At 42.0% G+C, this 42,683-nt stretch carries 37 protein-coding genes and 2 pseudogenes; 9 read left to right on the forward strand and 30 right to left on the reverse strand.

The window, feature by feature from the left end; translation table 11 throughout:
* Positions 1 to 354: 354 nt before the first annotated feature.
* The 25 genes from T344_RS0117120 to T344_RS0117250 form a co-directional block, all read right to left on the reverse strand.
* Positions 355 to 1,233, reverse strand: a complete 879-nt coding sequence (locus tag T344_RS0117120; RefSeq protein WP_027629723.1) for a carbohydrate ABC transporter permease — start codon at positions 1,231 to 1,233, stop codon at positions 355 to 357.
* A 28-nt stretch (positions 1,234 to 1,261) separates the two neighbouring features.
* Positions 1,262 to 2,158 (reverse strand): carbohydrate ABC transporter permease, encoded by an 897-nt coding sequence (locus tag T344_RS0117125; protein WP_027629724.1) that lies wholly within the window; start codon positions 2,156 to 2,158, stop codon positions 1,262 to 1,264.
* 80 nt (positions 2,159 to 2,238) lie between these two features.
* On the reverse strand, positions 2,239 to 3,630 hold the full coding sequence (locus T344_RS0117130) for an ABC transporter substrate-binding protein (RefSeq protein ID WP_027629725.1): 1,392 nt from the start codon (positions 3,628 to 3,630) through the stop codon (positions 2,239 to 2,241).
* 53 nt (positions 3,631 to 3,683) lie between these two features.
* Positions 3,684 to 4,112, reverse strand: a complete 429-nt coding sequence (locus T344_RS0117135) for a PPC domain-containing DNA-binding protein (RefSeq protein WP_027629726.1) — start codon at positions 4,110 to 4,112, stop codon at positions 3,684 to 3,686.
* A 267-nt stretch (positions 4,113 to 4,379) separates the two neighbouring features.
* Positions 4,380 to 6,020 (reverse strand): response regulator transcription factor, encoded by a 1,641-nt coding sequence (locus T344_RS0117140; protein WP_027629727.1) that lies wholly within the window; start codon positions 6,018 to 6,020, stop codon positions 4,380 to 4,382.
* Positions 6,021 to 6,094: 74 nt separating this feature from the next.
* Positions 6,095 to 7,852 carry a cache domain-containing sensor histidine kinase gene (locus T344_RS29905; RefSeq protein WP_027629728.1) on the reverse strand — a complete coding sequence of 586 codons (1,758 nt, stop codon included), beginning with the start codon at positions 7,850 to 7,852 and terminating at the stop codon, positions 6,095 to 6,097.
* A 173-nt stretch (positions 7,853 to 8,025) separates the two neighbouring features.
* Positions 8,026 to 8,979 carry a transketolase family protein gene (locus T344_RS0117150; RefSeq protein WP_027629729.1) on the reverse strand — a complete coding sequence of 318 codons (954 nt, stop codon included), beginning with the start codon at positions 8,977 to 8,979 and terminating at the stop codon, positions 8,026 to 8,028.
* Between the two features lie 42 nt (positions 8,980 to 9,021).
* Positions 9,022 to 9,852, reverse strand: a complete 831-nt coding sequence (locus T344_RS0117155) for a transketolase (RefSeq protein ID WP_027629730.1) — start codon at positions 9,850 to 9,852, stop codon at positions 9,022 to 9,024.
* A 12-nt stretch (positions 9,853 to 9,864) separates the two neighbouring features.
* Complete coding sequence (locus T344_RS0117160) at positions 9,865 to 11,619, reverse strand: DUF5060 domain-containing protein (RefSeq protein ID WP_027629731.1); 1,755 nt, start codon at positions 11,617 to 11,619, stop codon at positions 9,865 to 9,867.
* Between the two features lie 32 nt (positions 11,620 to 11,651).
* Positions 11,652 to 12,029 (reverse strand): cupin domain-containing protein, encoded by a 378-nt coding sequence (locus T344_RS29910; RefSeq protein ID WP_051571980.1) that lies wholly within the window; start codon positions 12,027 to 12,029, stop codon positions 11,652 to 11,654.
* A gap of 356 nt (positions 12,030 to 12,385) precedes the next feature.
* A complete protein-coding gene (locus T344_RS0117170) occupies positions 12,386 to 15,523 on the reverse strand; it encodes an alpha-mannosidase (RefSeq protein WP_027629732.1) in 3,138 nt (1,045 codons plus the stop codon).
* A 492-nt stretch (positions 15,524 to 16,015) separates the two neighbouring features.
* A complete protein-coding gene (locus T344_RS0117180) occupies positions 16,016 to 17,011 on the reverse strand; it encodes an ABC transporter ATP-binding protein (protein ID WP_051571987.1) in 996 nt (331 codons plus the stop codon).
* Positions 17,012 to 17,015: 4 nt separating this feature from the next.
* Positions 17,016 to 18,041 carry an ABC transporter ATP-binding protein gene (locus T344_RS0117185; protein WP_027629735.1) on the reverse strand — a complete coding sequence of 342 codons (1,026 nt, stop codon included), beginning with the start codon at positions 18,039 to 18,041 and terminating at the stop codon, positions 17,016 to 17,018.
* Positions 18,042 to 18,051: 10 nt separating this feature from the next.
* The gene (locus T344_RS0117190; RefSeq protein WP_027629736.1) at positions 18,052 to 18,969 is read right to left on the reverse strand and encodes an ABC transporter permease; all 918 of its coding nucleotides are present in this window, start codon (positions 18,967 to 18,969) and stop codon (positions 18,052 to 18,054) included.
* Positions 18,970 to 18,984: 15 nt separating this feature from the next.
* The gene (locus tag T344_RS0117195; protein ID WP_027629737.1) at positions 18,985 to 19,932 is read right to left on the reverse strand and encodes an ABC transporter permease; all 948 of its coding nucleotides are present in this window, start codon (positions 19,930 to 19,932) and stop codon (positions 18,985 to 18,987) included.
* Positions 19,933 to 20,011: 79 nt separating this feature from the next.
* The gene (locus tag T344_RS0117205; protein ID WP_004625360.1) at positions 20,012 to 21,655 is read right to left on the reverse strand and encodes a peptide ABC transporter substrate-binding protein; all 1,644 of its coding nucleotides are present in this window, start codon (positions 21,653 to 21,655) and stop codon (positions 20,012 to 20,014) included.
* 57 nt (positions 21,656 to 21,712) lie between these two features.
* Positions 21,713 to 22,732, reverse strand: a complete 1,020-nt coding sequence (locus T344_RS0117210; protein WP_027629738.1) for a M42 family metallopeptidase — start codon at positions 22,730 to 22,732, stop codon at positions 21,713 to 21,715.
* A gap of 103 nt (positions 22,733 to 22,835) precedes the next feature.
* Positions 22,836 to 23,981, reverse strand: coding sequence for a trans-sulfuration enzyme family protein (locus T344_RS0117215; RefSeq protein WP_084331263.1), 1,146 nt, complete (start codon positions 23,979 to 23,981; stop codon positions 22,836 to 22,838).
* A 173-nt stretch (positions 23,982 to 24,154) separates the two neighbouring features.
* The gene (locus T344_RS0117220) at positions 24,155 to 24,835 is read right to left on the reverse strand and encodes a FadR/GntR family transcriptional regulator (protein ID WP_084331264.1); all 681 of its coding nucleotides are present in this window, start codon (positions 24,833 to 24,835) and stop codon (positions 24,155 to 24,157) included.
* Positions 24,836 to 24,944: 109 nt separating this feature from the next.
* Positions 24,945 to 26,132 (reverse strand): glycine C-acetyltransferase, encoded by a 1,188-nt coding sequence (locus tag T344_RS0117225; RefSeq protein WP_027629741.1) that lies wholly within the window; start codon positions 26,130 to 26,132, stop codon positions 24,945 to 24,947.
* A gap of 68 nt (positions 26,133 to 26,200) precedes the next feature.
* On the reverse strand, positions 26,201 to 27,244 hold the full coding sequence (gene tdh / locus T344_RS0117230; RefSeq protein WP_084331265.1) for an L-threonine 3-dehydrogenase: 1,044 nt from the start codon (positions 27,242 to 27,244) through the stop codon (positions 26,201 to 26,203).
* A gap of 206 nt (positions 27,245 to 27,450) precedes the next feature.
* On the reverse strand, positions 27,451 to 27,861 hold the full coding sequence (locus T344_RS28540; RefSeq protein ID WP_084331266.1) for a sigma-70 family RNA polymerase sigma factor: 411 nt from the start codon (positions 27,859 to 27,861) through the stop codon (positions 27,451 to 27,453).
* Positions 27,862 to 27,900: 39 nt separating this feature from the next.
* Positions 27,901 to 29,532: a recombinase family protein gene (locus tag T344_RS0117240; protein ID WP_027629743.1), complete on the reverse strand. Its 1,632-nt coding sequence runs from the start codon at positions 29,530 to 29,532 to the stop codon at positions 27,901 to 27,903.
* Between the two features lie 97 nt (positions 29,533 to 29,629).
* Entirely contained in the window at positions 29,630 to 30,571 is a 942-nt protein-coding gene (locus T344_RS0117245; protein WP_034861986.1) for an alpha/beta hydrolase, read from the reverse strand.
* Positions 30,572 to 30,679: 108 nt separating this feature from the next.
* Positions 30,680 to 30,871 carry a hypothetical protein gene (locus T344_RS0117250; RefSeq protein ID WP_027629745.1) on the reverse strand — a complete coding sequence of 64 codons (192 nt, stop codon included), beginning with the start codon at positions 30,869 to 30,871 and terminating at the stop codon, positions 30,680 to 30,682.
* Positions 30,872 to 31,115: 244 nt separating this feature from the next.
* Here T344_RS0117250 and cooS point away from each other — a divergent pair, with 244 nt between their 5' ends.
* The 4 genes from cooS to T344_RS0117270 all read left to right on the forward strand — a co-directional run bounded on the left by cooS (position 31,116) and on the right by T344_RS0117270 (position 35,847).
* Positions 31,116 to 33,128, forward strand: a complete 2,013-nt coding sequence (cooS, locus tag T344_RS0117255; RefSeq protein ID WP_027629746.1) for an anaerobic carbon-monoxide dehydrogenase catalytic subunit — start codon at positions 31,116 to 31,118, stop codon at positions 33,126 to 33,128.
* Between the two features lie 38 nt (positions 33,129 to 33,166).
* Complete coding sequence (locus T344_RS0117260) at positions 33,167 to 34,195, forward strand: ABC transporter substrate-binding protein (RefSeq protein WP_027629747.1); 1,029 nt, start codon at positions 33,167 to 33,169, stop codon at positions 34,193 to 34,195.
* A gap of 111 nt (positions 34,196 to 34,306) precedes the next feature.
* A complete protein-coding gene (locus T344_RS0117265; protein ID WP_027629748.1) occupies positions 34,307 to 35,074 on the forward strand; it encodes an ABC transporter permease in 768 nt (255 codons plus the stop codon).
* A 2-nt stretch (positions 35,075 to 35,076) separates the two neighbouring features.
* Positions 35,077 to 35,847: an ABC transporter ATP-binding protein gene (locus tag T344_RS0117270; protein ID WP_027629749.1), complete on the forward strand. Its 771-nt coding sequence runs from the start codon at positions 35,077 to 35,079 to the stop codon at positions 35,845 to 35,847.
* Here T344_RS0117270 and T344_RS0117275 read toward each other — a convergent pair.
* Together T344_RS0117275 and T344_RS31040 are read right to left on the reverse strand one after the other, a co-directional pair.
* Positions 35,844 to 36,278 carry a sigma-70 family RNA polymerase sigma factor gene (locus T344_RS0117275; protein ID WP_027629750.1) on the reverse strand — a complete coding sequence of 145 codons (435 nt, stop codon included), beginning with the start codon at positions 36,276 to 36,278 and terminating at the stop codon, positions 35,844 to 35,846. The genes T344_RS0117270 and T344_RS0117275 overlap by 4 nt on opposite strands.
* 231 nt (positions 36,279 to 36,509) lie before the next feature.
* The gene (locus T344_RS31040) at positions 36,510 to 36,956 is read right to left on the reverse strand and encodes a hypothetical protein (protein ID WP_051571985.1); all 447 of its coding nucleotides are present in this window, start codon (positions 36,954 to 36,956) and stop codon (positions 36,510 to 36,512) included.
* Between the two features lie 169 nt (positions 36,957 to 37,125).
* Between T344_RS31040 and T344_RS0117285 the strand changes: the two genes are divergently transcribed.
* From T344_RS0117285 to T344_RS0117295, 3 genes and pseudogenes are all read left to right on the forward strand, one after another.
* Positions 37,126 to 37,323, forward strand: a complete 198-nt coding sequence (locus T344_RS0117285; protein WP_004625326.1) for a spore coat associated protein CotJA — start codon at positions 37,126 to 37,128, stop codon at positions 37,321 to 37,323.
* Positions 37,323 to 37,709: a spore coat protein CotJB gene (locus T344_RS0117290; protein ID WP_242842103.1), complete on the forward strand. Its 387-nt coding sequence runs from the start codon at positions 37,323 to 37,325 to the stop codon at positions 37,707 to 37,709. Before T344_RS0117285 ends, T344_RS0117290 begins: the two co-directional genes overlap by 1 nt.
* A 2-nt stretch (positions 37,710 to 37,711) precedes the next feature.
* Positions 37,712 to 37,807: pseudogene (locus T344_RS0117295) on the forward strand (manganese catalase family protein); the annotation flags it as partial.
* Between the two features lie 84 nt (positions 37,808 to 37,891).
* On the opposite strand, the gene T344_RS0117300 reads toward T344_RS0117295, so the two are convergent.
* The 3 genes from T344_RS0117300 to T344_RS31045 all read right to left on the reverse strand — a co-directional run bounded on the left by T344_RS0117300 (position 37,892) and on the right by T344_RS31045 (position 40,017).
* Entirely contained in the window at positions 37,892 to 38,200 is a 309-nt protein-coding gene (locus T344_RS0117300; protein WP_027629753.1) for a hypothetical protein, read from the reverse strand.
* Between the two features lie 67 nt (positions 38,201 to 38,267).
* The gene (locus tag T344_RS0117305; RefSeq protein WP_027629754.1) at positions 38,268 to 39,890 is read right to left on the reverse strand and encodes a recombinase family protein; all 1,623 of its coding nucleotides are present in this window, start codon (positions 39,888 to 39,890) and stop codon (positions 38,268 to 38,270) included.
* Positions 39,856 to 40,017 carry a hypothetical protein gene (locus tag T344_RS31045; protein ID WP_154669453.1) on the reverse strand — a complete coding sequence of 54 codons (162 nt, stop codon included), beginning with the start codon at positions 40,015 to 40,017 and terminating at the stop codon, positions 39,856 to 39,858. The genes T344_RS0117305 and T344_RS31045 overlap by 35 nt, the downstream gene beginning before the upstream one ends.
* Before the next feature lie 583 nt (positions 40,018 to 40,600).
* Between T344_RS31045 and T344_RS28550 the strand changes: the two are divergent.
* Both T344_RS28550 and T344_RS0117320 read left to right on the forward strand, forming a co-directional pair.
* Positions 40,601 to 42,033, forward strand: a pseudogene (locus T344_RS28550) (ISLre2 family transposase).
* A 303-nt stretch (positions 42,034 to 42,336) separates the two neighbouring features.
* A partial coding sequence (locus T344_RS0117320) for a transposase (RefSeq protein WP_027629755.1) occupies positions 42,337 to 42,683 on the forward strand: 347 nt, incomplete at its 3' end.

The raw sequence follows: 42,683 nt of genomic DNA on the forward strand, positions 1-42,683 counted from the left end.
GACATCGAAGCTGGTAAAACAAGGAGCTCAAAGCACCGTTTTGCAAGAGCCACTTTCGCTGCTGCTAATATACATCTGGATGCTTGGATCAAACACAAATCCTTTAGTATTCTGAGTCTATTGCAATAGTACAAGAACTTTTCAAACAGCATTTAAAAATCTTTGAATTTCAAAGGTTTATTTGCTGTCCCAAAAAATCTGGGCTCAAAATTACACAACTATTAATTTCTCAAGGTACAATGCTTTTTCTACAAATAGCTCCATTTCACAAAGAAAATGGAGTGAAGTATTGGTTTTTCTCGAAATTACCAATTACTTTTCGAGAGTATTCTTTTAGTTTTATAATTTTTTATTTTAATAAATGCTTTCCTTGTACATTATTTTTTTCATGCCCATTGTGAGCAGCATTGCCATGACAAAAATTATAATGGCTATGACATTTCCATAACCGATATTAAAGTTCTGGAATGAATTTACAAAAAGGTGGAGCGGCAGCAGTTCGGTGGAATGATTGGGACCTCCGCCTGTCATTACATAAACCAGATCAAAGGAACGTAATGCACCCACTGTCTGAAGGATTATTACCATTTTTATGATATCCCAGGACAGGGGTATCACCATGTGGTAAATCATTTTTATTCCGCTTGCCCCATCAATTGTGGCACTTTCTATTACCTCATGGGGCATGTTCATAAAGCCCGAGTTGAACAAAATAACCTGAACACCGCATGAATTCCACGTCTGAGCTATGATTACCGCAATTAATGCCAGAGCCGGACTGGACAGGGGCGGTATATAATTTTCAGCCTGTCCTATTGCTGCCATAAAGGGTTTTAACAAACCCATTCCCGGACTGTAAATATAATTCCATATAAACCCTACTGCTACTGAGGGTAAAACTGTCGGTACAAAAAATATCACCTTGTAGAAGCGATAGCCCCTCATCTGGAGGTAGACCATGTACCCCAATGTGAATCCGAAAATAACCTGCAGTAATGTAGTTGATACCATAAATACCAGTGAATTCCCCATTGACTTCCAAAATAACTGTGATGCAAATACCGACCTGTAATTATCCAGACCCACAAATCTGCTGGATGCCAATGTATCCCACTTGAATGTACTGAGAACCACCGATTGTCCGATGGGATACAGGACCAGATATATATAAATCAATGAACCCGGTACTAAAAATGCTAAAATTACCCAAATGTTTTTTTTAGTTATATTCATATAGACCTCCACTGCCAATCTGCATTATCTATCCCTTTACAGCCCCTGCAATCATTCCCTTTTCGATATTTTCCTGTGCAAATATATAGAATAGAATACTTGGGATTATAGCCATCATAATACCTGCAGCCAATTGAGTATATTCCGAGTTGAATTCCGTAATAAAACCAATCAGACCAATGGGCAATGTTTTAAGCTCCGGCTTGTTCAGCATCAGCATGGACACAAGAAGCTCATTCCAGCAGGCCAGAACTGACAGTACCGCTATGGTTACAATACCGTCCTTGGAAAGAGGTACGATTATTTTCATAAACAGCTTCCAGACCGAACAGCCGTCTATAAATGCACATTCCTCCAGTTCCTTCGGTATGGAACTCATAAAGCTTTCTAATATAAATATGGAAATTGATATACGAAATGCCCCGTAGATTAGACCTAAAACACTTAAATTATTGTACATCTCCCACTTTCCCACCATCATATAAAGCGGAATAATAGCTGAGTGAATGGGAATCATCATTCCCGCAATAATTGTGTAGTATATGATTTTTTTTGCTTTGAAATTATACCTGGCGAGAACAAAAGAAATAGGTGTAGTCGTAACTATTGTAATTATTATTGTTAAAAAGGTTACATAAATACTATTCAACATATATGTATCAATTTTAGAGCCCTTCCATGCCTTGGCGTAGTTTGAAAATACCCACTCCTTCGGCGGCCCCCATGTATTTACCGTCAGATCTGCCTGTGTTTTCATTGAAGAGAAAAACAACCACACCAAAGGAAGTAAAATGACGAGAGCACAAATAGTCATAAATGCATAAATCAGTCTTTTCGTCGCTTTATTGCCCACTTCCAATTGAGGGTTAGGTGCCAGCGACTCTTCATTGCTTCTGTTCTTGGATAACCGGTTAAAAATCCTCATTTTTTCCCCCCTCATACGTTGATTCTCCGGTTTTACGGCATATCCGTCCCACCGGATATGCCTGTATAACCACATATGCTCTATTTTCCTCTTGCGTAGTCTTCAGCCGCTTTTTGAACTTCCGCAATGGCTCTTTGCACATCAAATTCTCCCGTGATCATTCCGGGCATTGCTGTCTGCTTGATGGCAAGGTCGACTGCAGGCGGTGCAATAGCATCCATGGAAGGTATGTAGGATGTGGCACCTCTGTATGCTTCTATCAGCTGGTTCATAACCGGGGATACTTTTGTTTTATCGTAATCGGCATTTCCTGCGTAAACAAATCCGCCCTTTTCCATAATGGGTACGTTGAATTCAGGGCTGACTATATCTTTTACAAGGTTGATACACGCCTCCCTTTTTGCATCAGGCAAATCATTTGCCACAAAGAAACCGATTATGTTACCGCCTACATTGACTTTTGTATCACCGTTAGGACAGTCGGTAAATACCGGGAAGTCAACACGGGCAATCTTATTTACAAATTCATCTCCGCCTGCCGTTGCAAAATTACCTGGTTTCCAGGCCCCTTCGTAGTACATGGCGGCCTCACCTCTTGCAAACATCTGATCCGCTTCGGTTGCACTCATTCCAAGTACTCCCTTGGGATATGCACCGGCATCGATCATTTGCTTGAATTTATTCATTGCATCTGTAAATCCATATTTCGGATCCTTCCAGCCTGTCATTGCATCCCCCAAAGTAAGGGCCTTGAAGTTATCCAGACCTGCAGACCGTGCCAGCAATGCCGACGCCAGCCAGGCAAATCTGCCGTCCTTACCTCCTGTGACCAGAGGAGAAATTCCCTTTTCTTTTATCTTAGGTATGAGTGCAAGGAGCTCGTCGAAGGTCTGAGGCGGATTCCAGCCATATTTAGTAAACATTTCGGTATTGTAGTAAAGACCGTCAATGGAGCCTTCCTGCGGCGCCATCATTATTTTGCCGTCATCGGTAGTGGCAAAATTCAGGGATACTTCACTGAACCACTGCTTAAATTCCGGATGTTTTGGATCATTGTACACCGGAGCCCAGTCGATTATTTTGTCGTCCTTTATAAATTCACGGGCATAGCTCAGTATACACCATGAAACATCAGCCGGAGTGCCTGCTGCCATCTCAACCGTCAGTTTTGTCCTGAGATCGGCACTCGGCAAGGCATCATGGGTAATTTTGACGTTGGGCTTTTCCTTTTTATAGGTCTCCAAAAGTGCTTCGATTGACTCGTATGCAACCGAGCCGGCAGTCCAGGATGTCATCAATCTGATATCAACCGGTTCGTCGTTGCCGGCGGCAGAGTTGGAAGCCGCCCCCGATGCCGACCCGCTGGAAACCGCACTGTCGTCCTTGCTTGTACCACAACCGGAAAAAGTTGCCGACAGCATTGCAGTGACCATAGCAATAGCTAATACTTTTTTAATTTTTTGGCTAATCATATTTCTCCTCCTGAAAAATTTAATATTCAAACCCATAAGGGACCAAATACAGCTTACTTTTGAGTAAGAATTGCTATATTATCCCGGTCTTTTACTCTGTGAAGATCCAGTCCCGCAACCTCCAGTAAAGTTATTTCAACCAGGTACAGTACCTCTGTGCCATGCTCCAGATGTCCTGTGTATGTTTTCTCCAGATCCGATACAACCATATGGAAATGCGGATGGCCGTCAACAACCACACCTTGCAGTGATGCGAGTTCCAGGGGTTTCTCAACTGTCACGAACTCGTCGACCGGTTCTCTTTCCATCCCGGTGACCCGGTGGAAAACCGCTTTTTTCAGGGAGCCTATGGCCCCGGTAATTATTGCGTTTTTAACACCGGCAGCAGCAAGTTCCTGCTCTACACTTTCCAGCAGCAGTTCTCCTCTTTTTAGATTCAATACTATTACACGGCCGGTGCCTTCTCCAATAAACCTTACCATTATTTATTCACCTCTTTTTCAGAAAATTTTCAGATGCTGGCAACAACTGAGTTTACCTGCTTTTGACTTGCTTTCCATAGTTAAATTATAAGAAAAAAACAGAATCACTAAAATGGACTCTGTTCATAATTTATTAACTATTTTATGATGTTTCAGTTTTTACTCCGGTCATACCTCTTCCACCCTTTATCAGCATGAATTATTTTAAGATTTGCTTAACGATTTTTATACGGATATTTATTTTATACCTGAGATACCATTAAACAGCTAATTATATAAATTATCGCTCACGGTATTTTTAACGAATTCGGTTGGTGAGCACCCGGTAATTTTTTTAAATATTTTGCTGAAATAACAGGCATTTTCGTAGCCCAGCAGGTAAGATATTTCATAAATCTTACGCTGGCCGTCTTTCAGCATCTTTTTAGCTTCATCTATTTTTACTTTGTTAACATAATCTGTAAAACACATTCCGGTATATTTGGTAAATATACTGCTTAAATAACCTGCACTGATATTCAGGCTATCGGCTACCTCCTTTAGTTTGGGAGTACCCATACAATTATTGATGATGTATTTTTTTGCTCCCCAAACCAGATTATGCTTTTCATCGTCATGTTTTCTGCCCAGAAAATTATTCATTCTATTCCTGTAGTTTTCAATGAATTCCAGGATCTCCCGGAGTGTTTGCAGCTTGTATACTGTTTCAACGGCAGGTTTGTCTTCAATCTGTGCCTTGCTGTCTATCTGCCACTCCTCACCCAGGTGTATATCGCACAAACAGAAGGTCTGGTTGCACAATTCATAAATTTCATGTTTAGACATATTCGCGCTTTGAATATTATAAACAATCGAATCGAAAATATTGTTTATAAGCGTCAAATCGCAAATTTCAATAGCTTTTGGCAGGCTTTCCTTCAGGTTGATCTGTTTGCTGCCGCCGTAGCCACTACTTTTTTCTGACACATCGTCGAAGAAAATAATACTGCCGTAGCCTTTGTAAAACAGTATGTCCATTGCCTCTTTTGCCTGGGCTAGAGCCTGGGGCAGGCTTAAATAACTGTCATAGGTATCGCTGATGCTTATTGCCGCATCGATATTAACGTACTTTTTCAGCATCTCCAGCATTGTATTCCCCATTATTTTTATTTGCCGGTCAGTCTCCTGGGCTTTGTCAGGCACTTCGGGTGAAAATACCATAACATAAGCACCAAAGGACAATTTCAAAAAATAGCAGTTGAAGAATTCGTTGCCGATTTCATTTAATATTTCAATAATCATAAAATCCAAAAGCTTCAAATCCTTATCGTTGTATTTGCTTTCGGACAGATAGAGATTTGTATTGACCAGCCCCACTTTCATCATGGCCTCATTCAGTTCCAGCTTCATGGAAGGAAGCTTGGCATCAATGTATTTGCGGTCGTCAAAATTGTTTTCAAGTATACTTTTTAAAAATTCCTGGCGCATGATGGAGGTACTCTGGGTATCGTAAACAATGGGCATGGTTTCGTCATTTATCTTCTTATTGCTGGATATTATTTTTTCCTTTACATTTATAAGCATTTCCTTCATGGACTCTTCGCTTATATTCAGCTTTAAAATGTAATCCCATGCCCCATACTTCATTGCCTGCTTTACAAGATCAAACTCATTGTAACTGCTCAATATTATAAAAGTGATATCCGGATTGTATTCCTTTGCCTTTCTCATCATATCTATCCCGTTCATTTTGGGCATAACGATATCTGTAATTACCAGATCGGGCTGGTATTCCTTAATAAGTGACAGACCGTGTTCACCATTGCTCCCTTCGGCAACCACCTTAAAACCCATATCTCTCCAATTGACCAAGGAGTTTATCCCCACTTTCACAAGAGTTTCATCTTCCACCAACAATACTTTTAACATGATAATCCCCCTTTTAAAGCTTTTCCCGTCCCTATTCCCTATTTATGTAAAGTTTTAAAACTAATGCAGGATTTTTACTCCCTGGGAATCAATATTCTGACGATACTATATTCCAGGTATTTGCTTTCAAATGACAGACCGTACTTCTCTCCGTAGGTCAATTTTATTCTTTCGTTTATATTCACCAAACCCACACTGTTATATCTCTCTCCACGGGCTTTGTCCTTTTGCAGTATTGTTTCCAACCTATCCTGTGGAATTCCCACTCCGTTGTCACGGATTTCAATAAGAATGTCACTTTCATCAACAAGTCCCGCACTGATTTCCAGCATACCCAGACCTTTTTTCCCCTCAAACCCATGTACGATTGAGTTCTCAATTATAGGCTGCAAAGTAAATTTAGGTATTTTACAGGATAACAGCTCACTTTCAATGGAATAGTTAACCTGAATCAAGCCTTTTTTCCGTATCTTTTGAATGGTTAAATACTGATCCAGAAGATTTATTTCCTCCTCCAGGGTGATATGGTTCATGGCTCCCTTGGAAGTCTCCTTAAGCAATGCCCCCAGCGCAGTGGCGGTTTCATATATTCCATCGGCTTTTTGTATCATTGCCATAACTTTGATTGAATTGAGGGCATTATAAACAAAATGCGGATTTATCTGGCTCTGAAGTACTTTGAACTCCAACTCCTTTTTGGCATTTTCATCATTTTTCACCTTTATAAGCAGTTGATTTATATTTGTTGCAAGCTGGTTTATCCCCTTGCCCAGCTCACCTATTTCATCATTTCCCTCCAGCTCGGGCTCCACATGAAAATTACCTTTTGAGATGCAATCCATACGGTGCATTATCCTTCTCAGAGGCTTGGTTAAATTGCTTGACAGAAATATTGTAAACAAACAGCAAACGGTTATGGTTATCCCCAGTATAAGGAAGGCAATTTTTGTGGCATTCGTGCGCTGTTCTTCAATAAAGGAGTAATCGACAAGCTGCACAATCTGGTAATTGGAGTATGCCGACTTATGATAAACAACAAGAACCTTTTTTCCAAAAACTTCAGAATAAAAATTTTTGTCATTTTGTTCAGGTATTGATATGGATCCGGACAGGTCCTGCCCCAGCAGTTTATTGTCACTGGAATAAAGACATTTGTTCTGCCCGTCCATTATCAGGAGCAGGTCATTGTCAGGAACTTCGAAATCTTTTATGCTGTACCGGATCAAATCCGGTGAAATGCCTATAACCTGCCAGCCAATAGTCTTCCTGGAGTCGGAGAATATGACTTTTCTGACAAAGGGTATAAAAAAATTATTGTATCTCTCTTTTGCAAGATTTTCTTCTATTCCGGCACAAACAAAGACTTCAGAATACTTTCCCTTTTGAAACCAGTCTGCAGCCTTCATTTTGTTTATATCAATGAAATCCGCTTCGGAGTACAGCTTTAAATCAACCTCGTTCTTTCCTTCAATTATGACCGAAACCACATATCTTCCTATGGATGAATTTGTAATCCTGCCGTTGATTTCCTTGTACGCTGCAGATATGTCATAGTCAAAATTATAGTTGGAATCGGTATAATCTCTTATAAGCAGCTTGTCCAGATTCCTGTTAAGATACAGCCAGTCGGACAGGTCCTGGCACTGCTGTATTTGTCTGTCTATATTGCTGAGTATGTATGTCAGATTATTCCTGGTATTGTCAATAATATTTTTTTCAAGCAGGTTTTTTGTATAATTGGAATAATAGAAACTAATGCAAAGTGATACCAGAATAAACACAATACTGAAATATAATATGAGCTTGTTTTTTAAAGTATAGGGATTTAACACGCTTGAAACCTCCAGATAATAGAGTATTCTTTCAATGGTGCATGAATTCAAGTGATTTGTGGGTTTATTATACCACAAATCAGAAGCTGTCTACATTACAAAAAGATTTCCAGGATCCGGCATATTAACTCCCCTCCGGATCTTAGAAACCTTAAAAGTAATTGATTTTTTAATTATATAAGCTTGTAGCTTTTATTCTGTTTCATTATCTTTTGTACCTTTTGATAAATTGCATTTTCGTCCAGTGAATATTTGGTCAGCAGCTGCTCGTAGCCGCCTGATTCGGCATAGCCGGTCAGGCCCATGCTATGTATCGGTACCGGATAATTCCGGGAGAGCACCTCTGAAACAGCACTTCCCAATCCTCCATACACACTGTGTTCCTCCACTGTCAGCACCATACCCGTCTGTTTTGCACAGTTGATAATCAATTCCTCATCAAGGGGCTTTATAGTATGGATATTTACAACTTTTGCACAAATGCCCCTCTCCTCAAGCATGCGGGCTGCCGCCAGGGATTTTTGCACCATATACCCGGTAGCTATGATTGTTATATCAGACCCCTCTTTAATGACAACCCCCTTGCCAAGCTCAAACTCATAGCTGTCATCATAAACGATTGGATTTGCATTCCTGCTCAGGCGCATATAAACGGGACCCTTGTATTCGCCGCAGGCAAATACCGCCTTTTCGGTCTCAACCTGATCACAGGGAGAAATAATTGTCATATTGGGCAGGGAACGCATACAGGCTATGTCAAAAATTGCCTGATGGCTTGCGCCGTCATAAGAATCCGACAGGCCCGCATAATTTCCAATCAGTTTAACATTTAAGGAATCATATGCAATCAGACTGTTTATGGGATCCAGGCCTCTTGTGGTCATAAAAACCGAAAAAGTATTTACAAATGTATTAAAGCCGCTGACAGCAAAGCCGGATGCCATAGCCACCATATTGATCTCCGAAATCCCTACATTGAAATATCTATCTGGGTACTTATCTCCAAATAATATACTTTTGGTTGAGTTGCCCACATCGGCCTCAAGTACAACAATATTTTCCTGAGTTCCTCCCATTTTTACAAGTGCATTCCCGTATGCATCCCTCATTGCAATTTTTTCTGCCATCTGAAAACTCCATTCCGCTGCTTTCAATCAGCTCAAAATTCTTTACTGCACGCTCAATTCCTCCACTGCCATCTGGTATTCCTTTTGAGTGACAGGCTTCCCATGCCATTGATTTTTACCCTCCATAAATGATATCCCTTTACCTTTTACGGTGCCGGCTATAATAATGGTAGGGCTTTCCCTGTGCCGCGCCGCCAGGTCAAAGGCATCCGATAAAGCCGCAATATCATGCCCGTCAGCAGTTATCACATTCCAGCCGAAGGAGGACCATTTGGCCTGCACATCGCCAAGAGGCATTATGTCCCGTATTGTTCCGTCCAGTTGAACCCCGTTATTGTCAAGAATGGCAATCAGGTTATCCACCTTATATTTGCTGGCACTCATGGCAGCTTCCCATATAATGCCTTCCTGGATCTCACCGTCGCCCAGCAGCACATAAACATGGCCGTTCTGCCTATTCAGCCTGTCGCTCAGTGCCATGCCCACTCCGGCGGAGAGTCCAAGGCCTAAAGAGCCGGTAGAAAGCTCTATTCCCGGTGTCTTATGGTAACAGGGATGCCCCTGCAAATGGCTGCCTGTTTGCCTTAATGTGTCTAAATCTTCAAGCTTGAAATATCCCCTGTGAGCCATATTGATGTAAAGCATGGGCGCGGCATGTCCTTTGGACAAAATCAGACGGTCCCGGCCCTCCATATTTGTATGGGCCGGATCGATATTCATCTTTTCAAAGAACAGCAGTGTAAGTATTTCGGTACAGGACAGGGAACCGCCGGGATGCCCCGTCTGAACAGAATATAAAATATCTATGAGCTGCCTTCTGAACTTTTTGCATAACCCTGACAATTCCTCTATTCTCGTTAATGATAGCGACATATATTTGCCTCCTTATAATTCTTCCAGGTACAGTCCCCAGTCACCATCCCCCGGAAATTCAGGCAGAATTATACGGCCCATGTTGTCTGCACAGATAGTACCGGTTACCCTTCTGTCGGCTTTCCATTCACCTGTGACGGGATTAAACCACTCAATACAGTATGGCGCATTGGGTTTCAGCCCCCGGACCGTCCCCTGCAGGCATTCCTGCTCAAAATAGAGCAGCAGCATATCTCTTTTGGCAGTGGCTGCGCAGTATGCCCAGCCTTTGTAGCCGTCAGCCCTGCCCGACTTGTTGGGAGTTATCAGTTCAGAATCCGGTATAAGCTCCACATATCTGGCACCCGCACGGTCAACAAACCTCTTCAGGTTGTATACAAGAGCACCTGAACGGTATTCCAGGACTTCCCACATCTTATACTTTGCATTTTTTTCAATATCACTTCCCCACATACCTTCAATCCCATATATATATCCCCCAAAACCTCCGGACAGAAAGCTTCCGTACATACCCGAACGGCAGTTGAATTCAGCCTCCTCACTTCCAGTGGCGGGATTGTCATCTGGAAATCCCGGATAATAAGGCTCCCCGTTGATGGCAGGTCTGGCCGGCTCCGAATGGAATATTTCGGTCAAATACCAGTAATGGTCATGCTCCCTCCAGTTTCCAATCTGATGGAAGGTCAGCCAGCGGTTCTCCTCCGGGCCTCCGAAATTACACAGGGTCGAGGGAGCCGAATTGGTGCCCAGCAGTGTCCCGAACGGCGGGTGACCGTATTTGTCAACCACCATGTTGGCAGGCTCATTATATTCCCTGGGGAGAATTGTGTTTCCAATATAGTCAAAATGGATTGGACTGTACAGGCAGTTGTTTGCCTGGTATCTGGCAAATATGTATTGTATGTACCTTACATAGGAATCGGGCCATCCGCAGTAGCGCTTCCAGACCTGGCTCACATCCCTGCGGATCACTTCCAGAAACACTGTAAAGCCCTGTTCATTCAGATAATCAATCTTCCTGTCCAGATATTTAAAGTATTCGGGATTGATTTTATCAAAATCCGGCACCACATTTTCATAGCCTTTAACTGTTCCCGGGAACAGGAAGGGCCTGCCGCCTTCATTGTGCATATCCTTTGCACTTCCTGAATCCATGTCCATCCACGCGGCGCGTATACTTGTTTCAAATGCATCCTTCATTTTGATTTTCGGGGGCAGCCCGTCATTGGCCCAGGTGGGATGGCCCGCCAACATGGCGATACAGTTGTAGCCCTGTCTCCTGCGGTATAGAACCATATCCTTGAAACCCATGTCCGGCCCGGCCGGGCGTTCAATAGAATCTTCATGCCAGGGATAGCGGTAGGTAGGCGCTGACCACCAGGTATCCCCCAGCATAAAATACGGAGTTTTATCGTAATACTGGAAGCCCCGTCCGTTTTCAGCCGCAATGATCATTCCTCTCCTGCACGGATTGGCCCGTTTCTCTTCCTCGTTCCACTCCACGGCCGTTATACTGCCCTTATTTCCGTTCAGCCCCTGATCATCGGTATTTGAGCCGGAGCACCAGCTCCATTTGCCTGCTTTCATGGGAGCAATCCTTACTTTGAAGGTCTTTCCCCCGTCCCAGAAGCCATAAACCTTTTTGCTGAAATCAGGTCCCTCAAGCAATACCCATACTTCCACCTCACAATATGGATTTGTATAATCGTTTTTTGCCTGTAATTCAATCTCTATCTTATCCCATACATGCACTTTGGATTCCTTCATTTTCACACTGACCTCCCCTTATTTGATAACTGTTAAAACATACTTTCGTTATATAATATATAGTCGTCGGAAGAAGTTTTAGCTGAGAAGACCGAGGCTGTCACCAGCATTTCCTTTCCCGTATTCCTTACCTGATGCCTAGAATTGGCAGTAAAGAAAACCGCATCCCCTTTTACGAAATCCACAATTTCCCCGTCAATCCAGGCTTGTCCCTGCCCTTCAACAATGTAGATAACTTCCTCAATGTTTCTGTGAGCATGCAGCGGTTTGACTATAGCCTCAGGAAAGCAATGCATTATGGCAATACTCATCTGATCCGCCCCAACGGTTTTGTCTGTTATGATCCATCTGAGATCCCTTCCTTCAAGATGTGCAGGTTCAACATCATTTAAAGAAACTTTCTTTTTCATCCCGGCTCCCCCTTCACGGTTGTTATTGTATGAAGTACCCGTCACCTTTGGAGATGGGTGCTTCTATTATCACCTCTTATAAGTTGAGTATAGTTAATAAATCAGATGAGATACAGAAACTACTTTAAGAAACTGTTATCAATTTTAATCTGTATAACTTAAGAGATTTTTACCGGGATAAAGTCTATAACTATTTTAAGATATTTATAACTTTTTTAATAATGCTGTCCGATCCTCAAAAGTTGGATAAAAAAGGAACTGCTGCCCTGATGAATAAAATTTATTCATTGTGCAACAGTCCCTTCAGGTTTTAATTAATATTCTTAATTTCCCATTACCGGCAAAAATGATTACCGCTAAATCAGCCCGATCTTGAAGGTTTTGATCTCATGGGGGTATATTTCAAAGGACAGCGTGTTATCCCCGGTCTCAATTACTCCTATTTCCTTTTCCTCAAGATCGGTTTCGCAGGCATATCCAATGGTCTTGAAAAAGCTCAGGCTGGCAGCAGTCCTTCTGTTATGACATTCATACAGCCTTACGATCAGTTCCTGCCCATTCTCAGATTTTTTCACAGTATCGATCATTATATTTTTCCTGTTGACCGACACTGTGCTCATATGGGTTGGAAGTGTTCCTACATGAGCACCTTCCTGTACGGCATGCATCGGACAGTTCAACCTGTAGGCCATGTGCATGGTATTTGCGTCCTTCCAGTCTCCCGTATGCGGATAGAGTGAATAGACAAAGCGATGGAGCTCTCTGTCGGCATCCGGATTGGGCCAGATGGGTGATTTCAAAAGGCTGAGCCTCATAACACCGTCCTTGATATCGTAGCCATACTTGCAGTCATTGAGCAGGCTGACACCATAACCGTCCTCCGACAAGTCGGCCCATTTGTGAGCACATACCTCAAATCTGCCTATATCCCAGCTGGTGTTCCAGTTAGTAGGACGCTCGACGCTTCCAAATTGAATATCGTAGGTTGCCTTATCGGTACGGACATCAACGGGGAATCCGGCTTTTAACAGTATCTGTTTCTCCTTCCAGTCGATTTCATTCACGAAATCAATCCGGGGTATATCATTATATAAGTACAAATACTGTATGAGAGTCGAATCCATGAATTTCTTTTTAATCCTTATTGCCGCTCTTACGGGACCTTCTTCTATTACCCTGATTTCATCAACTTCATTGATTTCCCACATTTTTTCCTGGTAATATATATTGATATCCCAGGCATCATATCTAAGGGGTTTATCCTCAAAAGCCTGTAGCACATTGCCCCTGGTTCCCGGTTTAAGTACTTCTCTGCGTTCAACTTTATCAAATATGGAAACGATATTTGCGCTGTCATCCAACCTTATTTCAAAAAATCTGTTTCCTGCCTTCTCCTGTGTGGCATATAGCTCAAAAGGCTGCTGCTCCGACTTACGGCTGATGTAAAAAGTCTTATAACCGTTTGACGGCACCCCCTCTACAAAGGCAATAAGGCTCCCTTCCTCCGTTCTCTGAACCGGATAAACCTTGCCTTCGGCATCCACAAGAGAAATACTGTCCTTCTCATGGGGCAAATCAAATTTAAGGATATCATCCCTGTCAAAACCCAGAGGATTAAAAGCTATGACGGCCCTATCCTCCAAATTAATCTTAGCCGTTATGTGCTTCATGGATTTATCCAGCAGCCGGTAACCTTCTGTCAGCAGCGCTTCATATTGTTCCTGTGACTCCTCATAAACTTCCTTGATGGAGGAGCCCGGGATAATATCATGAAACTGATTGAGCAGAACAGTCTTCCAGCAGTCTTCTATCTCCTCGGACGGATATGCCGCAGAGGGCTCCACCTGACTTGCAAGCATGCTGAAACGTTCTATATCCAGCATCAGGAATTCACTTTTCCGGTTGTAGTATTTGTTTCTGGCCATTGAGGTGTATGTTCCCCTGTGGTATTCCAGATAAAGCTCCCCTACCCATCTCGGCAGTTTTGGGTTGCCCGCAACTTTTTTCTCCAGGCCTTCCAGATAATTTCCCACTGTTTCCATTTTGACAACCGGACACCCGGGAAGTCCCTTTTGCATTCTGGAGGAATACTCCAGGTCATCCCTGGTTGGCCCGCCGCCGCCGTCACCGTATCCGTAAGGTACAAGCACATCATCATTGATGTTTTTCTGCTGATACCTTCTCCAGGCTCCCATAATCTGGGATGGGTTTATTTTAGCTTCATAAATGGTTCTGTGATTTCCTGACAAAACCTTGTCATATTCGGCGGCCGTGAGGAAATATGTTAAAACCTCGGAACCGTCAATACCTTCCCACATAAAGGTATCGTACGGCATCTTGTTATATTCGTTCCAGCTTATCTTGGAGGTAACAAAATACCTGATGCCGGACTTTTTCAATATCTGAGGCAATGCGGCACTGTAACCAAAGACATCCGGCAGCCACAAGGTCCTGGAATCCACCCCGAACTCCTCTCTTATAAAGCGCTTGCCATATAATATCTGACGGATAAGAGATTCACCCGAGACAAGGTTGCAGTCGGCTTCGAGCCACATGGCGCCATCTATCTCCCATCGTCCCTCTTTTACCCGCTCTTTTATCTCCATGTATACTTCAGGACGTTCTTCCTTGAGAAACTGGAGCAATTGAGGCTGACTTGCCATAAAAGAATAGTCGGGATAGTCCTTCATCAGGCTCAGGGCAGTGGTGAAGCTTCTGACCACCTTCTCCCTGGTTTGCTGCAAGGTCCACAGCCATGCCACATCTATGTGGGTATGACCCACACAACTGGCATATACAGCTTCATGTCCGCAGCTTTTTCCGTAAAATTCAGTTTTTAAAAAGGCTATGGCTCTTTCAACCGACTCATTGTATTGCTCCGAATGAGGCCTTCTAAAATCCAGCAGATTCAAGGCCTGGTTCAGTATGCTTAATGTGTCGACCCGTCTCTTGTCCTCCTTTTCAAGGAAACCGGCAACTTCAAAGGGAACAGCCAAATCATAATAGAGCTGTTCCGTTGCCCTGTCAAGTGCTGCAATGCTCGCTTGCAGCACTGCTTTCACATCGCTCATTCCTGCGTAGGCATGCATATCTACACGGTGACCTTCCCCCGCTTTTGCGTTTTGGTCAATGAGAATTTCAGTATGATTCACATCCAGGCCCTGCTTCAATACCCCGTTCAGATAGACCAGAAATTGAGGGTTGATTGCATCCCATTCCCCTTCGCGTCCTGTCTTTATTCTAAAAACCACATTGCAGTTATTAAGACTTTCCGGAATGGTGAACAGAAGCTTGAACCAGTACCGCTGATCCTTTCCCCCCCAGCTGTCACCGCTTTTGAATTCCGTCCATTCCTGTCCGTCGGCTTCGGCTTGTGACGCACATTTAAAATCGCCCTTTTTAATGAGTACTTTATCTACAGGCTCAATTTTATGATAAATGCAATTCTTTAATTCCTTTAAAAATCCCTCTATTCTTTCCTGCTCAAAAAACATAATACCTCCATAACATTACGTCATTGTACATATGAAAATAAAAAGTGTTACCTATTGTAACTTTCAGTGCTGCACAGTATAATTAAAGTCACAATAAAAGCCAAAGGGTGTTTCATATGAAATCAAGCCTCATTCATGACTTAATCAAATGTACTAAAATTGCCTTTTATATTGCCTCCGGAGCTGCGGTATTTTTTACTTTGATTTATCTCATTTTCTATAATAACGGCCATGCCAATATATTTGTGTTTATAAAAAACAGTCTATATTATATCGGTTGTTTTGGTTTTTTAATAAGTGCTGCTTTTTTTATCAAACGGGACGGTACCAGGCCTTTGCATCATGAAGAGCAATGGAAAAAGCATTTTTACAGGTTCAATCTGGGTTTTGTAGTTATGTGGATCAGCCTTTTCATCTGTATCTTCGGTATGCTTATCCAGCTCATTTTGGAAGTCCTGTTTTAAATTCGGGAAACCTTTATCACAACACCCATCAATATAGGTGACAGGAAACAAAATGCCCGGGTCCGACCTCTTTTAATTCGGGCCTTTTTTCACTGCATACAGCTTTTGCATAACGGCACCGGCTCCTGAATCTGCAGCCCGGTTCCGGATTAATGGGACTTGGTATATCTCCCTCCAGCACCACCCGCTGTTTATTTTTCTCGGCCTCAGGATCAGGAATCGGTATTGCCGATAAAAGTGCCTGGGTGTACGGATGCAACGGATTTTTATACAACTCGGCGCTGGTTGCAAGTTCTATAAGACAGCCAAGGTACATTACGCCTACTCTGTCAGAAATATGCTTTACCATGGACAGATCATGGGCAATAAACAGGTAGGTCAGATTAAGCTCTCCCTGCAGCTTGATCAGCAAATTGACTATTTGTGCCTGTATGGAAACATCCAGCGCTGAGATAGGTTCATCACAGACAATAAATTTGGGATTTATGGCCAGAGCCCTTGCAATGCCTATTCTTTGCCTCTGCCCTCCCGAAAATTCATGAGGAAATCTTCCCGCATGCTCTTTGTTAAGGCTGACAAGATTCAGCATTTCATATATCCGTTCCTGTCTTTCCTTATGCATATATAAGCCGTGGATATCCATACCCTCGGCTATGATGTCTGACACAGTCATTCTGGGATTCAGGGAAGCATACGGGTCCTGAAAAATGATTTGTGCATTCCTTTTAAAGTCTTTTTTCAACTGCTTATTCATCGTCGAAGTATTGTTTCCCTCAAAAAAAACATCTCCGCCCGTGGCTTCATAAATTCCCAGCAAGGTCCTTCCGCAGGTGGTTTTGCCGCATCCTGATTCTCCCACAAGCCCCAGAGTTTCACCTCTGCAAATATCAAAGGACACATCATCCACGGCTTTTAAAACACCGCTCCTGACATTGAAATATTTCTTTAAATGCTTCACCTCAACCAGCCTGTCCTTGCCTGGCCGCCCTTGCCCGTTTGCTGTGTTGTCTGCCGGCAGATTCATGTTTTCAGCCATCCTGCTCACCTCTTATCCCTTCTGCTATGTTTATTCTCGGGGCCTGACTGTGCTGAAGCCAGCAGGAGGCCTCATGTGTACTGCTGATTTTAGTTACCCCGGGCATCTGTTCCCGGCATATTTTCATACAAAATTTGCATCTGCCGGCAAAAGCGCAGCCTGCCGGAGGCGCCAGCAGATCAGGAGGTGTCCCGTAAATGGAAGCCAGTTGGACCTTGCTTTTCAGGTTAAGACCCGGAACGGCATTCAACAGTGAATTTGTATAAGGATGCCGTGCATTTTTAAACACTTCGTCAACCGTTCCTTTTTCTATTATCTGGCCTGCGTACATTACTATAATGTTCCTTGCCATGCCGGCAACAACTCCCAGGTCATGAGTAATAAGCATGACAGCGGTATCAAACTGTTTCTGTATATCCTTCAAAAGCTCAAGTATCTGAGCCTGTATTGTCACATCCAGGGCGGTTGTTGGCTCATCGGCAATCAAAAGTCTGGGATTGCATGCCAATGCTATGGCAATCATTATTCTCTGTCTCATCCCCCCCGAAAATTGATGGGGATAGTCATTTACTCTCTCCCTGGAATTTGGGATATTAACAACTTCAAGCATTCGTACTGCCTCATTGAAAGCCTCCGATTTGTTCATATGCCTGTGGACCATCAGATTCTCCATAATTTGTTTTCCGACTTTGGTTGTAGGATTGAGTGAAGTCATGGGATCCTGAAAGATCATACCTGCTTCCGCACCTCTGAACTTTTGCCATTCCTTATCCGAAAATTTTAATATATCCTTCCCCTTGTACAGAATACTGCTGTTTTCTTTAATATCACCCGGCGGCGTGGGAATAAGGCCCATTATGCTTTTTGACGTGACGGTTTTTCCGCAGCCCGATTCACCTACGATGGCCACTGCTTCACCACTGTCTATGGAAAAGGAGACGTCCCTTACTGCCTGTACTTCCCCTGCATATGTATGAAATGAAACTCTGAGATTTTTTACTTCCATCAATTTTGTCATAGCGTCCCCCTTACTGTCGCAGCTTGGGATCAAGCGCATCGCGCAGGCCGTCACCCAGCAGATTAAACGTTAACATGGTCAAACTGATTGCCACAGCAGGAAACAGCAGTTCGTGCGGATAATAAGACATCTGCTGCTGTCCCAGCGCAGCCATAGCCCCCCAACTGGTGTATGGCGGCTGTACGCCCAAACCTATGAAGCTTAGAAAAGCTTCGGCAAACATAAAACCCGGAATCTGAAAAGTGGTATTGACAATAATAACACTCATTGTATTCGGAAGCAGATGCTTTAATATTATTCTCATGGGACTGGCCCCCAGTGCTTTTGATGCAAGCACATATTCATTTTCCTTCAATTGCAGTACCTGTCCCCTGACCAATCTGGCAAGACCGGTCCAGCTTGTGATGCAAAGTGCTATGATCAGGGAAGGCAAGCCTTTTCCAAGAGAAATGGATACCAGTATGACAACTATCATATAGGGAATACCCACGATAACCTCTACAATCCGCATCATGATATCGTCGATAAGTCCTCCGAAATAACCGCTTATGCCGCCATAGAGCGTGCCAAATACCAGCGATACCACCGCGCCTAAAAGGCCTATAAGGATGGATACCCTGCCTCCCATCCACAATCTCACAAAAACATCTCTTCCAAGCTCATCGGTTCCAAACCAGTGCTGACTGCCCGGCTTCAAATGTGTCATAGCCACATTCTGTCCTGTATAATCAACCCTGGAGAGGATTGGTATCAGTATACATGACAGCCCTATTACAAGCAGCGTCACCATGGAAAAAATAGCTACCTTATTCTTCCTTAATCGTCTCCACGCGTCCTTCCAGTAAGTAATGTTGGGCCTGACAATGGCATCCGCAACTTCTTTGTCATACCCTACCACTTCAAACAGCTCCTGCTCATACTCTTTAATCATTTATGCAGCCCCCTATCTCTTTTCACCGCTCACTCTTACTCTTGGATCAATAATTCCATACAGTATGTCCATCAATACAATGGAGATAATGAAGAAGAATGAGAAAAATATGGTGGTAGCCATTATCATTGGGAAGTCCCTCCCATTGATGCTCTCTACATAATACATTCCCAATCCCGGTATGCAGAATATTCTTTCAATAACAAATGAACCTGTGACAATACCCGCCATCTGAGGTGCGAATATTGTAATGATAGGTATCAGACTGTTCCTGAGAACGTGTTTTTGCACTATTTCCCGTCTTGAAAGCCCTTTGGCTTTGGCTGTGAGTATATAATCATTATTCAACACTTCCAGAACAGACGTGCGCATAAACCTGGAATATGTGGCAATACTCCCGAAAGAAGCCGCCAGGGTGGGAAGAATGGTGTATTCAAAACCTGACAGCCATACATTTGTGGATGGCCAGCCGATGATGGGCAGGAGACTTCCGCCGATAACTTTTTGCAGAAGCGCCGCAAGAACAAAGCTCGGAATGGAAATGCCCGCAATGGCAATAAATATAACGGTATAATCAATCCAGGTATTTCTTTTGAAAGCTGCAATAATGCCAAGGATCAAGCCGACGAGCAGCCCGAATGTAATGGCCTGGAGCCCGAGTCTGGCTGAAGCGGGAAATTTATCCCTGATAATTGCGTTTGCGGTAAGCCCGGGAGTTTTCATAGACTCTCCAAAGTCGCCATGCAGCAAATTATTCAAGTAAATTACGTATCTATGGGTAACAGGTTTGTCAAATCCCCATTTAACACGGAGATTCTGTGCCACAGCCTCCGGGAGCAGTTTTGTACCGGTTTGTACAGGATCGCCCGGAAGAGTATTCATAAGAAAAAAAGTGGCCGTAATAATTATCCACATAGTTACAAGCAAATACCCAAGCCTTTTTAAAATATATCGGCCCATATAAGATCCTCCTCATAAGAAAAGCCGCTGCGGCAGGATTTTTCACCTGCCACAGCAAGCTTATGATGATATTCTTGGATTATTTCTTTTCTATGTAAGCATTCTTCAGTTCCCATGCGGGTCCGCCGGCCTGGACAAGAATTCCCTTGACATAGCTCTGCATATAGGTTGTCTTAACATTGTAGGTCAGCGGCGCTATGCCGGCATTGTCGGCAACCAGTATTTTTTCAGCTTCCCTGAACATGTCCAGTCTCTTGTCGGCATTACTGTCAACTGCTCCTGCATTGACAAGTTCATTGTATCTTTCATTGTCAAAGAAGGCCGAGTTGTTTGGGGAGCCTGTAAGGAACAGCTCCATAAAGGTCATAGGATCGTTATAATCTCCGCCCCAGCCGGTAACGGCCACCTGGTATTCACCCTTTTGAATGGACTTGTTGAAGGTTGCACCATCGGCAGCGGTATCTATTTTAACAATAACTCCCAGTTTTTTCTGCCATTGATCCTGCAAATATTCTGAAATAGTTTTGTTGTTGGAAGCAGCTGTTCTTTGAAGGAAGGTAACTGTAATAGGAGTGGAAGTGTTAAGTCCCAATTCTGCCACACCTTCCTCAAAAAGCTTTTTGGGATCCTCACCTGACATGGACTTCAACGGTTCTTCAACAGCCTCTCTGTATATCTTCTCACCGTTGTTCAGTCCAAACGGCAGGAAACCATATGCAGGAACATCCTTTTTTATAACATTTTGTGAATAGGCTTCCCTGTCTATTGCAAGGGAAAAGGCCTTCCTTATTTTAGCATTTGTGAAAATCTTATCTTTATCCTTGTTGTTAAAAGCTACATAGCTGCAGCTTGGGTAATATCCCACCAGGCTTGTAATATCACCTGCATCGATTTTTGTCTTAAGCTTGTCCACATATTCCGCTTTAACGTCCTGAATTATATCAAGACCTTTGCTGTCAAAAAGCTGCTCTTGAGTTGCCTGTTCGGGTACAATGCTGATAACGGCCTCATTGAGCTTTACATTTGCCGCATCCCAGTACTTTTCATTTTTCTTGAGAATAATTTTCGAGCCTCTTATCCAGCTGTCCACTACAAAGGGGCCGCTGAAAACCATAGCTTTCGGATCGGTACCATAGGTTACACCTGCTTTTTCAATAACATCCTGTCTTAGGGGCAGAATGCTCACAAAATTAGCAAGCTGTTCAAAATAAGGAGTTGGCGTTTTCAAGGTGATTTCGAGTGTGTTATCGTCGGTTGCCTTTACCCCGATATCCTCTACCGAACCCTTGCCATTCAAAAAGTCCTCGCCGCCTTTGATACAATAAAATATTCCTGCACTGGGGCAAGCGGTGGCCGGATCAAACATTCTTCTGACAGCATACACAAAATCCTGTGCTTTAACTTTGACTCCATCGGAATAAGTGTAGTCTCTCAGGTGAAAAGTCCATGTAAGGCCATCACTGGAAACTTCCCATTTTGTTGCACCTGCCGGTTCAATCTTTTTGTCGCCCAGCCTTACAAGGCCTTCCTGTGTTTCCTGGATGACCGTGTTTGCCGCACTTTCCGCTACCTTTGAGGAATCAAAGGACTCGGGATCACCTGTAAATGCAAGGTTGATGGTATTGCCGCTGCCTGATGATGCTGAATTCTGTCCGCATCCCGCCAATACGACGGAAAGCACAATTGAGAGAGTAATAATTGTTGCTAATAACCTCTTTTTCATTGTAACATCTCCTTTAAATTATGTATTTCCAAAGGGTTACCCCTTTTAAGGATGTAATCAATAATTTCTTATGGTATCCGAAAATTTAAACGGCCTGTTGATAAAGGCACCGAGCAAAGCTATACAGGCATCAACATCCCTCATGCTCACAATCCCGTGGGGGCTGTGGCCGTATCTGGTAGGAATGGAAATACCACAGGCTCTCACTCCCATGTTGGATTTGTTGATCGCACCCGCATCTGTACCTCCGCCGGTCAATACATCTCTCTGGTAAGGAATATTGCCGTCTTTTGCACACAAAACCATTTCCCCCACAAGAGCCGGATCACATATGACAGAGTTGTCCAGTACCTTTATTGCCGCACCGCCGCCAAGCACGGTATTCCCCTCTTTGTTGTCCGGTGTGTCAAAGGCACCTGTGATGTCCAAAGCAATGCCGATATCAGGGGTTATCCTTTCGGAAGCCACCGTAGCGCCCACAAGACCGACCTCCTCCTGGACGGAAAAAACAAAATAAACATCATTGTATACTTCAGAGATTTTCTTGATAACCTCAATCATTATGTAGCAGCCAATGCGGTCATCCAGGGCTTTTGCCGTAACACAGCCGTTGCACAATTCCCTGTAGGCCGAATCGTAGCAGGCAGGTTCACCTATTTCCACAAGCTCCTGAGCCTCCTTTTTGGAGGAAGCGCCAATATCTACATAAAGTTTTCCGATATCTGCCGCATCTATTTTTTCAATTTTTTCGGTACAGCTGATAATGCCGCTGATACCGTTTTTAAATACAACCCTGTTCATGTAAGAGGTGAATGCCGAGATACCTCCCATTTTTTTGACCTTCACAAAACCGTCTTCGGTGATTTTAAGAGCCGAGAATCCAATCTCATCCATATGGGCCGACACCATAATGTTTTTCTTATGTTCCCCGCCTCCTCTTTTCAGTGCAATGACATTCCCCAGCGAATCAGTAATAATTTCATCAACATACCCGGTTATTTCCTCAATAACGATTTTTGCAACCTCACTCTCAAAACCACTTACGCCAAATGCCTTTGTCAATCTCTCAAGAAGCATTCATCATCCACCCTTTCTTTTTAACCACCAACCCATAGGTTCCAGTCAATGGAAATTACTTTTTAATATTCTTATTTAAAAATTTGTGATCTGATATAAGTTTCTAAACAAGGCACCTGTCCAGGTCCTCAATCAAGGTGTTTACATTTTCAAGTCCTACGTGTATTCTTATCATTCCCTCTGTGACACAGGAACGTTTGAGCTCTTCCTGATTCTTTCCCAGTCCGACAGGTGCTATGAGACTCTCATAGCCACCCCAGCTGCATCCATGCCTGAAGTGTCTGATGTTCCTGAGGAGTCCTCCAACACTTTCCTTCCCCCCTGTCAGTTCAAAACTCATAAGCCCGGTATACCCCTCCATCTGTTTTTTTCCCAAATCATACTGGGGATGGCTTTTTAGTCCGGGATAAATAACATATTTTACTTTGGGGTGGTTTTCCAGAAACGCAGCAACTGCCATGGCATTTTCCTGATGCTGCTTTACTCTGAGCGGAAGTGTTCTCAAGCCCCGTATCAAAAGCCAGGCCTGATGGGGGTCCATACAGCTTCCCAGCATGGCGCGCTCTTCATTCCTTAATCCATCCATCACATCTTTTTTTCCAATCACAACTCCTGCAACTATGTCACTGTGCCCTCCAAGATATTTGGTAGCGCTGTGAACCACCAAATCAATCCCAAATTTAATGGGATTCTGATAAATAGGCGTGGAATAGGAATTGTCAATTATGGTCACAACACCTTTTGCCCAGGCAAGCTTTGCAACCGCTTCAAGGTCCTGCAGGGAGAAAACAAGGGAGGAGGGACTTTCCAGATAGATAAGGGCAGTATTTTTTTTGATTGCGCTTTCAATCTCATCGGTATTGTGACCCGGCACAAAAGTGGTCTCCACGCCGAATCTTGCAAGGTATAATTCCAGGAAATCCCTGGTGGGACCATATATACTGTCAACTGCTACCACATGACTGCCTGATTTAACAAAATGCATAATTGCCGCCGATATGGCTCCCATACCCGAGGAAAAACATCTGGCCTCCTGGCCTTCTTCAAGGGCTGCTATCTTTTTCTCGGCAATTTCTATGGTCGGATTGTTAATTCTGGTGTAGACAAACTCGGGCTCCTCACCCTTGAGTTCGTGAGACTGCGCAAAAAGTGTATTCTGGAAAATAGGCGGGGTAACGGCACCTTTATATGAATAAAAATCTTCTCCCAGATATGCACATATGTCTTCCTTGGACATTCGTGTGTTCAAATAAACCTCTCCCTCCGTCAAATAGGCTAAATATTCTGTTATAAGGAATTTACAGGCCGATAAATCGCCCTATATCCTATCAGCTGTCTGATAGGATATTTTACATAATTCCTCATTTTATATAATTTTTGTTTATAATTCTTGATTTAATTATTTAATTTATTTACATAATCTTATTGGGCGGCTTTTACCTCTTTGATGACCATGCTTATGATTTTTTCATTTATGGTAATTGCTTTTTTTAGATTCCGATTTCTCAGGCATTCAAAAAGATCCTTATGCAGGGGTATTGTATCTGTAAAAGGCTCCTCCATCCCAAGGGGAAATTCCCACAACTCGGAAAGCAGATTGTTAATAGAGAGTATCAGCTGCTGCATGATCCTGTTATGGCATGAATTATAAATGGCATAATGAAACTGCCTGTCCTCATTATTCTGTTTGTCGCCATTGTTGTACTTCTCTAAAACAACATTCAGTATTTTTTCAATATTATCAAGTTCTTCCTGCGTTGCATGCTGTATCACCAGGTGCAGGATTTCCCGTTCAAGGATCTTTCTTGCTTCCAGCAGCTCAAGGATGGATTCCTTTTCCTTCCTGAACTCAATCTGCGCCTGAATAATGTTGGGTGAACCGTTTCTAACATAAATCCCTTTGCCATTGACAGTTTCCACGATGTTTTTTGTCTCAAGCACTTTCACTGCCTCTCTTAAGGAGGACCTGCTCACACCCAGCATTTCTACAAGCTGTCCCTGGGACGGAAGCTTATCTCCGTTTTTGAGATTATTCTGTTCAATATACTGCTTTATGGCTTCTATTATTTCTGACTGCAACGGTACACGTTTTATGTTTTTCAATGCATTACCCCACATTTCTATATGCTATCATATAGGTTATATGTTACATATTATATTGGATAATTATTCAAATATCAAGATGTGATTTTTGGTTATAAGTGCACTACTCTTACCCTATCTTCATTTCCTTCCTTACCTGCACAAAGGCATCTATGGCAAAAGCCAGGTCTTCCATTGTATGAGCGGCAGAAATTTGAGTCCTTATACGGGCTTTTCCGGCAGGTACCACAGGATAAAAGAAACCAACTGCATAAACCCCTTTTTCCAGCAATCTTGCGGCCATTTCCTGGGCAACATTGGCATCTCCAAGCATAATGGGAACAATGGGATGAACTCCTTCAACAATATTGAAGCCTGCCTCCCTGATTTTTTCCCTGAAAAACAGTGTGTTCTGCATAAGCTTTTTCCTGAAATCCGCAGTTGTGTCCAGTAATTCCAATACTTTCAAAGATGCGTAAGCTACCGAAGGTGCCAGGGTATTGGAGAACAAATACGGCCTTGAACGCTGTCTCAAAAGGCTGATAATTTGGCTGCGTCCGCTTGTATAACCGCCGTTTGCGCCGCCTAACGCCTTTCCCAGAGTTCCTGTCAATATATCTATTCTATCCGAAACACCGCAGTATTCCGGCGTTCCACGTCCATTCCCGCCGATAAAGCCCACCGCATGGCTGTCATCCACCATGACCATGGCATCATATTTATCGGCCAGATTACATATCCCCCTGAGGTTGGCAATGATACCGTCCATGGAAAATACACCATCGGTAGCAATTAAACGGAATCTGGCATTTTGCGCCGCTTTCAGCTTTTCCTCCAGATCCTGCATGTCATTGTTTTTATACCTGTAACGGGCGGCTTTGCACAGTCTGACACCATCTATGATGCTTGCGTGATTGAGTTCATCACTGATTATTGCATCCTGTTCTGACAGAAGTGTCTCAAATAATCCGCCGTTTGCATCAAAGCAGGATGCATACAGGATAGTGTCCTCCATCCCTAGAAAATCCGAAAGTTTCCTCTCAAGCTTTTTATGAATATCCTGGGTTCCGCAAATGAATCTCACCGAAGACAGACCATATCCCCAGTCATCCAGACTCTCCTTTGCCGCAGCAACCACCTCCGGGTGGTTTGATAACCCCAGGTAATTGTTGGCACACATATTCAAAACTTTTTTACGGCCTGCAACACTTATATTGATATCTTGAGGGCTTGTCAAAACCCGCTCTTCCTTCCATAGGCCACTGCTTTTTATATTATCAAGTTCACTTATGTAAAATTCTTTCGCTTTTCCAAACATGTTCTCGATTCTCCTTGATAAAGATTTTCCTATTCCAATAGATATTTATACAAATTTTATCACTGATGTCAGTTCCACTCCAGTACCACTTTTCCCGAATTGCCTGAAGCCATGATTTCAAAACCTTTCTGGAAGTCCATAATATTAAAGCGGTGGGTTATTATCTTTGATATATCAAGTCCCGATTGAAGCATGACTGTCATCTTGTACCATGTCTCGTACATTTCCCTGCCGTATATGCCCTTGATGGTCAGTCCGTTGAATACAACCTTTTCCCAGTCAATTTGGGTACTGCTGTTTTGAATTCCAAGCAGTGCAATTTTTCCGCCGTGGCACATTAAATCCACCATTTTGTTGAAAGCACTTGCATTGCCCGACATTTCCAAACCCACATCAAAACCTTCCTTCATTCCCAGCTGTTCCATCGCAGCTTCAATGCTTGCTTCATTAATATTTATTGCCATGGTTACACCCAGCTTTTTAGCCAGTTCAAGACGGTAAGGATTGACATCTGTGATTACCACATGTCTTGCCCCGGCATGCCTTACAACAGCCGCTGCCATGATCCCTATGGGTCCGGCGCCGGTAATGAGTACATCCTCTCCCAATACATTGAATGCAAGCGCAGTATGCACCGCATTTCCAAACGGGTCAAAACAGCTGTGTATGTCCTGGGGTACCGAGCCGTCGCTATGCCACACATTGGTGACCGGTATGGCAATATACTCTGCAAAGGCACCAGGACGGTTTACACCGACACCGCTTGTATTCATGCATAAATGCCTCCGTCCGGCAAGGCAATTCCTGCACAATCCACAAACAATATGCCCTTCGCCCGAAACGATATCACCTAATTTGAAATCATGGACATTACTGCCCAGGGCTGCTACGGTGCCTACAAACTCATGTCCGATAGTCATGGGAGTCGGAATTGTTTTTTGTGCCCATTCATCCCAATTGTAAATATGTATATCCGTACCGCATATGGAGGTTTTATTGATCTTTATGAGAACATCATTTATCCCGATCCCGGGAACAGGTACCTCGTCCATCCATATACCCGGCTTTCTGTACCTTTTCACCAGCGCCTTCATGGTCCTTGCTTCAGCCATAGCAGTTCCTCCTTATATAACTTGCATATGCTATAACCTATCTGATAGCATATACCAATTGTACTACTAATGTTTTCCCGAATCAATATAATTTTTACAGGGCAAAATATTCAACTTTATTCATGGCTGAGACCGGCAGTCTGCGGCATTTGAAAAGCATATTGTCCTGGAGAAATTCAACCGCCTTGATACACTCTGAAGGCTGCCTAATGGCAGCCTTCAGGTTTTAATTCTTTACTTAATTTTTTAATTGCTTTCTTCTCTATCCTTGAGACATAGGATCTTGAAATTCCAAGCATTTTAGCTATTTCACGCTGAGTTTTACTGGTTCCGTTAAGTAAGCCGTATCTTAACTCCAATACTACCTTCTCCCTGTTTTTAAGAGTACCCTTCATTTTACTATACAACCGTTTTACCTGCATTTTCAGTTCTACTTCATCCACTACCGACTCAGAATCATTGCTGATAAGATCTATTAATGTTATTTCATTGCCTTCCTTATCGATTCCGATCGGATCCTGCAGTGAAACTTCATTTTGTATCTTTTTCGACGCTCTGATTTGCATTAGAATCTCATTTGCTATGCTCGCACAGCGGAAACAAAATGGTGCAATTATTCAATACTGCTCAGTACTACACTGTCCTATCACCTGTATTCAGGTGCATTTCAGATACATTTCAAGTCCTTTTCCATCCCATTCCAAGCGCTTTATTACACCTCTGAGCATCCCTCGTTTGATATCTATGCTTAATTGATCCCAGGCGATACACCGGGGCGGAAATATCTTACCGGCATATGTTTCTGCCGGCTCCCTGCAATTCATACTCTCAGGGCTTTTGAGCAAAAGATTTTCTATTGCGCTTATGTATATCTGTTTCTGACTGTTCAAACTGCTGAGCTGCTCCATTATTGCCGTTTCAAGATCGGAGCTTTTTTCCTTTGCCAATACCCTGACAAGGTTTTTCATCTCAAAATCCGTATTGAAAAGCTTCTCCTCCAATATGTGAAGTTCATCCTTTTTGGTGTCCCTGTTAAACCAGGTCTTCATTTCAGACAAATCCTTTTCATCGAATACGGGCGGGCAGGTCAAAAATAACTGTTCCAGCTGGCCCACAGCCATGCCGTCCACCTCATTGCCATTGGCATTTGCCATATCACACTGTACTTTCCGGCTTTTTTCCTTCAGCTCGCATATATAGTAGAATACCGGTTCACCATCCGGGCCAGGCCTTCTGCCGGCCTTGGGCCGCATGAAGCTTCCGCAGCCCGCACATCTGAGAATGCCCGACAGAAGCGCAGTATTGCTCTTAACCTTCCTGTAGGACTTGGATTTGTTCCTGGACAACAGCTCCTGTGCCTCTATCCATACCTCACCGGGTACTATCCCGGTGTGCAGGCCTACAGCAAGAATCCATTCGTCGCTTTTGCGGTATCTCTCACCGGAGCTGCCGGCATTTTGCCTGGTTTTATTATAGCCCATAAGTCCGCTCATTCCGTTAAACTCCTCTTTTTCGGAATACACCTCGTAATTGTTTGTGGACAGATATTCATAAAGCTTTTCATCAGCAACGGCATATACCGGATTGGAGAGAATAAATCTGATGGAAAACCTTCCGAAGACCGCTCCGTTCTTAGTATTTATCCTGTTTTGAGCCAGATACTTTTCAACCCTTGTAATGGATTTCAGTGTTATATATTTATTGTATATCAACTGTACCAGTTCAGCTTCTTCAGGTACAACCACCAGCTTGCAGCTTCTGATTTCGCGCCCGTTCGACCCACGGCTGCACACCATTTCCGACCTGTAACCGGTGGGTGTTGTGCCTCCGAGCCACCTGCCCGTCTTGGACAGCTGAAGCATGTTATCCCTGATTCTTTCGGCAATGGTCTCTCTCTCCAGCTGCGAAAAAACCGAGGCTATATACATCATTGCCCTTCCCATGGGCTTTGTGGTATCAAACTGCTCCTTGACAGACACAAAGTTAATTCCCCACTTTTCAAGTTTGTCAATCAATTGGGAGAAGTCCGAGACATTTCTGCTTACCCTGTCAAGTCTGTAGCAAACGATGGTATCAAACTTTTTATTCCGGGCATCCTTCAGCATTTGCTGAAACCTGGGCCGGTCGGTATTTCCCCCCGAAAAGCCCTCATCTTCATAAATAATAAAGTCCTCCTCATTGCAGTTAAGTACTTTAACAGCATACTCCCTGCACATATGTATCTGGTTCTCAACACTTTCTCCCTTACCGGTAAATTTGCTCTTGCGTGAATAAACTGCAACCTTCATAAAAAAACCCCATTTTACCAAGCCTTTACTTTAGTAATATTGGGGTCTTGTGCTTATTATTACAATAATTTATCTCAGCTGCTTTTAATCATCATTTTTACATATGGCACATATGGCTGTTTATCCAGTTTAGAATATCTCCGCTCACTTCATCCCTGTTCAATTCATTGAGGATTTCATGGCGTGAACCCTCATAAAGCTTCATTTTCAAATCACGCAGGCCAAGGCTGTCAAATATTTCGTACAGCTTTTCCACCTTCCTGCCATAATTCCCAACCGGGTCTTCCCGCCCTGCAAGCAAATATACCGGAAGATTTTTCGGAATATTGCCAAGCTTCTTTTCGTCGTACAAGTTGAGCATGGCACTCATGAAATAGTAATAAAACCCCGCCGAACAGGTGAAGCCGCAGTCCTTATCCTCCATATATTTGAGGACCTCGGCTTCATCACGGCTTAACCAGTCAAAACTGCTTTTTGGTTCTGCTATTTTTTTATTGTAGGTTCCAAAGCTCAATTTCTCAATAAGCCTTGCCGGTTTTTCCTCTCCCCATATCCCGGTCTGCAGCCGGGACAAAAGCTTACCCAATCTTATCTCAGCTCCAATTTGAGCAGCAGAGCCCGAGAGAATAATACCGTCTATTTCGTTTCCGTAACGTGTAATATATTCCTGTCCCACAAAAGAGCCGAAGCTATGTGCCAGAACAAACACCGGAATCTCAGGATATCTTTGTTTCAGCTCTTTTGTAATCAGGTATTGATCTTCAACCATCCTGTAGAATCCATTTTTACCCGTTACCCCGGGTTTACCGTTTTGCTGCGCTGTTTTTCCATGCCCTCTGAGATCATTTCCAAAAACAGCAATTCCATGGGAATTGAGAAATGCTGCCAGCCTTCCATACCTTCCGGCATGTTCCGCCATACCGTGAAATATCTGCAGAACAGCCGCAGGCTTTTCTGCTGTTTCCCAGCAGTATAAACATATTTTGTGCTCATCTGCGGCTGTCAGCCACACTGTTTTTTCTTCTGACAGTCTGTCCATTTCTGCACCACTCTTTCATATAAAATAGTTCTTATATAATTATAACCTCCATTGACAACGTATTGTACATTATTAATAGAGGTTATAACTTTTAAAGCGAAATTTTTATCAAAATTCAGCTTTTATCCGTTCAATCAGCAGTAAAATTATTTTTCTCTTCTGACTCACGCTCAAATCCAAACCGTTAAGGTATTCCTTTATCAATTTCAGATATTCCGTTCCCAGTAAACACCTGAGTGAATATGTATCTTCAGCGGAGTTGGGATAATTAACCTGCAGGGTATATTTCTTCTCTGCCATCTGCAATCTCCATGTCCCTGATATAAGGGTTAAAGGCACATTACTATCTGCATAATGTATATGAAAATCCGGCTAGTACAAATTCTATTAATCTCAAATTCATCTGCCAATTATAACTCATAGTAATTATATATGAAAACTAATGAAAACTAGTTGACATTTCAAACTACAGACTTTATAATCTAAAACATACTAAAATTATAAGATTACTATATTATAAAATTATGAAGGGTGAGTGCTGCTTTTGGATATCCATGGAATAAATAAACATATACGGCTCCATCACACTAAATTCGGTCATGATACTCATGAACACCACCACAACACCACTGTCAATGATTATGCTTCGGCAGTCTCAGAATACAAAAAAACCTTTGCCTCCAAGAAAGACGTTCTGGAGCAAACCCCTGATCCGGCTGTGAGAGATTTGCTTTTACATATGGAACAGCTGGGAATAGAAACTACCTTTGACAGGTTTGATGCACAAAAACCCCAGTGCAGTTTCGGCCTGGCCGGTGTATGCTGCAGAAACTGTACCATGGGGCCCTGCAAAATAACACCAAAAAGCACTAGAGGAGTATGCGGAGCCGATGCTGATGTCATTGTAGCCCGGAATCTGCTCCGGAGCGTTGTTGCAGGCGTGTCGGCCCACGGCGCCAGAGGAAGGGAAAGCATGCTGGCTTTGAAATATGCTTCTGAAGGAAAAATTGATATTCCGATTGAGGGTGAAGCAAAAATTCTGGCAGTTGCCGGAGCATTCGGGCTTGACACTGGGAATAAAACGGTAAAAGAGCTGGCAGGTGAGGTTGCCGATATCCTCCTTGAGGATTTATCCCGGACAGTACCCGGACCTCATAAAACTCTTCATGCCTTTGCTGCCAAAGAAAGGATCAAAACCTGGGCCGAGCTGGATATTCTCCCCATAAGCCCTTACCACGAGGTATTTGAAAGCCTTCACAGAACCAGCACCGGCAATGACGGCGACTGGAAGAATCTGATGAAGCAGCTGCTCCGCAGCGGAGTTGCCTTTGCCTGGTCAAGCGTGCTGGGCTCCTCCATAGCAATGGACAGTCTTTTCGGGCTTCCAAACAGGAGTACCTCCAGGGTAAATACTGGTGCTCTGGAAAAGGGCTATGTTAACATTGCCCTGCATGGGCACTCCCCCATACTGATAAGTGAAATAGTCAAGCTTGGAAGAACCGAGGAGTTTGACGAACTCGCAAAAGCCAACGGTGCCCTTGGCATTAAATTTTACGGTATTTGCTGTTCAGGGTTGTCGTCCATGTACAGGTATGGCGGTGTAATTCCGCTGTCAAATGCCATCGGTGCAGAGCTCATACTCGGAACAGGCGCATTGGACCTGTGGGTGGCAGACGTTCAGGATGTGTTCCCCACAATCATGGAGGTAGCAAATTGTTTCAAGACAGTGGTTGTCACCACAAATGATTCGGCAAGGCTGCCCGGCGCCGAGCACTATGGTTTTGACCATGATCACTCCAATCTGGATCAGGTCCCGGAGCTTGCGGGAAAAATCCTGAATCGCGCCATAGAGAGCTTTGCAAACAGACGTGAGGTACCGGTTCATATACCACAGTACGAGATTGAGGCCGAGGTAGGCTTTTCAGTTGAATATATCAACAGACATTTCGGCGGTGTCAAACCCATTGCAGAAGCATTAAAGAGCGGAAAAATACTTGGTATTGTCAACCTGGTAGGTTGTAACAATCCACGAATAGTATATGAAAAAGCTGTAGTTGAACTGGCAGAAATACTGCTGAAAAACAATGTTCTCATATTGACCAACGGTTGTGCCTCTTTTCCCTTGATGAAACTGGGATACTGCTCGATCAAGGCACTGGAGCAGACAGGCGACGGGCTGCGCAGCTTCCTGCAGGACCTGCCACCGGTCTGGCATATGGGAGAATGTCTGGATAATGCCAGAGCCTCGGCCCTTTTCAAAGCAGCAGCCGAAGCAGCTGAAGCAGACATCAAGGATATGCCCTATGCCTTTGCCAGTCCCGAATGGTCAAACGAAAAGGGTATTTGTGCGGCACTGAGCTTCAGGCTGCTGGGTGTGAACTCTTATCATTGTGTTCATACCCCCACACAGGGCTCGGATAACGTAACCGAATTTATGAAAAACGGAACAAAAGAAATATTGGGCTCAAGTATGATAGTTGATGTAAACCATATAGAGCTGGCAAATCAGCTGGTTGCCGACCTGAAAGAACAAAGGAAAGCCCTTGGCTGGGATTAGGCAATTACAAATCCAATACAAATCATAGGAGGCATTTTATGAAGATTTTTAAAAAGATAATTACAGCTGCATTGGTACTGGGTATTGCCGGAGGAGCCGCCGCCTGCGGGAATTCAGCGGGCACCTCTGCAACCTCCGGTCAAACCAATACCGGAACTGTTTCAGCCAGCTCCGGCATAGCTTCTAATACAAATGCCGACAGCAAATCGGCAAAAAAAACCGTTAAAATTGCATATTTGCCCATAACACACGCTTTGCCGGTCTTTGTTGAAAATGAACTTCAGGATAAAGCCGGAAATAATTATGAAATTGAGCTTGTAAAATACGGTTCCTGGCCTGAATTAATGGATGCTTTAAACACAGGGCATGTTGACGGAGCATCTGTTCTGATCGAGCTTGCAATGAAAGCCCGGGAACAGGGAATTGGAATTAAAGCTGTAGCCCTTGGCCATAAGGACGGAAATGTGGTTGTTGTATCCAATAAAATCAACGGTATAAAGGATCTCAAGGGTAAAACCTTTGCTATTCCACACAGGCAATCTTCCCATAATATACTGCTGAATCAGATGCTTAAAAATGAGGGAATGAGTATCAGCGATATCAAGGTTGTTGAACTTGCTCCTCCCGAGATGCCTGCTGCACTGGCTTCAGGACAGATTGACGGCTATTCGGTGGCAGAACCCTTTGGAGCTAAATCCGTTGCAATCAATTCCGGAAAAGTTTTATTCGAATCAAATGAACTCTGGGAGGATTCAATTTGCTGCTCCCTGGTATTTACAGATAATTTTATAAACAATAACAAAGAAATTGCCCAAAAGGTTGCTGCCAACTACAGTGAAGCAGGAAAGTTCATTGGATCAAACAAGGAGAAAGCAGATGAAATTGCCAAGAAATACTTGAAGCTGGACGATAAAGTATTGGACCTGTCAATGAAATGGATATCCTATGATGACCTGGCTATAACTCAGGAAGCCTATGAGGATTTAAGCAAAAAAGTAGTTGAGTTTGGTATCTCCAAAACACCTCCGACTTATGAGGATTTTGTTGATCCCTCCCTGTTGAAATAACAACGTCATTTGTTTACATTATTTTACGCACAATATTGACAACCTTAACTTTAATCAATACAAAGCTTACGGTGCCATGCTTACAGCGGGTACCGTGGTCTGGAGGTAACAGTGAAAAAAGTATTTCATATAGCAGTATCCTTTATTGTACTCATTTCCATATGGCAGCTGGCAGTATCCTTCGGCAGCTGGAACGAATCACTGTTTCCGTCTCCGCTGAAAGTGGTGCAGGGATTTAAAGAGCTCATGGAATCAGGCACTCTGGCTGCCGGCATCAAGGATAGCCTGTACCGGTTTGCAGTGGGCTACAGCATTGCAGCTGTTTCAGCAATCATTATCGGTATGTTTCTGGGCTGGTTCCGGAAGCTCTGGAATTTCGTAAATCCTGTTGTACAGCTCATCAGGCCTATTTCCCCTATCGCCTGGCTTCCTTTCGTAGTATTGTGGTTCGGTATCGGAGACCTTCCGGCCATGGTTATCATTTTCATTGCAGCCTTCTTTCCCATATTGCTCACAACTATTTCTGCAGTTGGTAAAGTGGATCAGACTTATATAAAGGTTGCCAAAAATTTCGGACTCAACCAGTTCCAAACGCTGCTTAAAATAGTTCTGCCCTCTGCCTTCCCCTTCATAGCAACCGGACTGCACTTGGCTTTGGGGACAGCGTGGGTGTTCCTGGTCGCCGGAGAAATGGTAGGTTCCCAGACCGGCCTGGGCTTTATGATAATTGACGCAAGAAACAATCTTCGCGCCGATATGCTCCTGGCAAGCATATTGAGTATAGGCCTGCTCGGTCTGATTCTGGACAGCCTGATTGGATTGGCCGAGAAAAAGCTTCTCAAAATATCCGGCTTTGTTCCAAATGAAAGGGGGGCTTAATTTTGTTTATAAATATTGAAGATGTTTCTAAAAACTACATTCAAAACAAAAAAACCTTTTGTGCAATGGAACATGTTTCACTTCAAATTGAAGAAGGTGAATTTATATGTTTGCTTGGTCCCAGCGGCTGCGGTAAAACCACTTTGCTTAATTCCATCGCGGGTTTTGAGAAAGTTTCGGAAGGAAGAATATCCATTGCTGGAAACGAGGTAATTGCTCCCTCAACAAAGAATGTTACCATTTTTCAGAGTTATGGCCTGCTGCCCTGGAGAACGGTTCAGAAAAATGTGGAACTGGGTCTGGAAGGTAAGAAGCTGGCCAAAAAGGAACGCCGGGAAATTGCCGCCAGATATATTTCGCTGGTGGGACTTTCCGAATTCAGCAAGAGTCATCCCGGCCAGCTTTCAGGCGGTATGCAGCAGCGCGTGGCAATAGCCCGTGCCCTGGCGGTGGATCCTGAAATAATTTTCATGGATGAGCCCTTTGGAGCTTTGGACGCGCTGACACGTATGAAAATGCAGGATGAGATTTCAAGCATATGGCAGGAACAGAAAAAAACCATTATATTTGTTACCCACGACATTGATGAAGCCGTATTCCTGGCCGACAGGGTTGTAATCATGACTCCCAATCCCGGCAAAATAAAAAGTATCGTTCCAGTTCCCCTTGCAAGAAAAAGAGACAGAACCAGCGAGGATTTTCTAAAGATAAGAGACAGGATATTTACCGAATTTGAAATGAAGCAAAAGGATAATACCGAGTTTTATATTTAATAATAAACGCCTGCAGCGCCAATATGGTTTGGATTAGTGCAATTGCCTGCTATCGAAACTGATTTTTGTTTCCGTAACGGGGTAATTGCATTTTCTATACACCTGGCTGCATAGGTAGCCAGTCTTGTTCCTTTGTCCATATTGAATGTGGATATTGCTTTAATCAAACCGATAGTACCTATTGAGATAAGGTCATCGCTGTCACTTCCGCACGAGCCGTATTTTTTAACGATATGTGCAACAAGCCTTAAGTTTCTCTCAATTAGAATATTTCTTGCTTCCTCATTCCCATTTCTGTATGCTTCAACATAGTACTGTTCCTCCTCAGAGTTTAAAGGCTGAGGGAAGGAATTAACATTTGAAACGTAGCCCAGCATGAGGAATAAGTTATTTAGCCCATCAAAGATTGCTGAAAATAGTATATCTATCAAGCAAGGCACCCCCTATTGTTTTCGAGTTATGTACCAAATTAATGATTTTTTCATAACTCAAAAATAGTGTACCTTTCTAATCTATGATAAATACTATGGAAAAATGCCAGTCCTTGTAAAAATTTTTTAAATAGAATTTGTGAATTACATCTGGAAATAAGAAATAAATAACCTGAATTAATTAATATGGGAAAAGATTGCGTAAAGGCTGACAGGAAAGTGGGAAAATAACTATTTGACACGCTTTATTATAAATTCTTCCTGTTTGGAAACCTGAGCTTCAATTCTGTCCAATCTGTCAGAGTGTTGTTTATAACCGTCAAATAAAGCATCCAGTTTATTTCCGTGATCGGTCTCAATTCTGAGAACAGCTTTTTTAAGCTCGTTTATCTCGCCCTGCATGTTATCGATTTTGCCTTCGATAGTATCAATTTTGCCTTCGATAGTACCAATTTTGCCTTCGATAGTACCAATTTTGCCTTCGATAGTACCAATTTTGCCTTCAATAGTACCAATTTTGCCTTCAATAGTACCAATTTTGCCTTCAATAGTACCAATTTTGCCTTCAATAGTACCAATTTTGCCTTCAATAGTGTCCATTCTGCTTTCGATATTACCGATTTTGCCAGACAAATCCGAATACATTTTAGTTAAAAGTTCAAAGATTTTTTCTTCCATTTTATTACCTCCTTTCAAAAATAATTATATCATATGAAAATATATGTAGCCATAAAAATTTTTATTCAAGCCTATAATTTAAAATTCTCAATTTTATGTAACCTCATCTTTTAAAATCTCATATCCTATTTATATAAAGTATATTCTGCGATTAGGAAAGGAGAAAGATATGACTGAATTTGACAATCCATATAGTCAATATACCGATTCCGATGAACGAAAATCCATGTGTGAAAAAATGGTAGTTGCTATGGCTTATGTTCCTGATCAAGATTGGGAAACACCTTATGATACACTTGGCGGACTGGACAGAGGTACATTGTTCCCAAGCCTGGATAAGCCCTGGTTGGGAGGGGGAAGTAAGTGATGAATAATAATATGACCGGAAATGTCGAGAGTCTCATGAACAATAATTTAAACAGCAACGTGGCTGCCAGCAGCAATGTAAGTAATTTGATGAATTCAAATGCAAATGTACATGCCATGCAAAAGCTATCTGAGCGTGAAAGTATGTTATTGCAGGTGCAGGCATACGAATTTGCTCTGGTAGAGGTAGGGTTGTTCCTCGACACCCATCCCAATGATCAAACTGCCCTGGCTTATTTTAGCCAATATCGCGAACTGAAGCATAGAGCCGTATCTGATTACACCAGAATGTATGGTCCTATAACGATGGATCATATGGATAATGACTTATCTACATGGAGATGGATTGATAACCCATGGCCATGGGAAACAGGAAGTGAGGGATAAATATGTGGGTTTATGAAAAAAAATTACAATACCCGGTCAAAATAGCTCAACCAAATGCCAAACTGGCAAAGGTTATTATAACTCAACTTGGCGGGCCCGTTTTCATATTTTTCTAAATTATGTATTAGGCTTGTCCTGCCCAAGACAATAGGCAGTTTGAATATTTCTTGAGAGGGTTAAAATTACAGTATTTCTTTTTTACCGCCTTTTATTACGGTGATCTCTATATCCTGCTTTTCAAGCTTATTATTGATTATCTCAATGGCTTTTTCCTGATTCGTCAGTTTCTCATATACCATCTGGTAACCTTCCAAAGAAGCTTTTATATCAGGCTTTATTTCATTTTCTATACATGTTTCAATTTTGGTCAATCTTGTATTTGTTTCTTTCATTTCTTTTTCAAGTTTATCGAACTTACCTTCCATTTTATCAAACTTACCGGAAAACTCATTATACATTTTCGTTAATAGCTCAAAAGTTTTATCCTCCATCTATTCACCTCCAATATGTTTTAGGTATAAACATTATATCATAAAATTTTAAAATATAACCATGATTTTATTCTTCAAAGGTATATTCAAATGTAAGATTATAGTCATCACCGATAATAATTTTTTTTATAATTTTTCTAACTATTTCATCTTTAAGTTCATAATTAAGGTTGTTTATGTTATGAATCAAACCTTTGACTTTCTCTTTTATTTCAAAATATCTGTCCTCAAGATTATCAACCTTTTTCAATTTTTGATCCAGAAGAAGAAGCTTTTTTTCAAGTTGTGATTTTTGATCTCTAAGTTCATTAAGCCTTATCCTATACTCATCCAATGTTATGGCGTCAGCCTCAAAGGCTAACTGCTGTCTTTTAACTGCAAAGTTAGTATTATCCAGCTTATCTTTGACTATCTCCCGGTCTTTCTTATCTTTTTCCAGCTTCAGATCATAAATGTATTGCTTTTGTCTTATTCTTTCATCAATGATATCATTACTTGCAAACAACTCTTTTATAGCATTCATGACCATATCATCTACAATTTCCATTCTGTAATTTGAGTTTTTATTTTTACAAGTTCCTGTTATCTTCTTATCGAAATAATAAAAATAATAATCATCGTCTGTTCTGTCATTTTTAGATTTTCCTTTGGATTTATTTTTCGGAATCTTCCCTCCGAACAGTTTGTTTCCACAAGAAGAACAATAAAGCAGGCCGGACAACAAATACTTTTTAGTGCAGCTCCATTCCTTATTATCTTTTTCTTTTCTGTCCTGAATAATTTGCTGAATCCTATCAAATCTGTCTTTTGAGATCAAGGGAGGATGAGTATTCTCGCGTACTATCCATTGATCCTGGGGCCTTACCATTCTTTTGGCTTTTCCTGCACTGTCTCTGACGGTTAACGTGACATTATACATGTTTATTCCTAAATAAACCGGATTGGACAATATATTCAGAATAGAGTTGGTTGTCCAATTATTGCCACCGCTGCTAGTCTTTATACCATGGGAATTTAGGTACTTGCATATTTTAAGCCTGCCCCATCCTCCAATAAATTTATCGACTATTAATTTGTAAATTTCCGCAGTATCCGGGTTTAAAACCAAGTGTTGTCCATCCTCGGATAACTTATAACCAAATGCCGGCTTCGCAACGTTAGTTTTACCTTCATTTGCCTTAATCATCTGAGTTATCTTAACCCTGGTGCTTGTAACTTTTCTTTCCTTTTGTGCAAGACCGGCATGGATAACCAGAAGAAATTCATCATCATCTGTTCTGCTGTCATAACCTTCCTTTATCGATATAAAAAAAGCGCCTTGAGAAACAAGGCTTCTTTTAAGTTCAATAATATCCAATATATCACGTGAAGTTCTGGATATTTCCTTAGATGCTATTCCTTTTATTCTACCAGCAGAAATATCATTTTTTAAACGGGTCATTTCATTTCTCAGATAACTATATGCCCCTGTCTTTACATCTGTATAAAAATCAACAATATTATACCCGTTTATTCTAGCCCATTCATTTATGTATTTTTTTTGATTGTCAATAGATGTTTTCTGACTATCTTTTTTTGTTGAAATCCTTATATAGCCTCCAATATTTAGTCCTGTTTCATCTAGAGTTTTTTTTACATCAGTGAATTCCTCAAGTCTATTTCCTTTTACCAGAGGCGGAAGGTAATCCATTTACTTTATCCCCCTTTATTTTCAGGTTATAGGCTTTTTTTTCAGTACCAGAAGTTTGAGTTTCTGAATCAATTGCTTTTTTTATTAAAATTTCAATAACATCATCCAACACATCAATTTTAGTCATATTATTCACCCCCAATACAATATATGATTTTTTAAATCAAATGTGATTTAATGATGATAACCAGTATTTCACAACACATTCATGCACTGGAATGATCTTTTGTAAATCCCAGTACATGATCTATTGTGAAATAAAATAAACTTCCTTTTCGCCAATTCCAACTTTAACTACGATTCCTCGCAGGGTTTAACCTCATGGCTCCCTCCGGTATTTCAGCAGCCTTTCCGTGCCAGGTATATTACCTCATTATTTATCCATGTGCATGATGAATGCATTACTCTTTATACATGGAAAACAAAATACACAACTACTGTATAATTGGCTCTACATGCCACTAATCTATATTACTGTCGCATTTCCAAGCATTTGGCCCACCTCACATTTGACTATTGAGCACAACAATATACTCCTGCAAGAATTAACAGAATGCCAAAACTCAGGAAATATATGCCTTTACTCCTCATAGAGTAAAATTACTGTAGGGAATTAAAGGGATAAAATTCCAAAAGAATTGAAAAAGAAGATAACATCCTGTTATGATATAAGTTCTCACACAAAATAAACAGACTAGGATGTATCTTCTATGTACAACAGTATACAGCAATTTTTAGATTTTGGAATAGCAAATATTAGAGAAACAGTTAAGAGTTTTATTGAGCAAGGCGATGATGTAGCTAATCTGGTTCTGGGTCTTCAAAAAGATATTTTTGAGTTAGGCCGAAATATTGTGGCAGAGGTTTTGGATGGAATGGATGAACACCTGCGGAAATCTGGATGTAGAAAACAACAATGGGAGATAATTCGTAAAGACAATGCCAGTGTTTTAACTTCTTTTGGTAGGGTAGATTATTCGCGTACATACTTTCTTTCTAAAAAACAGGCGAAAGAAAATATCTTGTGGATAGTATTGTTGGAATAAATCCACATGACCGTGTAACGGCAGATGTAGTAATTAATGCCATAGATGAAGCCGTAGACAGCAGTTATCGTAAGGCCGGTGAAAAAGCATCATATGTTGAAAAAATTAGTAAGCAGGCAGTTATGGATAAGATACATAACCTTGAAGTGGTACAGCCAAGTGTGATTATTCAACATAAAAAAGAAAATAGAGTTCTCTTTATCGAGGCAGATGAAGATCATGTGGCACAGCAAAAAAAGAAGCGACAAACACAAAAAAATCCTAATCAAAGAAATATTCTTATGCCAAAGATGATATATGTTCATGAAGGAATAGATTATGAAAAGAGTACGACAAAAAGGAAAGTATTAAAAAACGTACGATACTTTGGTGGAATGCGTAATAGCGAAGAATTATGGCTTGAAGTATCAAAATATATAGATGAAGTTTACGATGTTAACAAGGTTGAAACCATGTATTTGTCAGGTGACGGAGCTGCATGGATAAAGCAGGGATTAACATGGATTCCTAAGAGCAAATTTGTTTTAGACAATTATCATTTAAATAAATATATTAAAGCTGCAACTGCCCACTTGGATAATGAAGCAATAACACAAGGGTTAAAGGATGCTGTAGATGAAGCTGACAAAGACATTCTAAAAAGAGTATTCAAGAAAATATTAGAGCTGACAACTTCAGAAACCAGGTATAATACCGTACTTGAAGCAAAGCGATACATTGAAAACAATTGGTCGGGAATAGAAATTAAAGTAGATAACTATGAGATAATTGGGTGTAGTGCTGAAGGCCATATAAGCCACGTTTTCTCTGATAGATTAAGTAGTAGGCCTATGGGGTGGTCTAGGATTGGAACTGACAAAATGGCCCAATTACGTATATTTAAAAAGAATGGTGGAAAAGTATACGATCTTGTAATGGCACAAAAGAAAAAAGGAAAGCAAGAAAAAGAACACGAGGAGCAAGATAACTTAATCAAAGAGCTAAAGAAAGCAAGTAGCAATAGATATTTAAGTTCCTGGAACAGTAATATAACAGTACTGGAAAAAGGGCATAAAACAGCGTTGTATAACAGTTTGAGAAATATAAGTAGTTTTTAAAATATAAATAGGGATAAAAGAACGGCGAAGCGAACCTTTACAATAAGAGGGACCCGTATGATATACTAATAAAAGTTGGCAGCGGTTAAACTCTGAATTTATACTATCAAGGAATGCTGCGCTTTAGCTGACAATATCATATGGGGGATGCTTGTTGTAAAGGTTGTGACTGGAGACACCGCATAATCCAAGGATGATAATCTGTTTTTCAATTCGAGAATGTAAAAATTTTTGATGGTTTGAACTAAGGAAATAGCTCCTTCTTGGCAAGAATTTAAACAAATGCTGAGGAGGAGATTTTTTATGAGTACAATTCCTAAGAATGTAATTCGGGAAATAATCAAGGAAAATGACTTTAAAAATCCAGGAGAGATTTATGCTTACCTGAGAGATGGATTTAAAGATATCATTCAAGAAATGCTTGAAGCTGAAATGGATGTTAATCTCGGGTATGATAAAAATGATGTTAAGAATAAGCAGACAGATAATTACCGAAATGGCCATACTCAGAAAACAGTTAAGAGCCAGTATGGTGAGTTTGATCTGAGTATTCCACGGGACAAAAACGGCGAATTTGAACCTAAAATTGTTCCTAAGTACAAAAGAGATATTTCAGGCATTGAGGAAAAAGTGATATCACTTTATTCACG

It is taken from the genome of Ruminiclostridium cellobioparum DSM 1351 = ATCC 15832, assembly GCF_000621505.1.
Lineage (GTDB): Bacteria > Bacillota > Clostridia > Acetivibrionales > DSM-1351 > Ruminiclostridium > Ruminiclostridium cellobioparum.

Coding starts and splice junctions, on each gene's coding strand:
- T344_RS0117160 (WP_027629731.1), bottom strand. CDS start 11,619: ATGAAGGAATCCAAAGTGCATGTATGGGATAAGATAGAGATTGAATTA.
- T344_RS0117180 (WP_051571987.1), bottom strand. CDS start 17,011: ATGAATCTGCCGGCAGACAACACAGCAAACGGGCAAGGGCGGCCAGGC.
- T344_RS0117125 (WP_027629724.1), bottom strand. CDS start 2,158: ATGAGGATTTTTAACCGGTTATCCAAGAACAGAAGCAATGAAGAGTCG.
- T344_RS0117150 (WP_027629729.1), bottom strand. CDS start 8,979: ATGGCAGAAAAAATTGCAATGAGGGATGCATACGGGAATGCACTTGTA.
- T344_RS31040 (WP_051571985.1), bottom strand. CDS start 36,956: ATGGAAGAAAAAATCTTTGAACTTTTAACTAAAATGTATTCGGATTTG.
- T344_RS0117120 (WP_027629723.1), bottom strand. CDS start 1,233: ATGAATATAACTAAAAAAAACATTTGGGTAATTTTAGCATTTTTAGTA.
- T344_RS0117155 (WP_027629730.1), bottom strand. CDS start 9,852: ATGTCGCTATCATTAACGAGAATAGAGGAATTGTCAGGGTTATGCAAA.
- T344_RS0117185 (WP_027629735.1), bottom strand. CDS start 18,041: ATGACAAAATTGATGGAAGTAAAAAATCTCAGAGTTTCATTTCATACA.
- T344_RS0117210 (WP_027629738.1), bottom strand. CDS start 22,732: ATGCTTCTTGAGAGATTGACAAAGGCATTTGGCGTAAGTGGTTTTGAG.
- T344_RS0117300 (WP_027629753.1), bottom strand. CDS start 38,200: ATGGAGGATAAAACTTTTGAGCTATTAACGAAAATGTATAATGAGTTT.
- T344_RS0117205 (WP_004625360.1), bottom strand. CDS start 21,655: ATGAAAAAGAGGTTATTAGCAACAATTATTACTCTCTCAATTGTGCTT.
- T344_RS0117305 (WP_027629754.1), bottom strand. CDS start 39,890: ATGGATTACCTTCCGCCTCTGGTAAAAGGAAATAGACTTGAGGAATTC.
- T344_RS0117290 (WP_242842103.1), top strand. CDS start 37,323: ATGAATAATAATATGACCGGAAATGTCGAGAGTCTCATGAACAATAAT.
- T344_RS0117135 (WP_027629726.1), bottom strand. CDS start 4,112: ATGGTAAGGTTTATTGGAGAAGGCACCGGCCGTGTAATAGTATTGAAT.
- T344_RS0117130 (WP_027629725.1), bottom strand. CDS start 3,630: ATGATTAGCCAAAAAATTAAAAAAGTATTAGCTATTGCTATGGTCACT.
- T344_RS0117250 (WP_027629745.1), bottom strand. CDS start 30,871: ATGGCAGAGAAGAAATATACCCTGCAGGTTAATTATCCCAACTCCGCT.
- T344_RS0117170 (WP_027629732.1), bottom strand. CDS start 15,523: ATGTTTTTTGAGCAGGAAAGAATAGAGGGATTTTTAAAGGAATTAAAG.
- T344_RS0117225 (WP_027629741.1), bottom strand. CDS start 26,132: ATGTTTGGAAAAGCGAAAGAATTTTACATAAGTGAACTTGATAATATA.
- T344_RS0117245 (WP_034861986.1), bottom strand. CDS start 30,571: ATGGACAGACTGTCAGAAGAAAAAACAGTGTGGCTGACAGCCGCAGAT.
- T344_RS0117140 (WP_027629727.1), bottom strand. CDS start 6,020: ATGTTAAAAGTATTGTTGGTGGAAGATGAAACTCTTGTGAAAGTGGGG.
- T344_RS29910 (WP_051571980.1), bottom strand. CDS start 12,029: ATGAAAAAGAAAGTTTCTTTAAATGATGTTGAACCTGCACATCTTGAA.
- T344_RS0117240 (WP_027629743.1), bottom strand. CDS start 29,532: ATGAAGGTTGCAGTTTATTCACGCAAGAGCAAATTTACCGGTAAGGGA.
- T344_RS0117260 (WP_027629747.1), top strand. CDS start 33,167: ATGAAGATTTTTAAAAAGATAATTACAGCTGCATTGGTACTGGGTATT.
- T344_RS31045 (WP_154669453.1), bottom strand. CDS start 40,017: ATGACTAAAATTGATGTGTTGGATGATGTTATTGAAATTTTAATAAAA.
- T344_RS0117195 (WP_027629737.1), bottom strand. CDS start 19,932: ATGGGCCGATATATTTTAAAAAGGCTTGGGTATTTGCTTGTAACTATG.
- tdh (WP_084331265.1), bottom strand. CDS start 27,244: ATGGCTGAAGCAAGGACCATGAAGGCGCTGGTGAAAAGGTACAGAAAG.
- T344_RS0117285 (WP_004625326.1), top strand. CDS start 37,126: ATGACTGAATTTGACAATCCATATAGTCAATATACCGATTCCGATGAA.